This window comes from Glycomyces harbinensis (assembly GCF_900101745.1).
In the GTDB taxonomy this organism is placed as follows: domain Bacteria; phylum Actinomycetota; class Actinomycetes; order Mycobacteriales; family Micromonosporaceae; genus Glycomyces; species Glycomyces harbinensis.
This window is the reverse complement of record NZ_FNAD01000008.1, coordinates 55,318-112,988: the sequence shown is the minus strand read 5'-3', so window position 1 is coordinate 112,988 and position 57,671 is coordinate 55,318. Positions and strand designations below refer to the sequence as shown.

The following is a 57,671-nucleotide window of genomic DNA, read 5'->3' as shown; positions in this document are numbered from 1 at the left end:
CTTCGCGGTCATGCTCACCGTCTACTGGCTCTTCCTCACCGCCTGCACCGTCGTCATGGACGCCTTCCTCGTCGCCTACCTCGCCGCGCTCGCCGGCGTCCTCACCGCGCCCGGCGCCCCCGCGATCATGGCCAGCGCCCAGACCGTCGCCACCTCGCTCGTGGCCACCATGAAGAGCTTCGAGTCGGTGCTCATCTCCATCTCGACCGGCTGCGCCGCGCTCACCGGCGGGCTCACCGCCTTCACCTTCGGGTTCCAGAAGGGCGCGGGCAACCCCGTCAGCCCGGTCGACATCGCCGGAGCCGGCGTCGCGAACATGCTCGAAGGCTTCGCGGTCTACGGCCTCAACGCGCTCATGATGACCTCCGGCGGCCGCCACGCGAGCGTCGTCCCCGGGCTGCACGCCCTCCAGGGCGGCTCCGCCATCGCGCCGCTGTACAAGGGCGACGGCGAATGGGGCAGCGGCTACGACGGCGGCGGGCCGGGACTCGGCGCGGTCGACGGCCTCCTCAACCTGTGGGAGGACCACGCCCCCGACGAGTTCACCAATCCCGAAGAGGTGCAGTGGAGCTGATCGACGGCGCCAGCCCCCGCTTCCGGGCCCCGATGCCCGGCTGGCGGATCGCCCCGATCCCGGGGCGCGGGGCCACGACCGGGAACCCGATCCCGAGCGAGAGCACCGGCGTTCTCGACCTGCGCGTCGGCCACTGCCGGGGCCCGGCCGCCAGGACCATCGCCGAAGCCGCCGTGCTGATCGATGAGCGCGAACGCGCCGGCGACCCGGTCGCGGCCAAGGGCGACCTGCGCTCGAGCCTGGTGCCGGTCGTCCTCGTGGACGGCGACCCGGTCGCCGCCGGCTGGGGCCGCATCGCACTGCCGCTGCCCGCCGGGCGCCACCTCGTGGAGGTGCAGAGCCAGCACTCGCGGACCTGGCGGGCCTGCGAGATCGAGGCCGAGGCGACGACCGCGCTCGACTACATTGGGATGCTCGGCGACGTGCATCGGGCCTACGGCCTCCCCGAGGACATCGCCGATACCGCGGACACTGCGGGCAATCCCAAGGCTCCCGTTGCGCCGCAACGTACCAGCGGATCCCGTTCGGACGAGCCCGGCGCCGTCCGCGGCCTGCTCGCGGGCTACACCGGTCACACCCTCGGACCGCGCGGGCGGCTCGAGTTCTGGCAGTACCTCCCCGCGAACGCGCGGGGCCGCAGGAGCTTTCACCTCTTTCTTCTCGCGCTGGTCGTCGGCGTGGTCTCGTCCCTGCTGCTCGCCTCCTTCGGTGTCGCGGCGGCGGCCGCCCTGCTCTCGGGGGCCGCCGTCTGGATCGCGGCCCTCGCGGGATGGGCCGTTCGGGTGCTGTGGACGACGCTTCGATTCAACCGCGGCGAACCTGAAGCTGCGCTGAAGACACCTGAAGCGCTCCTTCAGGTTCCGGGCGCCGACCCGCGAGCCGGTTCCGGCCGCGTCCTCCGTCCCGCGATCCTCGACCCCGCCGGGCCGCTGCCCGAGCTCGGCCACGGGGCGGCCGCGATTCTGGTCGACGCGCGGTTCGTCAAAGCCGACCTGACCTCTGCGGAACTGGCACTGCAACTGCCGCAAGGGCAGTCGCGGATCAGCGGCCCGCAGCGCCGCGCGCTCGACGACCTCGGGGAACTCGTCCCGATCCGGCACCGGTTCGCCGTGCCCCCGCCCGAGATCACGCTCGGCCCCGCGGACCCGGGCGCGGGCGTTCCGGTCGCCGCCACCTGGACCCGCATGTGGATCGAGGTTCCCCCCGGTTCGCACCGCCTCACCGTGCGGACCCCGGCCGCCCCGATGCCCCTGAGCGGACCGGCCGAACCCGCCGAGACCCGCAGCGCCACCGTCAACCTCGCGGCCGGGCAGGTCGCCCGCGTCGACCTCGCGGTCGAGGTCACCGCCGTCCCCGACCCCGCCGAACCCCTGCTGCACCGCTGGCGCTGCCGCATCGACCGGCTCGGACCCGCCCCCGCCGCCGAGACCCGCCCGGCCCCGAGAGCCGACGTCCGCGGCGGCCTGCGCCGCGCCCTCACCGGGCGCTACTGGGAGCGTCCCGACCGCTGAAGCCCGGGAAGCGGCGGCTCGGGAGGTTCCCTTCGATGGCGCCATGTTGCTACCGTGAAGGGCATCTGTCACCCCTCTTCCGCCGCGAGGTGAGTACCCATGAGCGACAACTCGCTCGAGTCCTACCAGGGGCTCGACGCCGCCGCCCCGGCCTCTGCGGCCCCCGCTTTCGGCGACGTCCAGGGCGCGCCCCCGCCCCCTCCGCCCGCCGAGACCGACTCGGGGATCGACGCGCCGGCACCCGAGGAGTGCGCCCCGGCCCGGCCGGGCTGCTCGAACCCCGAGTGCGCCAACCCGACCGCGCACCCGGGCGAGATCGGCTGGCAGCAGCTCGTCTCCGCCGTCCCGGTCGAACGCCAGCTCTACCGGCTGCGCCCCAAGGAATCGGGCATGTCCTTCCCGACCGAGGCCGACTTCCGGGCCGCCGTCGGCGCCGTGCGCCCCGAGTACACCGACGCGCACTCGATCGAGCGCCTGCGCAACGCCTGGAGCGAGAACGTGGCCGGGCGCCTCGCCGACTGGTCCGAGCAGATCAAGTCGAACCTCACCGGCCTCTCCGAAGGCTGGTCCGGCGCCGACTTCGAGGCCTTCGAGGCCGCGTGCGGGCAGACCCGCGAACTGGTCGACGACCTCGTCGACGACATCGACGCGACCGTCTCGAGCCTCCAGTCGTCCCAGGAGGCGCTCTACTCCCTCCAAGGCGGCGACTCCGGCGAGATCCCCTACCCCGCACCGCAGTTCTGGATCGACGGCGACTGGCACAGCTGGGTCGCGGTCCACGTCAGGCCCGCCTGGTGGCACGGCGACTGCATCGAGTACACCTGCCAGGACGCCGAGCACGTGCTCGCCCTCGGCGGGGCCGAGTCCGAGCTCGCGACCGAGATCATCGACTACATCGACGAGCGCATCGTCCACTACGTCGACTTCTACTCCAGCCCCGTCAACATCGAACGCGACGGCTTGGATCCCAAGGGCCTCACCGTGGAAGAGGCCAAAGAGCTGGCCGTCGCCGACGCGATGGAGCACTACGGGACCCGCGTCGACCAGAGCTGGGGCGCCTACGACGCCCGGCACGGCGAGATCAACGAGGACATCGACCAGCGCAGCGCCGACACCGACGGCGAGGACCGGTCGGTGCGGACCGTGCGCAGCGACAAGGAGTACCCGGCCTCGGCCGACCCCGCGTACATGGACCTCGAACCGCCGCCGATGGACCAGCCCACCGGGACGAGCGCGCCCCTCGCCAGCGAGGACCCGTCCCTGGACCCGCCCGCGGGCGAGGCCCCGGTCGCCGAGGAACCCCCCGCCGAAGAGGAGGAGGACGACGAGAAGCCCGGCGGCGGCCTGGCCGGCGCCGGCCCCCTCGCGGGGGACCCCAGGTCCGCCACGGGCGGTTTCGGCCCTTCACCGGCGGCCCCCGCGGCGAACAGCGCGGCCACGGTCGGCGGCGGCGCCACCTTCGGCGCCACCACGGCCGGGGCGGCGGTGAGCGGCACCGCGGCAGCCGGGGCCTCCCGGAGCACCAGCGCGATGATGGGCGGCGGCGCCGGCGCGGCCGGGGCCGGCATGCCCACGGACGGCAACGAACGCGAACCCGACGTCGACCTGGTCGAGGACGAGAACATGTGGGGCTTCGTCAATGAGGACGACGACCCCTACGCGTAGAGAAGGAGCCCTGCATGGCCACGCGCGCTTTCGACCCGGCCGCGCTCGAGCGGTACCGCCAGTTCCTCGGCGACCTGCTCGAAGAGCTGGAGCAAGAGATCATCCCGACACTGCGCGACGGCGACCTGAAGAAGGCCCCGGCCTTCGGCAGCGCGCCCGGCGCCTCCGAGGTCGCGGCCGTCGAGTACGCCGAGTTCCACGCGACGTCCTGGCGCAACCTCCAGTACCTGCGCGGCACCCTGTACGGGCTGATGGCCGGACTCCAGACGGCGATCGACAGCGGCGGCGTGGTCGACCAGGAGGTCGCCACCGACATGCTGCGCATGTCCGACGGCGACGACCTGTACGCCTGAACGGATCGGCAGCGGGCGTGACCGGTGCGCGGACCTGTCCGTGAGCTGCGGTCACGCCCCGTATCGATGCAATCATTCAGGGGGAACACGGTTTGCACACTCCTGCTAACGTGGTCGGTGAACTTATACCCGAGACCCGCGTAATCCCCCCGAGGACGCAACGCAGCTTGCAGGTTCCGCCCTGAACCGCTCGCGTCCTCGCGCGATGGCGTCAGACCGCACGTCGGGGGAACGTACCGCAGGTACTGGACTCACAGACAGGGAATGCGATGGCGTCCACTAGCAAGCAAGTCGACCCGGAGGCGCTTCGCGCCTACCGCACGAAGGTCCAAGCGCAGCTCGACATCGTCGAGAACGAGATCATCCCGAAACTCCGCAATGGCGAAGTGCTCGGCAAGATGCCCGCTTTCGGTGCCATGGCCGGTTCGGACGCGGCGCGGGGGAGCTACGAGACCTTCCACACGACAACTTGGGAAAACCTCCAGGCGCTGCGCGAATCCCTGCACGGCATCATCGACACCCTCGAAGAGTCCGGCAATCTGCACGAAGAGACGGACCAGCAGAGCGCAGCCGACTACGAAGGCGCATTGTGACAGTGGTCAGCAGGCATCCGGGCGACCGAAAGAGAGGACTCACCGACGTGACTCGAAACCTGACTCTGATCAAGGGCTTCGCCGCGCTAGGCGCCGCCGGTCTCCTCTTGGCCGGATGCGGTGGCGACGAGCTGCCGGCCCCGGGCAACGGGGACGACAACGGCGGTTCCAGTGACGGTGGATCCGAGGTCGGCTCGTACAGCGTGATGCTGGAGTGGGATGGCTGCGAAGCGTTCGATGACATCCAGTCGATTCAGGACTTCATGGGTGTCACCGGTCTTGGAACCAGCGGACTGGTGACCAGCGATGTCCCGGGCGGTCTCGACGGTGAGGCGTTCAACTGCGGTGCGATGGCCGACCTGCCTGGTTACACGAACGATGCTGGCAGGGAGTTTCCCGGAGACACGAACATCGATGTCGGCGGCGTGCCGTGGGACTCGGACGACGAAGCGGCGGAGAATTTCCAAGGCCGTGTCGACCAGCTCAAGGAGTCGATCGAGACCGGCGGGCTGGAGTACGAGAACCCGCAGGAAGGCGAGCTCAGCGGCGACTGGGACGAGAGCTACTTCTACACGGCCGACACGAGCGTCGGATACGTTGTCGACTTCATCGCCCGAAAGGGCGATCTGATCCTTTACGTGTTCCTCGACTACACCGAGGACCCCGGCGTTCAGATCGGTGAGGATCCGACCTACCCCTTCACGAATGAGGAGCTGGTCGACTGGCTCTTCAACGAATATGCGCCCCAGACGCATGCTGACCTCCTCGCCAAGAAAGAGAGTGGGCTCTAGTCATGGCAGAAGAAGATTTCGCGCGGGAAGACTATGGAGACGCCGCGGTCGGGATGGAGAAGTCCGCGATCGAGTCTCGCATCAATGAGTTGATGAAGACGCCGACCTGCGGCCTCGGCGAGTGCACGGCGAAGGAGGTGGATCCTGCTGAGGAGGCTTGGCTCCGGCTCATGTCGGCGGTTCCCAAAGCCGGCCAGACCGCCAGCATCACGCCTGCCCGCGACATCCAGTCCTACGCCCTGCCGAACGGCGAGTCCGTCGCCTCGCTTGTGGCCTCGCTCCGACCTTCTACCCCCGACGAGTACTCGATCGACTTCATCAGTTCAGAGTGGAAGACCCTTTACCACTCGCTTTCGGTGGTGCCGGATGATCTGAAGACCGGGCTCTCCACCCTGTCCGAGGACTGGAAGGGCGAGGACTACGACGCCTTCGAGGAGCAGGTCGAGAAGGTCATCAAGAATGCCCGAACCGTTCTCGCCGACGTCTGGGGTGAGGAGAACACCGTAGGCGGCGCCGTCAAGATCCTCGACGAGAAGGCCGAGAGCATTTACAGCCAGCAGGGCGGCAACGAGTGCGTGTACCCCTCGCCGAAGTTCCACCTCGAGGACGCTGCCGCCTGCTCGCACAAGATCCACATCCGTCCGGCGTACTTCCCGGCGTGCGAGGTCTTTCCGGACGACGAGACCAAGGTCGCGATGGAGTGGGCCGGTTTCGAACCGACCATCATCGATGAAGTCCAAGATGAGCGCGAGCGCATCTACAACATGTACATCGATCACACGAACCAGTACCCGGACTACGAAGAGGACGGGATGAAGGGCGAGGAACTCGCCCGGACCCGTGCCGACGAGTACGCCAAGGACGCGACCGACAGCCTGGGCACCGACGGCCAGGACCAGCTCCAGGCGCAGGCCACCCAGGTCAACGAGGACATCACCGACCGCCACGAGAACACCGACTTGGCGGTATCGGAGATCAAGACCGATGCCAAGACGTCAGAACCGACCGCCTTCAACGAGGGCGGGAACGTCGATGATCCGGGAAGCGGCGGCCTCGACGGCGGTTCGCCTCCCGGCGGCGGTTCGCCTCCCGGACTGGGCGACATGGACAAGCCCGGCGCGCCCAAGGGGCTCACGCCGACGACCCCGACGATGCCGGACTCCGACACGAACGGTCCGGGCGACATCGGGACGCCGACGAGGCCTACGACGCCGGACCTTCCCGACTCGGGCGGGCTCGACGACGACCCGTGGTCGCCGACGTCGCCCGACCCTGACGACATCGGCGGCGGTCTCGCCGGCGGTGGCGGTCTCGGCGGTGGCGGGCTTCCCGGCGGCGGTCCTGGCGGCGGTGGCGGCCTGCCCGGCGGCGGTCCTGGCGGTGGCGGTGGCGGTCTCCCCGGTGGAGGTCTGCCCGGCGGCGGCATGGGCGGCATGATGGGTGCCGGCGGCGCCGGTCGCGGCGCAGGTGCCGGAGCCGGCGGTGGCGGCCGTGGCGCCGGTGCGGGCGGTCGCGGAGCAGGCGCAGGCGGCGGCCGAGCGGGCGGCATGGGCGGCATGATGGGCGCCGGCGGCGGTCGCGGCATGGGCGGCACCGGTGAAGACGGCCAGGAGACGAACACCTGGCTCACCGAGGACGACGACGTCTGGGGCATCGGGAACGAGAACGAAGACCCCTACGCGTAGTACTTGAAACGGCCGGGCCCGCGAAGTGCGGGCCCGGCCGTTCGCGTACCGCACAGCATCAGAGCACGCATGACCCGGCTGCGCGACTCGCGCACGCTGCTGGAGCGCGAATGGCTCCGGTCTGCGGAGCGGCTGCGCCGACGACCCAAGCCCGTCGGCAGGTGCCACTGATCGTGGTCGCCGACGGTTCGGGCGTCGACTTGTTCCGTTAGCGCTGCGGCGGCTCAGTCCTTCGGCCACAGCCGCGGCGGGACCCAGTCGTCCGGGTCGCCGTTGTTCACGTACGTCTTGCCCACGATGCCCTTGGCGCGCTTCGTGACCCGGTGCGCGATCCGCGGCGGCAATGCCGTGAACGACCGGGTCGGCTCGTCCCAGACCCGGAAGACCCGCACCGGCACGTGCACCACCGCCATGTCGTCGACCGACGGGACCTCGACGTCGAACTCGCAGTGGGCCCCGCCGTCCTCGACAGCGCCGTACTCAACGCGGAAGCGGTGCTCGCCCTCGGCGAGCGGGTAATGCCAGGCGGCCCAGTCGCCGGGCACCTCGGTGCCGTCGATCAGGCACCGGATCCCCTCGGCGTGCGACAGCGCGAGCGCCTCCCCGACGCCCGTGTACGAGACGGTGCCGTCGGCCCGGCGCGCGAGACGGTACAAGAACAGGTCGAACACGACCAGCGGCCCGCGCACCCGGCGCCCCGCGGCCCATTCACGGGCGTCCTGCGGCGAGGGGAACGCGACCGCCGGACCCGTCAGCGGCCCCGGCGCGCCCGTCGCGACCCGCTCGGACGCGAGCCGATTCGCCTTGGCGCTCTTGTGCAGTCCCCCGCTCTGGCGCAGCGCCACGACGGTCCCGGCGATGAGCGCGACGGCCGCGGCCGTCGCGATGATGCTGAGCGTGAGCCCGACCGCGCCGCCGTCGTCGACGAACTGCATGGCGATGACGATCCCGACGACGACCGCCAGGCCCGCGACCGCGGTCAGGCACCCGGCGCCGGACCGGCTCGCGGCGCCCTGCGAGAGCACCGGGACGAAATCGGACGCGTCCCGCACCCGGTACAGCTGGGTCCGGAACTCGACCTGGTGGCGGACCGCGACCCCCTGCCCGGTCGTGAAGTGGACCCGTTCGCCTGGCGCGAGCGTGAACTCCGCGCTGGCGCCGTCCTGCCCCTGCACGCCGAGCCGGTGGGGCCCGGGCGGCAGGTCGACCTGGTAGCGGCCGTCCCCGGCCGCGACCGGGACGCCGTCGAGCAGGAGGACCCCGGTGGCGTCCAAGGACTCCGCGGTGCACACCAGGACGTCGAGGAGCCCGTTGCCCGCGCTCGGCTCGGCCGTCGCGGACCGGCCCTTTCGGTAGTCGCGGATCGAGGCGTACCGCATCGGCGGCGCGCCGGGCGCCTCGTGGCGGCACCCGTTCGCGTCGCGGTAGGCGGCGTTCGGCTCCGGGTCGACGTCCCCGGGGCCGGTGAAGCCGTGCGCGGCGGCGCTCATCCAGCCGTCGAGCTCGTCGTCGACCCCTGGACGGCCGGGACCTGGCCTTTCAGCTGCTGCTCGGCCGTTACCAGTCGTGAGGGCGCGGTGCCGACGAGTTCGCTCATGAGGGTCACCTCGGGGTTCGGGACGCGGGCTGCGTGCGCCAACATATCGCGAATGCCGCCGCGGCCCCCGGTCCGGGCGTCGCCCGACGGTAACCGGTCGCTACCACCGGCGAGCACCACCCCATTAGCATCAGGGGGAACCGCGCCGGAACATCCGGTCGCGGTCTGATGAAGGGAGGGCCATGACCGGGGATCCGACTGCCGACATGCAGCGGCAGGCCGCTGAGATCCAGCGCCTCGCCGTCGAGGCGGAGGGCGAGGCCGTGAGCGAGGACGGCGCGGTCAGGGTCGTCGCCGGCGCCGCCGGCAACCTCAAGGTACTCGACCTGCGCCTCAACGCGTTCCAGCTGAGCGGCTACGAGCTCGGCGAGCTCATCGTGGAGACCATCCAGGCCGCCGACCGCAAGGTCGCCGCGGAGCTGTCCGAGGCCATGACCCGCGTCATGGGCACCGCCACGCCCGCCGACTTCCTCAGCGGGGGCGTCCGGCGCATCGACCCCGATTCGGAGGATCAGGCATGACCGACCGCAACGAGCGGCGCGACCCGCAGGAGATGCTCGCACGCCTCGAGCGGATGCAGGCCGACGCCGAGGCCATGCTCGAGAAGTACAACCGGCTGGCCGACGAGATGGGCGCCGCCCAGATCGAGGCGTTCTCCGAGGACGGCCGCATCCGCGTCAAGCTCGACTCGGACGGCAAGGTCGCCGAGATCGGCATCGACGAGACCGCGATGCGCTTCCGCCAGACCCTCGGCCCGATGATCATGTCGGTCGTCGAGGAGGCCAAGGCCGCCTACGGCGTCAAGATGACCGAGATGGCGCAGGCCTTCCTCGGGGACCAGATCGACGTCAAGCGCATCGTCCGCGACAGCCTGCCCGAGCACATGCGGGGCCGCTTCGACCAGGGCAACGGCCGCTGACCCGACGCACATCAGGGGAGGCGCGCGAGTGCGCGGCCCCGGTACAATCCCGTGAGACAACCCAGCGCGCGCCCGTCGCCCACGGCGCCGCCCTCCGATAGGAGACCCCGCCCATGGTCGACATCACCAGCATCACGCTCGCCGAACTGAGCGCCGCCGAAGGCGCCCTTCGCCAGGTCCAGCCCGACGCCGCCGCCTTGAGCGCCGAGGTCGACAAGGACGGCATGGACCTCATGGCGTGGGGCCTGACGGGCGCCGCGACCTTCGCCACCGGCTACTTCTCGATGATCGGCGAGCTGCGCTCGCTGTTCCAGATGATGGCCGACGGCATCGAGGGCCACGCCGAGCGCCTCGAGGCGTGCCGCACCGACTGGGCGAACGCCGACGACGAGATGGCGACCGCGTTCCACAAGCTCGCCCCCGAAGGACTCGGAGAGTCCTTCAACGTCGTCGGCACCACGTTCAACTACTCGAGCGCGGGCGACACGATCCGCACCGACTCGTGGAAGAGCGTCACCGGCCCGTCCTTCTACAACAACGCCGCGAACGGCGTCGACGCCGTCAAGGAGGTCGTCCGCGCGCAGGACGGCGCCTCCAGCGTCATGGGCGGCCTGGGCGACCTGAGCAACTCGGTCTTCCAGATCGGCGGCGACATCGGGACGTTCTTCGAGAACCCCCTGAGCCTGCTGCTCCAGAACGGCATGGAGTTCCTCATCAAGCTCATCAAACCGGTCGACGACCTCATCGGCATGGTCACCGGCAACCCCTCCCGCATGGGCGACGAGATCAAGCGCTGGCAGGACATCCGCGCCAAGATGCACCCCGTCGGCGAGGGCATCGCCGCGATCCCCGAAGGCGCGCTGAGGCAGTGGACCGGCAAGGACGGCGACGCCGCCCGCGAGAAGATCGCCGAGTTCGCCGAGGGCGTCTTCGAACTCGCCGACCGCACGATCATCCTGGAGAGCCTGCTGCGCCTGTGCGAGGCACTGGCGACGGCGATCCAGAAGTGGCTCATCAGCCTCGTCTCCGACTGGTGCGTCAACGAGATCATGGCCTGGCTCATCGCCCTCGCCTCCTCGGTGGCGACCTTCGGCGCCTCGGCCGCCTCGGCGATGGTGCGCTCGGTCATCAACGCGCTGGCCACCATCGGCAAGGCCATCAAGAAGGTCTACGACGTCATGAAGACGTTCGCGCAGACCAACAAGATCATGAAGCCGGTCCTGGAGGTCATGGGCAAGGTCTCCGGCCCCTGGGCCGAGGCGGGCGTGAAGACCGTGGGCACGGTCGGGCGCCTGATGGGCACCGGCGGCGGCGGTCCGACCAGCATCTCCGACGCGTTCACCCAATAAGCGCACGCCATGGGCGCACGGCCGCCGGCGAAGCCGGGTTACCTCGACGCGGACGACGTGCCCGCGCAGACGATGGACGCGTGGGTCCAGTTCCCGGCCCGGGTCGCGACCTTCGGTCCGCTCCCGGTCACCGCGGCCCCGACCGCGGACTTCGTCGCCGGCGACACCGCCGACGTCGTCCCCGAGCCGGGGCGCGGCGTGATCGACGTGCTGCTCAGCACCCGGTCCGGCGGCGGCGCGGCGGGCGTCCTGCTCGTCGACGGCGCCGTGGTCGGCTGCGGCGACGGCCGCTACCAGGTGCAGGTCGAACCGGGACGGCGCATCGTTGAGGCGCAGGGCCGCGGCGCCGCCCAGGCGTGCGTCGACATCGTCGCGGGGCAGCGGGTCTGCCTCACCACCGACCAGACCGGCGACCTCGTCTCGGCCGACCGGCACGTCTCCCCGATCGCCCGCGTCGACTCCTTGGAACGCCTGCGCCCCAAGGGTTCCGGATCGAAGACCGCACGTGCGGCGGGCTGGACGCTGCTCGCGCTGGCCTTCGCGCTGTTCGTTGCCGCGACCGTGTTCACCTATGAGACGGCCGACCGGGTCGGCTCGGGGCCGTTCGCGCGCGTCTATCCGACCGCGACCGGGCAGCTGGTGTTCTGGCTGTCGTGCCCGGCGGCCCTGGTCGTGCTCGTGTGCGGCGGCTTCGCGCTCAGCTGGGACCGGACCAGGCTCCAGAACCGCGTCCGCGGCAGCCTCGACTTCGACCTGGGACGGCAGGAGCCCTCCGGCGGCGGGACCGCCGTGCAGGTCGCCGACGGCCGGCGCCACCGCGAGATCCTCCCGGCGGGCGCCACCGGCGTGCTGGTCCGCTTCCAGCTGCGCCAGCACCGCGTCAGCGCCGAGCGACGGGCCGGCGCACCGGTCCTCCACGAAGGCGACGTCCCCGACCTGTCCGCCGCCTACGCCGCCCCGCCAGAGGCCACAGTGGACGGATTCGCGGTGCCGGTGTCGTGGGGCGGCTGGTTCTACCCGCTCCCTCCCGGCGCGCACCGCCTCGCCGTCGCCGCCGACGGCCGCTTCGACCCGGTGCGGGGCACCGCGGTCCACACCGGCGAGACCACCGCCCGGGGCGAGATCGCGTTCACGGTCGAGCCCGGTGCGGTCGCCGACCTGCGGGTCCGCGCCGACGTCTACCGGGTGTGGCGGCCCGAGGCCGGCCACGTCGAGTCTTTCACTCCCCGACTGGACCTCAAGGCGAAGAAGCCCTTCCGGGCGCGTTAGGCCACCGCCCGGTGGCCCGAAACCTGTATCTTGCTCGCATGGGAATGAAAGACCGCCTGGAGCAGATGAAGCAGCGCGCGCAGGACGCCGGGAAGCTCGTCGCCGACGTCACCGTGGAGACCGCACGCGAGAAGCGCGACGCCGCAACGGGTTTCGCCCGCAGCAAGGTCGACGCCGCCACCGGTTACGCGGTGGACAAGCGCGATGCGGCGCAGCAGTACGCCGTCGACAAGCGCGACGCGGCCCAGACGCTCGCCTCGGACGCCAAGTCCGCGTTCAAGGAAGGCGACCTCGAAGAGCTGCTCGGGCGCCTGCCGCTGCCGACCTCGCCGGTGGCCGAGGAGTGGCAGTGGAGCCTCGCCAAGCTCATCACCTCGGGCAACAAGCCCCCCACCGGGACCGGGATGCTCCTGGGCCTGCTCGACAACTTCGGGACCATCGACATCGGGCCCGAGGAGGTCGGCTTCGACGGCGCCACCGCCAAGTGGCACAAGGTGAAGGCGATCCGGACGCGGTCCCTTGACGGGATCATCCAGAAGCTCTCCACGGACTCGTTCACTGAGACCGTCGAGAACCTCCTGCCGCCGGTGCCGGGCCGCGGCTGGGTCTCCGAGAAAGCCACGTCCGCGGTCTTCACCCTGTGGGCCATGGTCGCCGACCTCGCGATCCGCGACCCCGAGGCCGGGCGCCGCCAGGTCGTGTGCGAGATCGAGTACAAGGGCTGGATCCGCACGAAGGAGGCCGAGACCGGCTTCTTCACCGGCCCCGTCATGACGCTGCTGCCCGGCCTCGACCAGGTCTTCCGGGCCGAGGCCGACCGGCGCGGCATCCTCGTCGAGGAGGGCGAGCAGACCGCGATCGAGACGGGCGAGGCGCGCGTGGCGTGGCTGCGCGAGAAGCACGCGGCCATCGTCGCCAAACGGGAGGCCGCGCAGAAGGAACTGGAGTACTGACCTACTTCGGGTGGGTCTCGCCGGGGTAGCGCAGCCCGATCTGGGCGCGCACCTCGTCCATGATCTCCATGACCTCGATGGTGCTCTGCGGCGGCACGAGCATGGACTCCAGGCGGCCCTGGCGCAGCGCCCGGTGGACCTCGAGGGCCTCGTGCACGTAGCCGTGGCCGACGTACGGGGCCTCGATCTCGCGCGGCGCCTCGTTGTAGCGCACCAGCGTGTAACCGCTGGGGCGGTAGGCGTAGTCGCGCAGTTCGATGCGGCCCTCGGTGCCCGAGATGGTCACCTCGTTGCCCGGCCCGCCCCGGTAGGAGCACGACAGCTGCGCGATCGCGTTGGGGTACTTCAGGGTGATCGCGGTCTGGGCGTCGACGCCGGTCGAGTCCATGACCGCGGTCGCCGTCACCGAATCGGGCGCGCCCAGGGCCAGGTGCGCCAGCGTGAGCGGGTAGACGCCCAGGTCGAGCAGCGCCCCGCCGGCGAGTTCGATGTTGCGCAGGCGGTGCGAGGGCGGGATGTCGCCGGCGAGCGAGAAGTTGCCGTGCACGGACACGACCTCGCCGATCATGCCCTCCTTGATGGCCCGGCGCATCTCGCGGATCGCCGGGTTGCAGCGGGTCCACATGGCCTCCATGAGGAACCGCTGGTGCTCACGGGCTACGTCGAACATGGTCCGGGCCTGGGCGGCGTTGTAGGCGAACGCCTTCTCGCACAGGACGTGCTTGCCGGCCTCAAGGAGCTGGAGGGTCGGCAGGTAGTGGTGGGAGTGCGGGGTGGCCACGTAGACGATGTCGACCTCGTCGTCGGCGGCGAGCGCCTGGACGGATTCCCAGGCGTGGGGGATGTCGTACTTCTTGGCGAACGCGGCGGCGCGCTCCGCCGATCGAGAGGCCACAGCGGTGACGCGGCAATCGTCGAGGAGGGCAAGATCTTCCACAAAGGTCGATGCGATTCCGCCGGTCGCCAGGATTCCCCATCGGATCGGTTCAACCATGGACGTAAGCACATCACAACTTCCGGCGATCGTCAACACGAGGGTGAGCGGTACTATCCGCACCTAGCGGGCGATTTCCACCGAGAACGCGTACGGATTGTGACCGTTCGCCCGTGTCCCGGTGGACGATGTGACCTTTCACCCAATGGGGAACCGCAGGCCCCATGGCACTATGGCGAAATGCAGAGAACTCCCATGAAACGGGCCGTCGCGCTCCTGCTGGCCGCCGCCGGGGGCGGCGCGCTGGCGCTCGGACTCGCCGCTCCCGCGTCCGCGCACGCCGCGCTGACGGGCACCGACCCCGAGGACGGCGCGGTCCTGCCCGAGGCGCCCGCCTCGGTCTCCGCGACGTTCTCCGAGAACCTCGACGGGCCCTCGACCGAGATCGCCGTGACCGACCCGGCCGGCGCGGTCGTGGACGTGCCGGACCCGACCTTCGACGGCGACACGTTCACGCAGGCGATGCTGTACACCGAGCCGGGGACGTACACGGTGGCGTTCCGGGTGATCTCGGAGGACGGCCACCGCGTGGACGACAAGCTGGAGTTCACCGTCGAGGCGATCCCGGAGGGCCTGTACGCGACGGGCTCGGAGCCGACCGCCGAGGCGTCGAGCGACGCGGCGACCTCAGCGGCGCCGAGCGCCGCATCGGAGTCGCCGGCGACCGGCGCCGCGGAGTCCGAGGACTCGAACACGGGCGCGACCCTGGCCGCGATCCTCCTGGGCCTCCTGGTGGTCGTGGGCGGCGGCGTGATCCTGGTGAAGACCGTGGGCCGCAAGCAGCACCACGACGAGCCGAAGGACGGCGCCGCCTCCGGCGAGTGACGTGAAAATTCGAGTCAGTGCAAAGAGCCGTCCACCAACCCCCACCCTCCCGAGAGGGGAAAGGTAGTCTGCCGCGATCCTGGCAGCGGGGTCCGACAGGAATCGGCCCCGCGCCCGCCCCGCCGCGCGCGTTCCACCCGTCCGGGTGAACGCGGCGCGGTCAGGGGCAGTTGACCCACTCGTCGGTGCCGTCGTCGAAGAACTGGTGCTTCCAGATCGGCAGGCGCGCCTTCACCGCGTCCACCAGGTCCGCGCACGCCTCGAACGCCTCCTTGCGATGCTCCGCCGCAACCGCCGCGACCAGCGCCGGGTCGCCGATCGCGAGATCGCCGACCCGGTGCGAGACCACCACGCCCCGCACCCCGGGCCGCGCCGCGATCTCCTCCGCGACCTCCCGCAACGTCTCGCCCGCCGACGGGTGCCCCTCGTACGACAGCGACAGCACCCCCCGGCCGTGGTCGTGGTTGCGGACCACCCCCGAGAACGAGACGACCGCACCCGCCTCCGCGGCACCGACCGCCCGCTCGTGCTCGGCGACGTCGAGGGGGGCGTCGAGGACGCGTGCGCGGATCATGAGCGGACTCCAGGGACGTGGGCGAGCGCGACCGCGGCACCCGCGGTCGCATGGTCGTCGGGCCCGACGACGGCGAAACCGGCGGCGCCCGCCAGGCCCCGCAGCATCGCCGACCCGTGGTGGGCCAGCCGGCGCCCGGCCGGATCGACCAGGGCCAGGTGCGTGAAATCGCCCCGGCCCGGCACGTCCTCGGCCAGGACGATCGAGCCCAGCGGCGGCAGCGGCAGCCCCCGCAGGCCCGCGAGCAGCGGCGCGACCACGGTGACGACCGCGATCACCGCCGACTGCGGGTTACCGGGCAGCCCGGCGATGAACTTGCCGTTCCCGGTGCGCGCCAGCAGCATCGGGAACCCCGGCCGCACGGCCACGGTGTTGAGCACGTACTCGGCGCCGATCTCGGCGAGCGCCGCGTGCAGGTGGTCCACGGGCCCGACCATGGTGCCGCCCGTGGTGCACACCAGATCCGCCGCACCCAGCGCCTCGCGCAGGGCCGCGACGTGCGCTTCGAGCGTGTCCTCGACCGGGCCGAGGCTCGGCCCGGTCTCGGCGCCGGCGGCCGCGAGCATGTGGGGGACCATCGGTCCCAGCGAATCGCGGACCCGGCCCTTGTCGGAGACGCCGCTGGTCAGCAGCTCGTCCCCGAAGACGACCACGCGTGCGTCGGGCCTGCCGTGCGCGGGCAGCGTCAGATGCCCAGCGGCGGCGGCGAGTCCGATCACCGGCGGCGTCACCGGCGTGCCCGCGGGCAGCAGCTCCTCGCCGTGCCCGGCCTCCTCGCCGGCCTCACGCCACTCCGGCGCGGCCGGGCCCTCGACGAGGCCGTCCTCGCCGGCCAGGCTGTGCTCCAAGCGGATGATGCCCTCGGCGCCCTGCGGGACCTGCGCGCCGGTGGCGATCTTGACGGCCCGGCCCGCCTCCAGCGCCTCGGGCACCTGCCCGGCGAGGACCGCGCCGCCGATCCGCCACGGGCCCGGGCCGGCGACGGCCCAGCCGTCGACGGCGGAAGTGGGGAACGCGGGCAGGTCGGAGACGGCCACCAGCGGTGCGGCCAGCGCCGAGCCCAGCGCCTGGTCGAACGGCAGCTCGGTCGCGGCCGGGCGGGCCGCATAGCCTGCGGCCCAAGCGGTCTCGCGGGCCTCGGCCCAGGGCGTCGGGTTCGCGGTGTCGCTCATCAGTTCCTCTCGTGGTCGCCGTCGTGCAGCTGGGAGACCGCGTGCTCGACGAACGTCGCGGTGAGCACCGCGAGGCCGTCCTTGGCCGCGCCCTTCGAGCCGGCCAGGTTCACGATCAGCGTCGTGCCGGTGTACCCGGCGATGCCCCGCGACAGCGCCGCGCGCGGGGTCTTCGCGAGCCCGGCGGCGCGGATCGCCTCGGCGATGCCCGGCACGGGCACGTCGACGACCTGCGCGGTCATCTCGGGGGTCAGGTCCTTGGAGGTCAGGCCGGTCCCGCCGGAGGTGACGACCAGGTCGGCGCCGCGTGCGACGGCGTCTTCCAGGGCGGTCTTCACTTCGGGGCCGTCGTGGACGACGACCGGACCGGTCACGTCGAAGCCGCTGGACCGGAAGCCCTCGACCAGGATCGGCCCGGAGGCGTCCTCGTAAACCCCGTCGGCGGCGCGATTGGAGGCGACGACGACTTCGACCTTCACCGCTGCCACGAGCCCGCACCCGTCGCCCCGCCCGACCGCTCGCTGCGCTCGCTTCCCCCTTCGCGCCGCCATTCCCGTGTCTTCCCGCCGAGTTTCTCCTCGACCTTGATGTCGGTGATGACGGCGGCCGGGTCGACGGCCTTGACCATGTCCACGAGCGTCAGCGCCGCCACCGAGACGGCGGTCAGGGCCTCCATCTCGACGCCGGTGCGGTCGGCGGTCTTCACGCGCGCGGCGATGTCGACGCCCTCGTCGGTCACCGTGAGGTCGACCTTCACGCCGCTGATCCCGATCGGGTGGCACAGCGGCACCAGGTCCGGCGTCCGCTTCGCGGCCATGATCCCCGCGATCCGGGCCGTGGCGAGCGCGTCGCCCTTGGCCAGGGAGTTCTCGCGCAGGGCGGCGACGACTTCCGGGGTCGTGACGAGGCGCCCGGTCGCCAGGGCCGAGCGCTGCGAGACGTCCTTGCCGGAGACGTCCACCATCCGGGCGGCTCCGGTCGAGTCGACATGCGTGAGGTCAGACATGCCCGAAAGTCTAGTCGCGGGGGGTGACGGCGCCGAATGTCCGGCGCGGCGGGCCCCGGGGTCCGGCGGCGGCCACTTCGCGGTGCGGCCTCGGATTCGCCGCCGGGGGCCTGTATTAGCGTCAGGTGCGTGATCGAATGGCTCTACCTCGTCAACCAGGGCGCCGCGGTGGCGATGAGCGCCTGGTTCTTCGTCGACACGGCCCGCTCGCGGCAGGTGGGCCGCCGCCACCTGGTCGGGGTCGCGGCGCTGGAGGTCCTGCTGCTGGCGCAGCTCGCGGTGTCGATCGCGGTCGTGCCCGGTGAGGCGGGCGACGGGAAGGCGCTGTTCTTCTCGTACCTGGTGACGACGCTGCTGGTGCCGGTCGCGGCGACGTTCTGGGGTTCGATCGACCGGAGCCGATGGGGGATCGGCACGGTGGCCGCTTCGGGTCTCATCGTCGCGGCGCTCATGCTGCGCATCCACCAGATTTGGGAGTTCCAGATCCATGTCTGACCGCACCGCGCCGGCCGCCGAGTCGGCCGAGCCCCGTTCGCTCGCGTCGGGTTTCGGGCGCCTCATCGTGCTCGTGTACGTCGTGTTCGCGGTGTCGGCGGGGGCGCGGGCGCTGTTCCAGGTGGCGACGAAGTTCGGCGAGGCGCCGGTGAGCTTCGCGCTGAGCGCGATCGCCGCGGCGATCTACCTGGTGGCGGCGATCGCGATCATCAGGGGTGCGGGACGGCTGGCGCTGGCGGCCGTGGGGGTCGAGCTGGCGGGTGTGGTCGCGGTGGGCGCGTTGAGTTTCGCGGTGCCGGACTGGTTCCCGGAGCCGTCGGTGTGGTCGCACTTCGGTTCGGGCTACGGCTACGTCCCGCTGGTGCTGCCGGTGGCGGGCCTCGTGTACCTGCTGAAGCGCCGCCGGGTCGTCTAGGCACATGCTTGGTGAATGCTGAGGGGCCCGCCGCACGGCGGGCCCCTCAGCATTCGTGGTCTCAGACGCAGGCCCAGCCTGTAGGTGTTCGGGAGCGCGGTGTCGCTCATGATCATCTCCTGCAAGCGCATGAACCGCAAAGGCGCTTCGTGCTCATATGTGGTCACCCACGAGACGGTATGAGGACTCGTTCGAACAGAGCGGCAATGACGCGCTGCGACACGACGAGTCAGCGTCGGAATGCTGACGCTGTCGTCGTTGCCCGCAGTCGGGCTCAGCTGAAGAAGCCCATGCAGGCCACCACCAGCGTTGAGCCGCACAGGACCAGGCCCAGGCGGAAGTTGCGTTCGAGCTTTGCCGACTCGTCGCCGATCTTCGGCCTCGCGGCCACGCCGATCGTCAGCCAGCCCAGGCAGAACGCCGCGAGCGGCGCGGCGACGAGGATCGCGCCCAGCAGGATCGCCGCGGTCAGGTCGTCGGCCCTGACGTTGCGCAGCACCAGCAGCTGCACCACCACGCACGCCGCCGCGAACACCCCGTAGACGAGGCCGTTGCGTTCGTCGGAGCGCCAGCGCGGCAGCCACGGCGGGCGGTGCGCGAGGAACCGCGCCTCCTCCAGTTGCGCTGCGGCCGTGCGCAGGTCCGCTTCGGCGGCGTCGATCTCGGCGACGGGGTCGCCGAGCGGCGGTGGGGCCGCCGTCCGCTGCGGGGGTGCGACGCGCGCGGCCCTCGCCAGGTCGTCCACGGCCGCCCGCTGCGCGGCGGCCTGCTCGGTGAGGCGCCCGGCCCGCTGGCCGAGCGATTCGGTCGCGGTGGCGGTGCGCGCGGCGGCCTCGTCGGCGCCGCGCCGCGCCTCGTCGAGGCGCCGCATCTGCGCGAGGTAGTCGTCGAAGGCGGTCACGGGCGCATCCTCTCCGGCGCGGCCTCGCCGCTGCGCTGCGGTCCGGGGGCCGCTTCATGGCTTTCGGGCCGGGAGAACGGGACGATGAGCCGTCCGCCCCCGGTGTCGGCGTGGCGGTCGATCAGGAGCGCGCGCCCGGCCCGCGGATGCCAGTGCTGGAACTGGGTGCCGAAGTGCCCCATGATCTCCCCGCCGGGCAGGTTGAGCACGAGCGCGCACGCGACGTCCTCGCGTCCGGCGCTGCCGCCGATGTCGTCGGTGAAGCGCCGGAAGTTCCGCCACCAGCCGAGCAGGTGCACGCCGCGCGCCGGGCCGGTCCGCAGGAGGTCGCGCAATGCCTTCTGCGCCTTGGCGTCGAACGCGGCCGCGTCGAGGCCCCAGGCGGCCAGCACGGTGCCGTCGGGGATCGCCGCGAGCCGCGCGGTGAACGTCTCGGGTGCGATCCGCTCGGCTGCCGCGCCGGTGTCGGCGGTCCCGGTGAAGTCGGCGGCCCAGATCCGTGAACCGTTGCCCGCCAGGGCTTCGACGGCCGCTTCGAGGGCTTCGCCGCCGACCGGGTCGGAGCCGAGCACGGCCAGGTGGCGGCCGGGCCGGTTGTCGAGGTCGACGCCGGCCGCGTCGAGGCGCAGGGAGACCTCGCGGCCCAGCAGCGCCCGCCCGGGCTTCCGTTCGCCCGGCAGCGTCTCGTCGAGGTGCACGGGCCGGTACCCGTAGAAGACGCGCGGCGCGCCGACGCCGGCGTGGGCGGCGCCGAGCTGTTCGCGCAGGCGGTGCATGACTTCGGGGTCGGTGTCGGGGAAGCGCGCGATCCGGTCGGCCCCGGCGGTGCCGCCCTCGGGGTTGACCACGACCTGCCCGAGCGAGATCCGCGTGGCCGCGTCGTTGTTGTGCTCCAGCACGGTGCGCGCGCCCGGCAGGGCGATGCGCATCGGGAACTGCCCGAAGATCGAGTCCTTCTTGGCCCACAGGGCCTCGATCCCGGAGATCGTCTGCGACGCGAGCACCAGGTGCACGCCGTAGGACCGGCCCTTGCGGGCCAGGTTCTCCAGCAGTGCGACGGCTTCGGAGGCGACGCGGTCGTTCCCGGCCAGGAGCACCTGGAACTCGTCGGCCACGCACACGATCCGCGGGTACGACTCGTGCGCGCGCAGCCCCGAGAAGGACGCCACCCCGTAGCGCTTCATCACCGTCGAGCGGCGCGTCATCTCCTCGTTCAAGGTGGACAGGACCGCGAGTCCGTACTCGCGGTCGGATTCGACGCCGACGGCCCGCGCGTGGGGGATGAAGCTCTGGTCGCGTTCGGTCGGGATGAACTCGGTGAACGACACGCCCTCTTTGAAGTCGAGCAGGAACAGTGCCATGTCCGTTGGGGCGTAACGGGAGGCGAGGCCGTAGAGGACGTCGAGGAGGAACACGGTCTTGCCTCCGCCGGTGCGCCCGCCGACGAGCCAGTGCGGGGTCGCGTCGTCGAACCGCAGCCGCACCTCGCCGGCCGCGTCGCGCCCGACCAGGACTTCCAAACCCTTTGCGGGGTCGCCGGATTCGGGGGCCGCCGGGATGAGGTCGCTGAACGTCAGCGTCGCGGCGGCCTTGGCGCGCTCGGCGAGCCGCAGCGCCTCACCGGACACGAAGGACGCCTCCAGCGGCTGGGGCCAGGCGACCGGGGCCGCGAGGCGCTCGCCGCGCCCGAACGGCGCCGCGGGCGGGTGCGCGAGCTCGACATGGTCGCCGACCGCGTGCATGACCGCGGCCTGCGGCAGCTGTGCCAGGCCGCATCCGAGGACCGTGACCCCGTGGGCCAGGCCCGAACGCGCCACGGCGTCGATGCGCTCCACCAGTGCCCGCGGGGCCTCCCCGAGGGAGGCGACGACCAGGAGCAGCCGGTCGCTGCGGCGTCCCGCGATGTGCTCGGACACTTGGGTTTCGGCCATGGCGACGGCGTCGGCGGCCGTGCGGGAGTCGGTGGCGACCGCCTCGATCACGCCCGCGTCGGCGAGCGGTCGCAGCGGCGCGAAGCTCGCGCCGAGCGTCGCGAGGTCGATCCCGACGACCCGCAGGCCGCCGGGTTCGCGGGTCGCGACGGCGTGGAGGATCGCGGTCCGCACCAGGGTCGCGACGCCTTCGACGCGCGCGTCCGCGCTCGTGGCCAGGTGCCCCCGCCGGCCGAACGGCACCATCAGCGGCACCGTCCGTCCTTCATGGAGGATCACGCGGCCGGCCTGGAGGAGTTCGGGGTCGGTGCGCAGCTGCGCTGCGGAGGCGGCGGCCGCTTCACCGATCTGGCGTTCGGCCGCGAGCAGCTCGGGGTCGACGGGGGTCTGGAACGCGCCGTCCCCGAGGCGGTGCGCCGCCGCGGCGAGCCTGGCGGCGGCGGCGTCGCCGCCCGCGGCCGCGTTCGCCAGCGCAGTCTGGAAACCGGGCACCGGTCCTCCCCTTCTCGACGGGTTCGCGAGCCGCGCCCGTCCGTGCTCCGCGCGGTTGCGGCGCACCCGGACGGCGGCTGTTCGACCGGTCACACCATATCGCGGTCCGGCTTCGCGCGCCCTGGCCGCACGAGGGCGCCGGTGCCGGGACGGGGCGGGTCAACGTCCGCGATCGTCCGCTTTGCGCAACCTTCCCCGCATCGCCCGCGTGCATTACCCTAGAAGCAGGCCCGAACTGCTGACCCTTGTGCCCTCACAACCGCAGAAACCCGCCCGCGCGTTGCTCGCGCGCGGACGGCAGACAGCACCGAGCGACGCCCGTGAACGCCCGACCCGGCGCCCGCGCGGCGTACCTCGGATTCGCCGAGAAGGACCCGTGCCCCATGAGTGAGTTCCTGGATATCGCCCTATCCTTTCCGCCGGTCGTCTTCACCTTCGGCCTCGTGCTCGTGGTCCTGTACTGGCTCACCGTGATCATCGGCGCACTGGACGTGGACATCGTCGACTTCGGGACCGATTCGGACGCCGAGGTCGAGGCGGGCGGCGGCTTCTGGTCGGCGTTCGGGTTCGGCGCCGTCCCCTTCACCGTCGTGCTGTCGCTGTGGATCACCTTGGGTTGGATCGTGACCGTGCTCGGCACGACCTGGGTCCGCCGCTCCGACATGTTCATCCCGCCCGCGGCCTCGGGGATAGCGGTGCTCGTCGCCGGGATCGGCGTCGGGATGCTCGGCGCGAACCTCCTCACCCGCCCCCTCGCGAAGCTGTTCGAGGAGGCCCCGGCGACCGCCCACGCCGACCTGGTCGGCAAGGTGTGCGTCGTGCGCTCGGGCACCGTGACGCTGGACACGGGCCAGGCCGAGATCACCGACGAGGAGGGCCACCTCCTGCTCATCAACGTGCGCCGCTCGCCCCACGAGCCCGAGGGCATCGAAGACTCCCTGTTCGCCCGCCACTCCAAGGTGGTGGTCTTCGACTACGACGAGATCGACCGGGTGTTCCTGGTCGTCCCGGTCGCGCTCCCCCCGGACATCGCCGTCCTCGGCAACTGAGTCCGCCCCGTCACTGAAACCCCACGGGCCCCGAGCGCGTGTTCTCCCTGATTCGTGCCCGAGCCCAGGTCGCGTACCCCGGAACCGGCACGGCCCGGTTATCGTGTCCTCACGCCCAACACCGCCCCGACCCCGACCGTTCCCCCGAAGTCCCGATAGGAACCACATCATATGGACGCCTCCAACACGACGACGCTGATCACCATCCTGGTCGCGGCGCTGATCTTCCTGGGCGTGCTGCTCATGGTCATCCGGCTGTACCGCAAGGTCGCCCCCGGCCAGGCCCTGGTCGTCACCAAGCTCCGCACCCGCCGCGTGTCCTTCACGTCGGCGCTGGTCCTGCCGATCATCCACCGCGCCGAGTACATGGACATCTCGGTGAAGACCATCGAGATCAACCGCGCGGGCAAGGACGGCCTGATCTGCCAGGACAACATCCGCGCCGACATCTCGATCACGTTCTTCGTGCGGGTCAACGCCACGGTCGACGACGTGCTCAACGTCGCCGGCGCGATCGGCACCAAGCGCGCCTCGGACCAGGACACGCTCCAGGAGCTGTTCAACGCCAAGTTCGCCGAGGCCCTCAAGACCGTCGGCAAGCAGCTCGACTTCACCGACCTGTACACCAACCGCGACGAGTTCCGCGACCGCATCCTCAACGTGATCGGCACCGACCTCAACGGCTACTCCCTCGAGGACGCCGCGATCGACTACCTCGAGCAGACCCCCATGGATCAGCTCGACCCCAAGAACATCCTCGACGCGCAGGGCATCCGCAAGATCACCCAGCTCACCGCGATCGAAGCGGTCACCACCAACGAGCACCGCCGCACCGAGGAGAAGGAGATCAAGCGCCAGGACGTCGAGGCCCGCGAGGCCGTGCTCGAACTCGAGCGCCGCCAGACCGAGGCCGAGATCCGCCAGCAGCGCGAGATCGAGACGCTGCGCGCCCGCGAGAACGCCGAGGTCCAGAAGGTCCAGGCCGAGGAGCGGCTCAAGTCCGAGACCGCCCGCATCAAGACCGAAGAGGCCACGGGCATCCAGCACGAGAACCGCCTGCGCGAGATCGCCGTCGCCGAGAAGAACCGCGAACGCGTCATCGCCGTGGAGACCGAGCGCATCGAGAAGGACCGCATCCTCGAGGTCGTCGCCCGCGAACGCGAGGAAGAGCTCGCCCGCATCGGCGCGAACAAGGAGCTCGAAGGCCAGAAGCGCGAGATCGCCGACGTCATCCGCGAGCGCATCGCCGTCGAGAAGACCGTCGCCGAGCAGGAAGAGGGCATCAAGCGCCTGCGCGCGGTCGAAGAGGCCGAGCGCGAGCGCTCGCGCGTCATCATCCTCGCCGAAGCCGAAGCGCAAGAAGGCCTGGTCAAGGACATCAAGGCCGCCGAAGCGGCCGAGGCCGCCTCCAAGCACCTCGCCCGCCAGCGCCTCACCGAGGCCGAGGCCGCCCAGCAGGCCGCCGAACTCGAGGCGCGCGCGAAGATCCGCCAGGCCGAAGGGGACCAGGCCATCGCGGCCGCCCCGGGCCTGGCCGCCGTCCAGGTCCGCGAGGCCGAGGCGGACGCGATCGAGAAGGGCGGGCTCGCCGAGGCGAAGGCCGCCGAGGCGAAGGGCCTGGCCGAGGCCGAGGCGCTGGCCGCGATCGGCAAGGCCGAGGCGGACACGACCGCCGCGAAGGGCACGTCCGACGCGAACGCCCTGCGCGAGCGGCTGCTCGCCGAGTCCGCCGGGCTCACCGAGAAGGCCGTCGCCATGGACGCCCTGTCCGAGGCCTCGCGCGGGCACGAGGAGTACCGCCTGCGCCTGGAGATGGAGAAGGAGCTGCGCGGCGCCGAGATCGAGGCCCGCCGCTCCATCGCCGAGCAGCAGGCCGGCGTCATCGCCGCCGGGCTGTCGAAGGCCGACATCTCGCTGGTCGGCGGCGACACCCAGTTCTTCGACCGGGTGGTCGGCGCGATCGGCTACGGCAAGGCCGTGGACGGCTTCGTCGCCCACTCCGAGGTCGCCCAGACCGTCGCCGCACAGTTCTCAGAAGGGCAGTGGGGCAACGGCTCGACCTCGTTCGCCGAGGACTTCAAGGGCGCCTTGGCGTCCATCGGCTCCGAGGACGTGAAGAACCTGACGGTCTCGGCCGCGCTCGTCAAGCTCATGCAGGGCGGCGGCGACCACGACGTCCTCTCCGGCCTCCTGGGCAAGGCGAAGGAGCTCGGCGTCGCCGAGAAGCCCGCCCTGGAGATCGCCAAGTAGTACGTATCGGCCGAGGGCCGCCGACCCCGCCACCCTTGGGGTCGGCGGCCCTGCCGCCGTCCAGCACCACACCGCCCGCCGCGGACCCGCCCCGCGGCCTGCTGTCCCGGATCCCGAACGCTCCCAGAGGAACCCAGTCATGGCCGAAGAGAAGACCGCCTCCGCGCCCGCCGAGGCCGAGCCCGCCGCCGCCCTCGACGCCGGCACGTACGAGGTCCTCTCGTCCCGCCTCGCCGACTACGCCGACGCCCTCGCCGGGCGCGCCGAGTCCCTCAACACCGCCCGCACCGACGCGTTCGGGTCCTCCGAGCTGACGCTCCTGGGCACCACGCGCATCCGCACCGCCAACAACTGCGTGCCCCGCGACATGGCCCGAGTCGGCGACCGGCTCCTCTTCGGCTACAACGTCCACATGGGACTCAAGTCCCACACGGATGTGGCCGACGTGTTCGCCCTCCACGACTTCTCCCGCGACGACCTCGCGTTCACCGAGGTCGCCGAACCCGGGCACCTCCTCGACGAGCCGCGCTTCACCGCCGACTTCACCGAGATGTACCGCTACTACCGCTCCACCGAGCTCCTCCAGGTCCGCGAGGTCGACACCCGGCTCCTGGCGGTCTTCCGCATCGGCGAGCAGCTCGGCGACCAGCGGGTCCTGCGCTGGCAGCGCCACCCCGACGGCAGCGCCGAGTACATCGACGCGCGCGGCGAGGCCGACGCGGTCTGGCCCGAGGCGTACGACTTCGAGTGGACCCCGACCACCCGCGACCACCACGTGACCGGCCGCCACCCGCACGTCTCGATCGAGGACGAGATCTTCGTGGAGTGCCTGGGCGGGGACCTCACCGTCAAGATCGAGGACAACACCGAGACCGGCGAGGGCGTCTACTCCGAGCCGGTGGCCGAGCCGCTCCAGTCGCTCGCCGACGCCGACATCGCGTACGCGCGCATCGGGCCGCTCATCCTGCTGCGGATCCTCCCCTACAAGGAGACCGTCACCCGCTACCTGGTCTACAACACGCGCACCGCCTCGATCGTTCGCGCCGACGGGATCGGCGCCGCGTGCCGGCGCCTGCCCGAGGACCACGGCATCATCTTCCCCGGCGGCTTCTACCTCAACGAGGGCAAGCTCAAGACGTTCGACCAGGACACGACGGGCCTGCGCTTCAAGCGGGTCGTGCGCTCGCCCAATGGCGAGGACGTCCTCTACGTCTTCTACAACGAAGTCGAGGGACGCTCACTCCTGCTGCCGTACAACGTCATCCGCAAGGAGGTCGCGGCGCCGATGAGCGTCCACGGCCACGCGGTCTTCGACGACGGCACCATGGTCGCGTTCCGCTTCACCGGCGAGGAGGCCACTCGCGTCCACCCCGTCCAGGTCTGGTCGACCCCGTTCGTGTCCGAAGCCCACGCGGCCGCCGCCGAAACGGGCGACACGCCGGTCCACCGCATCGGCAACGCCGAGGCCGTCCGCGCCGTCTCCGACGCTTTGTCGGTGGCGCGCATGGTCCGCGAGATGCAGCCCGGCCAGGCGGTCTTCGAGGCGTTGATCGCCACCGCGACCCGCTGCCTGGACGACTACCCGTGGCTCGGCGACGAGGGCCTGTTCGGCCTCGACGAGTCGCTGCGCCAGGTCAGGGACACCGCCGAGGCGGTCCTGGACGAGTACGCCACGGTCGCCGAACTGACCGCCGAGGCCCGCAAGTCCCTGGAGCAGGCGCAGACCGACACCGTCAGGCTGCTGCGCCGCGCCCGCGGCGAGGCCCCCAAGTCCGCCGAGGAATGGGTCGCGCTGCTCACCGACCTGCGCGGCGCCGGCGGGCACCTCGTGACACTGCGCGAGACCCGCTACATCGACCTGGCCGGCATCGAGCGGCTCGCCGCCGACGTCACCGAATCCCTCGCGTCCACGGGCCGCCGCGCCGTCGCGTTCCTCGAACGCGAGGACGCCTTCACCGCCTACTTCGAGCAGATCGCCGGCCTCGAGGCCAAGGCCGAAACGGTCGCCACCGTCGCCGAGTCGACGCCGATCCTGGAGGAGCTCGACGCCCGCCAGCGCGGCCTGGAGACCCTCACCGAGGTCGTCGCGAACCTGGAGATCGGCGACGCCGTGGTGCGCACCGCGATCCTCGGGCGCGTCTCCGAAGTCCTCGCCGCCGTCAACCGCGCCCGCGCGACCCTCGCCGCCCGCCGCCGCGAACTCGCCGTCGGCGAGGGCAAGGCCGAGTTCGCGGCCGAGTTCGCGCTGCTCGGCCAGTCCGTGACCGCCGCGATCAGCGCCGCCGACACGCCCGCGGCCTGCGACGAGCAGCTCGGGCGGCTCCTGCTCACCGTCGAGAACCTCGAGACGCGCTTCGCGGACTTCGAGCAGTTCATGACGCAATTGGCGGACAAGCGCACCGACGTCTACGAGGCGTTCTCCTCGCGCAAGCAGCACCTGCTCGACGAGGCCGCCCGCCGCGCCGAGCAGCTCGCGGCCTCCGCCGCCCGCATCCTCGAGGCCGTCGCCCGCCGCACCGCCGCACTGTCCTCCCTGGACGAGGTCAACACCTACTTCGCGACCGACCCCATGGTCGAACGCCTGCGCAAGGTCATCGCCGAGCTCCGCGGCCTGGACGACACCGTCCGCGCCGAAGAGATCGAAGGCCGCATCAGCGCCGCCCGCGCCGAGGCCGGGCGGGCCCTGACCGACCGGCTCGACCTGTTCGACGGCGACGCCATCAAGTTCGGCGAGCACCGCCTCCCCGTCAACACCCAGCCGCTCGACCTCACCCTCGTGCCCTCGGGCGACGCGCTCGCGTTCTCGCTCACCGGCACCGACTACCGACACGTCGTCGACGACCCCGCGTTCGCGAGCACCAAGCCGTTCTGGTCGCAGTTCCTGCCCTCGGAGAACCCCGAGGTCTACCGCGCCGAGCACCTGGCCGCCGCGCTCCTGGCCGAGCACGGCCCCGCGGTGCTCCTCGCCGCCGACCTGCCCAGGTTCGTGTCCGCCGCCGCGTCCGAACGCTACGACGAGGGCTACGAGCGCGGCGTCCACGACGCCGACGCCGCCGCGATCCTCGCCGAGGTCCTGCGCCTGCACGCCGCCGCGGGGAACCTGCGCTTCACGCCCGAGTGCCGCGCCGCCGCCCGCCTGTACTGGGTCCACGGCGTCCCCAAGGAGGACCAGGTGCGCCTCAGCGCGCAGGCCCGGTCCCTCGCCCGGGTGCGCGAGACCTTCGGCAGCCCCGACGCCATGGCCGGCCTCGTCGCCGAACTCGAGAGCGAGCTCTCGCCGTTCCTCGACGGCTCCCGGCTCTCCCTCCACTTCAGCTACAAGCTCGAGGCGCCCACGGCGCTCGCCGCCGAATACCTGGCCGAAGAGCTCGCCGGAACCGGCGCGTTCGCCGCGTCCGCCCGCGCCCGCGACCTGCTCGCGGCCTTCGACCGCCAGATCGGGCCCTCCGCGAAGGCCGCGTTCGAGCAGGACCTGCGGGCCCTCGACGGCGACCTGTACGCGCAGTGGGGCCTGGCCTGGAACTGGCTGGACGCGTTCCTGCGCGGCACGGCCGCCGAACAGGCCGGCGCCGAGCGGTTCGACGCCGCCGACCTGCCCGAAGCGCTCGCGATCGTCCTGGCCGACGCCGACTCCTACGACGTCACCGCCGAACTCGTCGGCCAGGTCACCGGCCTGCTCGGCACCCACCCGCGCATCGAGAACCGCGTCCTGCCCCTGCGCCTCGACGAGTTCCTGACCCGCACCGCGCAGTTCCGCACCAAGACCCTCCCGGCCTACCGCGCCTACCAGCGCCGCCGCGCCGAGATCATCGAGGCCCACCGCGGGACGCTCCGCATCGAGGAGTTCAAGCCCAAGACGATGGCCGGGTTCGTCCGCAACCAGCTCATCGACGACGTCTACCTGCCGCTCATCGGCTCCAACCTCGCCAAGCAGATCGGCGCCGGCTCGGGCGAGGGCCGCCGCACCGACCAGTCCGGCATGCTCATGCTCATCTCCCCGCCCGGCTACGGCAAGACCACCCTCATGGAGTACGTCGCCGACCGGCTCGGGATGCTCCTGGTGAAGGTCAACGGCCCGGCCCTGGGCCACGGCACCGTCTCGGTCGACCCGGCCGACGCGCCGAACGCGACCGCCCGCGCCGAGGTCCAGAAGATCAACTTCGCGCTCGAGGCGGGCAACAACGTCCTGCTCTACCTCGACGACATCCAGCACACCAACCCCGAACTGCTGCAGAAGTTCATCTCGCTGTGCGACGCGCAGCGCAAGATGGAGGGCGTCTGGAACGGCCGCACCCGCACCTACGACCTGCGCGGGAAGCGCTTCGCGGTCTGCATGGCCGGGAACCCGTACACCGAGGCGGGCCAGAAGTTCCGCATCCCCGACATGCTCGCCAACCGCGCCGACGTGTGGAACCTCGGCGACGTCCTCTCCGGACGCGACCAGGTCTTCGCCCAGTCCTATATCGAGAACGCGCTCACCTCGAACAAGGTGACCGCTCCCCTCGCCACGCGCGAGCGGGCCGACACGCAGCTGCTCATCCGCCTCGCGAACGGCGACCCGACCGCCGACGCCGCGGCCCTGCGCCACCCGTACTCGGCCGGGGAGCTCGACCAGGTCCTGTCGGTGCTGCGCAAACTCGTCCACCTCCAGAAGACCGTGCTGGCCAACAACCTCGCCTACATCGCCTCGGCCGCGACCGACGACGCCTCGCGCGCCGAACCGCCGTTCCTCCTCCAAGGCTCCTACCGGAACATGAACCGACTCACCGAAAGGGTCGTGCCGGTCATGAACGAGGAGGAGCTCGAAGCGGTCGTCGACGACCACTACGCGGGCGAGGCGCAGACGCTCGCGTCCGGCGCGGAGGCGAACCTGCTCAAACTCGCCGAACTGCGGGGGCGCCTGGACGAGGAGCGCGCGGCGCGCTGGGAGGCCGTGAAGGAGGGCTTCCGGCGCGAGCAGACCCTCGGCGGTGCGAACGACGATCCAATGTCGAGGGCCGTCGGGGCCATCACCTTGCTCTCCGACCGCGTCGCGGGAATCGAAACCGCGCTGCAACAAAGAAGCAGCGTCCCGCCGCGCTAAAGTCGCTCCGCTCGGCCGTCCCGACCTGATCACCCGGTACGCTTTTCAACACAAGCTTGGCGCGTAGCCCGTAGTGTGCCCCTGCAGTCGCTAACGATCGAATAAGGGAGGTCCCCGTGCCGACGAAGACGGGAGACAAGATCAGGATCATCGTCTTGGGCACCGGCCCCGACGCCGAAACTGCCCGCCTCATCGCCGAGTCCGACGCCGACGTCGCACTCGCCAAACAGTTCACCAAGACCGTGACCCACCTGGTCGTCGACGACACCGTCAAGCCCACCGAGGCCCGGCTGACGAAGGCCCAGGAGGCCGGCGTGCCGGTGCTCTCCTTCGCGGAGTTCAAGGCGCTGCTGGTGGCCGGAGCCGAGGACGAGGTCGAAGAGGTCGTCGAAGCCGAGCTCGAGGAGGCCCCGGCCGAGACGCCGGCGGCCGTCGTCGAGGTGGCGGCCGAGACCGAGGTGGTCGACGAGGCGCCCGACGCCGGACCCGAGGCGGCCGAGGAGACGGCCGCGGCGACCGAACCCGAGCCGGTCGCCGAACCTGTCGCGGCCGACGAGCCGGCTCCCGCCGAGCCCGTCTCGGAGAGCAAGCCCGCCCCGGTCGCCGAACCCGAGCCCGTCGAAGCACCGGTCGCCGAGGCGATCGACGAGCCCGAGGCGGCCGCCGCCGACCCCGACCAGGCGGTCCCGTCCCAGGCCGACGCTCCCGCGATCGAGAACGACGCCGACAAGTCCGGCTCCAAGCCGGGCCTGCTCGCCAAGATCAAGTCGATCTTCGGCCTGACCGGCGCCCGCAAGTAGCAAGGCGAAAGCCCCGAGCCCCGCGGGCTCGGGGCTTTACGCTGCCTGTAGAGGGTCCGGCTCGAACGGCGGAACCGCCGACGAGCAGTCGGCCGGTCCCTGGATCGAGGGAACGGGACGCGGGGTTCGCTTAGGGCGAACGCTTATAAATTCGTCGTAAAGACTTGAGTCGCCTAGACTCAACTTGGCGACCCGGGGTGGACCGGGCCCGCCGCCGCACCGGACCGCTCCGCTCGACCCGGCAGCGGGCACCGGACCGGGCACTGGCACCGAACTTCGAGCACCGACTTCGACCAGAGGAAAGGCACCACGTCCATGGACGTCAACCGCTTGACCACCAAGAGCCGTGAAGTCATCTCCCAGGCCGCGCGCAGCGCGGCGGCGGGCGGCAACCCCGCCGTCGAACCCTGGCACCTGCTCGACGCGCTCCTCACCGTCGACGGCTCCACCGCGACCGGCCTCCTCCAGCTCGTCGGCGTCACCCCCGGCACCGTCTCGGCCGAGGCCGAGCGCCGCATCGAGGAGCTCCCGTCCGCGTCCGGGCCCTCGGTCTCCGAGCCGTCCATGGCCCGCGAATCCCTGCGCGCCATCAACGCCGCCGACAAGATCGCCACCGACTACGGCGACGAGTACGTCTCCACCGAGCACCTTCTGACCGGCCTCGCGCAGGCCGGCGGCGACGTCGGCGCCCACTTGACCGGGCTCGGCGCCACCGACAAGAAGCTCATCAGCGCCTTCCCCACCCTGCGCGGCGGCGACCGCAAGATCTCCTCCGCCGACCCCGAGCAGGGCTACAAGGCCCTGGAGAAGTACGGCGTCGACCTCACCGAGACCGCCCGCTCGGGCAAAGTGGACCCCGTGATCGGCCGCGACACCGAGATCCGCCGCGTCATACAGGTCCTGTCGCGGCGCACCAAGAACAACCCGGTCCTCATCGGCGAGCCCGGCGTCGGCAAGACCGCGATCGTCGAGGGCCTCGCCCAGCGCATCGTCGCCGGCGACGTCCCCGAATCGCTGCGCGACCGCCGCGTCATGCTCCTCGACCTCGCCAGCATGATCGCCGGCGCGCAGTACCGCGGCCAGTTCGAGGAGCGCTTCAAGTCCGTCATGGAGGAGATCAAGTCCTCCGACGGCGAGATCATCCCGTTCATCGACGAGCTCCACACCATGGTCGGCGCCGGCAAGTCCGAGGGCTCGCTCGACGCCTCCAACATGCTCAAGCCGGCGCTCGCGCGCGGCGAGCTCCACATGATCGGCGCGACCACCCTCAACGAGTACCGCGAGCACATCGAGAAGGACGCCGCGCTGGAGCGCCGCTTCCAGCAGGTCTACGTCGGCGAACCCACCATCGAGGACACCGTCGCGATCCTGCGCGGACTCAAGGAGCGCTACGAGGTGCACCACGGCGTGCGCATCACCGACTCCGCGCTCGTGGCCGCCGCGCAGCTCTCCGCCCGGTACCTCCCCGACCGCAGGCTCCCCGACAAGGCCATCGACCTCGTCGACGAGGCCGCCAGCCGCCTGCGCATCGAGATCGACTCGCGCCCTGAGGAGATCGACACCATCGAACGCGCGGTGCGCCGCCTGGAGATCGAGGAGATGGCCCTCCAGAACGAGACCGACGCGGCCTCGGCCGAGCGCCTCACGTACCTCCAGCGCGAACTCGCCGACGAACGCGAGCGCCTCGCCGCGCTGTCGCGCCAGTGGGAGTCGGAGAAGAACCGCATCTCCAAGGTCTCCGACCTCAAGGAAGAGCTCGACGACCTCCGCACGCAGGCCGAGCGGGCCGAGCGCGAATACGACCTGGAGAAGGCGGCCCAGCTCCGGTACGGGCGCATCCCCGAACTGGAGCAGCAGCTCACCGGCGCGGAGACCGAACTCGCCGGCGCCGACGCCGACCCCGCCCACCAGCCGATGCTGAAGGAGGAGATCGACGCCGACGAGATCGCCGACGTCGTCTCGGCGTGGACCGGCATCCCCGCCGGGCGGCTCCAGGAGTCCGAGACGCACAAGCTGCTCCACGCCGAAGAGGTCCTGGGCGCCCGCGTGGTCGGCCAGCTCGAAGCGGTCACGGTCGTCTCCGACGCCCTCCGCCGGGCCAGGGCCGGCCTGTCCGACCCGAACCGCCCGACCGGGTCGTTCATCTTCGCCGGTCCCACCGGCGTGGGCAAGACGGAGCTGGCGAAGGCCCTCGCCGAATTCATGTTCGACGACGACCGGGCGATGATCCGGATCGACATGGGGGAGTACACCGAGCAGCACTCCACGGCCCGCCTCATCGGCGCCCCGCCCGGCTACGTGGGCTACGAAGAGGGAGGCCAGCTGACCGAACCGGTCCGCCGCCGCCCGTACTCGGTGGTGCTCCTCGACGAGGTGGAGAAGGCACACCCGAGGGTCTTCGACACCCTGCTCCAAGTCCTGGACGACGGCCGCCTCACCGACGGCCAGGGCCGCACGGTCGACTTCAGGAACGTCATCCTGATCATGACCTCGAACCTCGGCTCCCAGGCGCTGACCGACCCGCTCCTGGAGGACGAGGCCAAACGCGACCAGGTCATGGGCGCGATCCGGGGGCACTTCAAGCCGGAGTTCCTGAACCGCCTGGACGACATCGTCATCTTCCACGCGCTCGAACACGAGCACCTGAAGTCGATCGTGGACGTGCAGCTGCGCCACCTCGAACGGCGCATGGAGACGCGCCGCCTGCGGCTGGACGTGAACGACTCGGCGAAGTCCTGGCTCGCGGACCGGGGCTTCGACCCGGTCTACGGAGCCCGCCCGCTGCGCCGCCTGATCCAGTCCTCGATCGGCGACCCGCTCTCGAGAGAGATCCTCGAAGGCAAGATCGTCGACGGCGACACGGTCAAGGTGGGAACGAGCGACCAAGGCGACAAGCTCACGGTCACCAAGGGCTGAAACGGCACTGACCAGGGCGGCGGCAAAGCCGCCGCCCGAAGATCGGCACAATCCACAAGAACTGTCGGACCTCGGAGGCGCCCTTGAATCGGGGGCGCTTGAGACCCTCGATCCTCCTCAGGCTGCCTGAGAACAGCCGCCGCCCCGAAATGCCTCCCCGCGCCACACCGGTCCGCCGGCCAACCCGTCGGTCCACCGGACCGTTGGTCAGCCAGCCGGCCACAGAATTGTCGGACCTCCGAGGCACCCTTGAATCGGGGGCGCCTGAGCACCGCGATCCGCGTCAGCGTGCCCGCCGTCCGGTCACCCCGACCCCTTCGCCCGAATCGCCCGCCTCCATCCGCCCTACTCCACCAGCCTCCAACCCCAGGTCGTGATCTGTTCGCACATCGTGGCCGCCACTTCCGCCCGTCCTTACCATTGGGCCGGTGACTCGCACCGCGGCCGCTTCCCGGACGTCCCGCCTCCACTGGCTGGACCTCGCCGGCCTCGGCATCCTCGCCGCCGGCCTCCTGTGCTGGGCCACCGGCGCCCTCCCCACCGCCGACGCCGTCGCCGGCCTCACCCGCGTCGCCCCGCTCGTGCTCTTCCTCGGCACCGTCATGGCCATGGTCGCCCTCGTCCAGGCCTCCCAGCTCTTCGACGTCGCCGCCCTCGCCCTCGCCCGCCTCGGCCGCGGCAGCCACGCCGCCCTCTTCGCCTGCTGCTTCCTCCTCGCCACCGCCACCACGATCTTCCTCAACCTCGACACCACGATCGTCCTGCTCACCCCCGTCATGCTCGCCCTCGCCGCCGCCACCCGCGCCCCCGCTCTGGCGCTGGCGATGACCACCGTCTGGCTCGCCAACACCGCGAGCCTGCTCCTGCCCGTGTCGAACCTGACGAACCTCCTTGCGGCCGACCGCATCGGCCTCGGCTTCGCCGACTTCGCCGCACGCATGTGGGCACCGCAACTCGCGGTCCTGGCCGCGACCGCCCTGTGCCTGTGGCTCGCGTTCTGGCGCCGCCGACACCGCGAGCTCGACCGCTACCGCGTCCCCGCCGAACCGCCGCGGATCGACGACCGGCGGCTCTTCTGGACCGCCGCGGCCGTCTGCGCGGGCTTCGTCGCCGCCGTCGTCGCCGAGGTCCCCATCCAGATCGTCTCGACGGCCGGCGCGGCGGTCCTCCTCGTCCACTGCCTGCGCCGCCGCCGCGACCTCCTGTCCTGGGACCTCGTCCCGTGGCGCCTCCTCGTCCTCACCGCCGGGCTGTTCCTCCTGGTCCCCGCGCTCATGCGCCACGGCGGCGACGCGGCCGTCTCGCTGCTCACCGCCGGCGCCGATGGCGACGCGGGCGTCTTCCGCGCCGGCCTCGCGGGCGCGGGCCTGTCGAACCTCGTCAACAACCTGCCCGCCTACGCCGCCGTCGAGTCGGTCATCCCGCCCGGGAATCCGGACGCGCTCCTCGGACTCCTGATCGGCACGAACGTCGGCCCGCTCATCACCCCGTGGGCCTCGATGGCGACCCTGCTGTGGTTCGACCTCGTCTCCGGACGCCGGTCCGGCATCCCCGCCGACCAGCGCCTCCGCGTCCCGCTCGGGAAATTCATCGCCGCCGGCGCGGTCCTCGCCGCCGTCGCGACCACCGTCGGCCTGGCGACCCTCGTCTGGCTCTGACACGCGAACCTCAGATACCACTATGGAATGAATGTTCGCGGTTTCAGAGCACGAGCCGTCACCATTGGTCATAGTGCTCACATGGCCGATTCTGCAACTCCGGGCCTGACCCGCCGCACCCTCCTCACTGGTGCGGCCGCCCTCCTCGCCGCCACGGCGGCCACCGCCGCGCCGCGCCGGGCCGAAGCGGCAGACCTCCCGCAGATCCGCGCGGCCGCCGCGGGCTGGACCGGCCGCCGCGGCGAGCTCCTCGTCCTGACCGCCGACCCGGTCACCGAGGCCGACTACGCCCTGCGCCTCCTGGAGGCCACCGAACCGGACGCGCCCGCGGAACTCGGCCCGCCGCTCCCGATCCCCCTGCCCGCCGACTTCCACCCGCATTCGATGGCCGCCCTCGGCAGCGTCCTGTGGGTGACCGGCGCCGTCGAACTCGACCACGACCGCGCCAGACCCGCGCTCGTCCGCATCGAGCACGCCGAAGGCGCCTACACCCAACTCCCCGTCCCCAAGGCGATCCGGTCGGGCATCGCCACCGGCGTCACGCCGTTCGGCGCCACCGGCCTCGCCGTCGTCCTCGAAGGCTGCCCCGACCCGCACTCGGCGGTCGTCACCCGCAGCCACCTCGCGATCAGTACCGACGCGGGCCGCACCTGGACGCAGCGGCGCCTGGCCTCGGGCCTCGGCGAAGGCTTCGGCACCGTCCTGACCGGGACCGGGCAGGGCCTGTTCGCGGCCACCGGCGACCAGGACGGCACCCAGACGATCCACATCGGCTCCAAGGAGCGAATCGAAGCCGTCGCCACGATCCCGGGCACCGGCCGCCCCATGGCCGCCGTGGCCGAGGCCGACGGCGTCCGCGTCTTCAGCGACCGCGACGGCACCGTCGGCCTGGCCCGCTACGCCGGCGACGGCACGCCGCTCGGCAGTGCCGCTGACGAGAGCGCCGCCGACTGCGCCTGCAGCGGCGAGATCTTCGCCGTGCCGGGCAGTCCCGGCCTGTGGCTCGAGACCGACGGCGTCAAAGTCCACATTAGAGGAAGTCGATAGCCCGCGACAGGAGGAGCGATGGCATTTCCCAGCAGCAGCAAGGCATTCGCGCGTTCGACCTGCGGTTATCCCGACATCACGCGCGACTGGCTGTACGAGCGCGGGTGGAAGATGCGCTACCGGACCGCGTTCAACGGCGACGGCCTCGGCGTCCACCCGGCGACCACCTCCTTCACCATGCACGCCGAGACCCACACGCAGGCGGGCAAAGTCGTCCGCGACCTGCACAGCCTCGGCCAGTACTACGCCCGCGGCGGCGGCAAGTGGTCCTACCAGTGGACCGGCGTCGCGGGCGCCAAGGTCTGCAAGCCCGGCTACCACCGCTACGGCGCCGCCATCGACCTGACCAAGTTCGACTGGGGCTCAGGCCATTACGTCGACGCCGCAGTCCACGGCAAGGACAGCCGCCTCTACCTGCGCCGCCGGTACCTCGCGGTGATCGCCACCTGCCGCAAGCACTTCGGGACGGTCCTGCACTGCAACAACGACCCCGACGGCTCCCACTGGAACCACATCCACGCCGACCGGGGCCGCCAGGCCGTCGCCATGAACTGGGGCTACGGGACCGACACCACCATCATCCAATGGGCCGCAAGGGACCTGGCCGGAGTGAAGGGCCTGGCCGTCGACGGCGACTTCGGGCCCAAGACCAAGCAGGCCTTCCAGATCCTGCGCGAGCGCTTCGGCGCCGAGAGCGTCGACCCCACCGCCTCGCCCGTCGCGGGCCGGATCTGGCTCGACCTCATCGGCCGCCACGGCATGGCCGACAAGGCCGCCGGGGCCTTCCTCGCCGGCGAGAGCGCCGAGGCCGAAGCGGACTAGCCGCAGGCGGAGCACCCGCCGAGAAGGAGGACGACATGCCCGGGCCGCACCGCAAGGACCGCCGACGCTGGATCGCCGCAGCCGCGGCGGTCGTGTTCGCGGGCATGGCCGCCGCATGCGACTTCGAAGGCGTCTCGGGCCAGGGCAACGGCATCGACGCGGGCGTGTTCTACGGGCTCGGCGACGACCACCGGCTCTACCGCTGGGACCCCGACGCCGAGGGCGAATCGCTCGCCCCCGTCCTGGACCTCAGCGGCATCTGGGAGCGGCAGGGCGACGTCGGCATCGTCATGCGCGCCTCGCTGAGCGTCGATCCCCTGCAGCGCCATGCCGCCTGGATCGAAGGCGCGAGCACCGGCGCGGCCCTGAAGTTCGGCGACCTGGAGACCGGCGAGATCACCACGGCCGTCGAATACCCCGTCGACCACGTCTGCATCGACCCGGCCTGGCTCGGCGACGGCTCCGCGCTCCTGGTCCACCGGGCCGCGGTCTGGGGCGACGCGGACACGCCGGTCGGCAGCGCCGAGCTCCCCCTGCCGGTCGAGTCCTGGGGCGCGACCGAGTGGTACTCGCCCGACTCCGGGAAGCTGCCGACCACTGTGGAGATGGCGAACCGGGGGTGCCGCGTGCGCTGGTACACCGCCGAAGACGGTACGGCCCAGGCGATCTACCACAACCTCGAAGTCACGGAGCTGTACCGCATGGACGCGTCCGGGAAGGTCCTGGAGACGATCCCGACGCCGAGCCTCCAAGGCACCGAACCGCTCACGATCGGCCTGGTCGGCATCGACCCCGCCGGCCGGTACGCGTGCCTCGTGGACGACTACGGGCCCTACGGCGCCCTCAAGGGCGACTTCACGATGCGGGCCGAATCCGGGACCCGCGTCGTCGACCTCCAGAACGGCGAAGCGGTCGGCGCCGAGGACGACGGGTGCGTCTCGGTCCACGCCGACGGCTACCTCTCCCGCGACGGCGCCTCGCTCGACTTCACCGGCTACGACGGCGACCGGCGCTGGTCGACCAAGCTGCCCGAGACCATCGCCGAATCGCCGGTGCTGTTCTTCATACCGAACGAGTCCTAGATTCGGCCCGCGGCGGCTTTTCACCGTGGTCCCGATCGCCCCACCGGCATAGGATGCGACCTGTGAACCGCGTCAAGGGCATCCGCCGCTATCCGCTGAAGTCGGCCGCCGCCGAGCACCCCGCCGAAGCCGAGGTCGGCAAGCACGGACTAGGCGGCGACCGCACCTGGGTCTGCGTCGACGCCGACGGCACCATCGGCAGCGCCAAGCAGCCGCGCCTGTGGGCCCGGCTCCTCGAAGTCGCCGTCAGATACGAACCGGCCCAAGCCGACTCGGAAGGGCGCACGATCATCACCGCCCCCGGCGGGGAGCCGTGCGAAGCGGGCACCCCGGAAGCCGACGCCGCGGTCTCGGCCTGGCTCGGCCGCCCGGTCCGCGTCACCCGCACCGCCCCGCAGCAGCTCAAGCGCCACCACTGGTGGCCCGACGAGCCCGGCATGATCCCCGAATGGGCCGCCGACGCCGAACCCGGCGGCGACGCCGTCGTCGACGCCCGCCCCAGCAGCGACGGCCGCTTCTTCGACTTCGGCCCGATGCACCTGGTCACCACCGGCGCCCTCGACCGACTCAGCACCGAACACGGCGAGGAGGTCGACCCGATCCGCTTCCGCCCCAACCTGATCCTCGACCTGCCCGCCGATCCCGAACCGGGACAGAGGATCACGATCGGCACCGACGTGGTCCTCGAGGTCGCGATCGCGACCCCGCGCTGCGTCATCCCGTCCCTCGCCCACGGCGACGCACCCGCCGACAAGGCGCTCCTCAAGACCCTCGCCCGGCACCACCGCATCGAGGTGCCCTACGGACGCGCCACCTGCTTCGGCTTCTACGCCGACGTGGTCGCCACAGGAACCGTCGCCACCGGCGCCGAGGTCCGCATCCTCCCCTAGCCGCGGCCCGGATCTCCGGTCAGCGCACCGACCCGCGGCTCCGGTGCGGAGCCGGACCCGACAAGGCCCCGGACCATCGGGTCAGGGGCCGCTCGGGAGCCGTTCGATGAACTGGTCGAGGACCGCTTCGAGGTGGGCGGTGCTGCGTGTCGTGCGCAGGATCTGCACGCCCCCTTGGATACCGGCGATCAGCGCGGCCGCCTCCCGGTCGGCCTCGGCCCCGGCGGCCGCGCGCATGGCCGTGATCCCGTCGCGGAGGTGCCGCTGCCACCGGTCGAGCAGGGCTGTGACGACCTCACCGGCCCCGACCGTGCTCTCCGCCTGGGCCAGCAGCGCCCCGAGCGGGCAGTGCGCGCCCTGCTCCCGGTAGCGCGCCACCAGCACGTCCCGCCAGGCCTGCCAGGACGCGAGCGAATCGAGCGCGCTCAGGTGCGGCTCCTGGTCGGCGAGCACCCGCTCGGCCTCGTACCGCGCGACCGCGAGGAGGAGCTGCTCCTTGCCGTCGGGGAAGTAGTGGAACAGCTGGCCCTTGCTCATGCCGGCGTCGGCCAGGACGTCTTCGAGCCGCATGGCCCCTGGCGCATCCCCGCGCAGGCGCAGCGACGCGGCCTCGACCAGGCGCTGACGGGAAGCGCGGCCCTTCTCGGTCAATCGCACCGTCCCACCCTACCTTTTCTGGACTGGCGGGTCCAAAAACCTGGCTTTAGCGTTGCCTTCATGACCAAGCGACTGCAAGGAAGACACGCCCTCGTCACAGGCTCCACCAGCAACATCGGCCGCGCGATCGCGGAGGCGTTCGCCGCGGAGGGCGCGTTCGTCGTCGTCTCCGGACGCGACCAGGACCGCGGCGAGGCGACCGTCGCGGCCATCCGCGAGCAGGGCGGGCGCGCCGTCTTCGCCCCGGCCGACCTCGACGGCACACCGGAAGCGTCCCGAGCGCTCGCTGCGACCGCCGCGGCGCTCGCGGGCGGGCGCATCGACGTCCTCGTCAACAACGCCGGCATCTTCCCGCCCACCACGACCGCCACCACGGACGCGGCGACCTTCGACCGGGTGTACGCGGTCAACGTCAAGGCGCCGTACTTCCTGACCCAGGCGGTCGTGCCGGGGATGCTCGCCGCGGGAGGCGGGGCCGTGGTGAACCTCGGCTCCTGGGTCGCCAGGCTCGGCATCGCCTCCTCGGCCCTGTACGCGTCCACCAAGGGGGCCGTGGAAACCCTGACCCGGGCCTGGGCCGCCGAGTTCGGGCCGCAGGGCGTCCGCGTCAACGCCGTCTCGCCCGGGGTGATCCGTCCGCCGTCGCTCGACCCCGGTGCGCCGCAGGCGGGTGCGGCCCTGATGCAGGGCACTCCTGCCGGCGCCGCCGGTCACCCGTCGGCGATCGCCGCAGCCGCGGTCTACCTCGCGTCCGACGAGGCCGTGTTCGTCCACGGCACCGTCCTCGACGTGGACGGCGGGCGCACCGGCGTCGCGGTGACCGCCGCCTGACCGGAGGCGGGCGGACGCTCTCGCGCCCGCCTCCGACCTAGTTGTAAGCGGTCGTGTAGTAGCGGGCCTTGTAGAACTCGGCGCCCGAACGCGTCCGGTCGGCCGACTGCGAGAAAACCACGGTCGGACTGCCCCAGTCGCGCGAGCCGGCGTTGTCACCGCGCACGTAGAAGTACTCGCCGGACTTCATCTTCACGTACGCCTTGATGCGCGTGGTCGTGTGCAGCGTCGTCTTCGCCAGCGTCGACTTGTTGATCGAGTACACGCCGTACGAGTCCGAGACCTGCAGCAGGCCCGAGTTCGAGAAGTCCGCCTGGAGGTCGTGCCCGAGTCCCGACAACACGACCTTCTTGCTCGTGGCCTTGAGCCGCACGTTGCGGTACGTGCCCGACACCGAGTACGCCTGCACGATCTTGTCCCCGGAGGCCCACAGCAGCTTGTTGTTCGGGTCCCACACGACGCCGTGCGCGCCGGGGAGCGAGACGGTCTGGACCTTCGCGAGCGTCGAGGGCTTGGAGACCGCCGTGGGGCCGTAGACGGTCAGGAATCCATCCGAGGAGGCCGCGACGAACGCGCCGACGTTCGGGATGCGCTCCAACGCATGCGGGTTCCCGCCCGGGGAGGCGCTCCACAGCACGTCGTTGAGCTCCTGATCCTTCTCGTCGGTGATGTTCCAGATCCCGACCTTCCCACCCGAGGCCGCGGCCAGGCCGATCGCCCCGAACTGGGCGGTATCCCGAATCCGGCAATCGGACAGATTCGACCACCCACCCGTGCCCGGACTCCACGACTTGTACCGGTTCGCGTCACTGAACGACTTGTTCTTGTCGAACACCATGACCTTGTTGGAGACCTGCTCGGTGACCATGATCTTGAAGCTCGCGGTGTCGGCCGAGGCCACGCCGACACCCACGGCCCCGGCAGCGGCCAGGGGCGCCCCGACGGCGAGCGCCCGGAGGAAGTTGCGCCGGTTCATGTTCGGCTTCTGCAAGCGGTGCCTGCTCGAGTTCTGCTCGTTCAAAAGAGTGCTCCTCTAGGGGGTAGGGAGGGTCCGGACCCGATCCGGGCCGCGGACCGCAACCAGTGTGCGGCACGGAGACCAGCCGCAGCAAGAGCGCGCAGACCGATCGATCTGACTGCGCCGCTTCCCATTCGCACCCGCCGGCCGGCGTCTCCACGCAGTGGCGCGGGGCCACTACAGTTCGGACATGAACCCTTTGCAAAGGCTCATGTACGGGACGGCCCGCCTGCCCGAGGGACTGCGGGATTCGCTGCGCAGCGAGGGCATCGTCCTGCTCGCCGAAGCCCTGCCGGGCACGGTCACCTTCCGCCGCTTGAAGATGCCCGGCCAGCACGCGTCCTGGAAGCGCACCGGGATCGTCGCCACCGTCGCACTCAGCGCGAAGCGCTTCGTCGTGTACGCCCGCCGTTTCAAGCACATCGACGTTCCAGTGACCGAGATGAACCGCTACAGCGTCACGGCCGCCGAACGCCGCCCGAACCAGCTGGCCGTCACCTACGACCTCGGCGTGACCCACCCGGACTGGAGCGGCGAAGTCGAACTGCGCCTGCGCACCGACCAGGCCGCCCGCATCACCGACCTCCTGCGCCGATACCCCCAATCGCATACGCCCTGATCAACGCACACGAGATGAGACCGGGAGCGTTGAAACCGCGCTCGGAAGTTCCATTGCGGCTCGGGGCCGACGTTCAAGCACGCGAGCAGCTCACGACGTGATGCGTGCGCCTTCACACCGGCAAAGGCTGATGGGAACGATCGCGGTGCGCTCCGGCTCATACAATGGGTGCCCTCCCCATCCCAGGAGTCCCCATGGCCAGCGACCCACGCGACAAGCGGAAGACACGCGAGCGCGCGCGCTCGCAGGTCGCCCGTGCTCGTGACACTCTGCGGCGGTACGACAGTCTTGCCGCCGCTCCCGCGCGGTTGCGGGATGCGGTGCGCGGGTATGTCGCTGATCTTGCTCAGGAGGAGGTCTCCGGGCGGCTTGTGACGATGCGCGTCACGGAGCTCAAGAAGGTCGCCAAAGGGCTGCGGTTGGCGAAGCTCGAGCAGGCCGGGATCAGCACGGTCGCCGATGTGCTCGCGAACACCCGTGAACAGCTTCTGGAGATCCCGGGGATCGGCGCGCAGACCGTCGATGAGATCAAGGCCGCAGCCGAACGGCTCGCGGCTCAGTCTGTCGTGGATACACGGCCCCGGTTCGACCCTGCCCGGCGGGACCCCCGGCATTCCCGCATCCTCGCCCACCTGCGGGCCGAACGGGACGCCGCGGCGGCGGTGGACGACCTCCGGGAGGCCGTGCACCGCTTCAGGAGCCGCGCCGAGCCGTACTTCGCCGCGGCCGATCGGGCCGGCAGCAGGCTCGCGATGCTCTTCTCCCGTCGCAAGCGCAAAGACGAGGCGCTGGCGGGGCTCGAAGCTCTCGAGGCGGCCAACGCCGATGGCGAGACCCGTGTCCTGGAACGGGATCTCGCCGCGGCGATCGACCGGGCCCGGCCCGAGCGCTGGACCTCTGACGAGCTGTGGCGCGACTACGAGCAGCAGGCCGCGAGCGTCAACACCGCCCTCGCCAGGATCACGGGCTCCGACGAGGAGGACGCCGAGCGCGCCGAGGACTTCGTCGACGCCGATCTGCGGCAGGAGATCGAGACGCTGCCGTTCGACGGGTCGCTGCTGCGCACCGACCTCCGCTTCTACCAGCTGTTCGGCGCGAAATACGCGATCTACCAGCGGAAGGCGATCATCGGCGACGAGATGGGCCTGGGCAAGACCATCCAGGCCCTCGCCGTCGCCGCGCATCTCGCCGCCAACGGGGAGCGCCGCTGCCTCGTCATCTGCCCGGCGAGCGTCGTCCCCAACTGGCTCAATGAGATCCGCAAGCACACCCGCCTTGAGGCCTTCGGTCTGCACGGGCCCGGACGGGAGGACGAGGCCCGCAGGTGGCTGCGCAGCGGCGGCGTCGCCGTGACCACGTTCAACACCATCGACCGGCTCGAGTCCCTGCCGCGGCGGGCGAAGCTCGCGCTGGTGGTCGTCGACGAGGCCCACTACATCAAGAACCCGAACGCCAAGCGCAGCAAGGCCGTCGGCGGTGTCATCGGGCGTTCGAGGCGGGCGCTCCTCCTGTCCGGCACGCCGATGGAGAACCGCGTCCAGGAGTTCAAGGCGCTCGTCGGCCACCTCAGGCCCGACCTCGCGCAGCGGGTCGGGGAGGGCGACGCCGTCGTGGGGGCGGCCGCGTTCCGGCAGACTGTCGCTCCGGTGTACCTGCGGCGCAACCAGGAAGACGTGCTCACCGAACTGCCCGAGAAGATCGAGGTCGAGGAGTGGGTCCAGTTCAACGCCGGGGACGAGGACGAGTACCGCGAGCAGGTGCGGCGCAAGAACCTCATGGGCATGCGCCGCGCCTCCTCCGCCATGCCGGGCTCGGCGAAACTGGAGCGGCTGGCCGAACTCGTCGAGGACGCGGGCGCCGAAGGGCAGAAGGTCATCGTGTTCTCGTACTTCCTCGACGTGCTCAAGGCCGTCGGAGAGCGGCTCGGGGACTCCGCGCTCGGCCCGATCACCGGCAAGGTCGCGGCCGCGAAACGCCAGGGCATGATCGACGAGTTCGCGCGGCGCGAGGGCCCGGCGGTGATCCTGGCGCAGATCGAGGCCGGCGGCGTCGGCCTCAACATCCAGGCGGCATCGGTCGTGGTTCTCGCTGAGCCGCAATGGAAGCCCAGCATCGAACAGCAGGCGGTCGCCCGGGCCCACCGCATGGGCCAGACCCGCCGCGTCCAGGTGCACCGACTGCTCGTCAAGGACGGCGTGGACGAGCGGATCCGGGAGGTGCAGGAGCACAAGGAACTCCTGTTCGAGCACTACGCGCGCCAGAGCGACGCGAAGTCGACGGGCCTGATGGCGACCGCCACCGCCGTGGCGACGCTCGGCGACGACTCGATCCCCTTGGAACAGCGCATCATCGCCGCCGAACGGGCCCGCCTCGGCCTCGGCCGGCCCTGAGCTCCCGGAATCGCGCTTGCGGGCGTGCCCGCGTGCTGCGAACATCCGGGTCATGGAAGACCCTCGACCCCCGGCGCGGCAGATCCGCGCCAGTTATGACGACGACGCGATCACCGTCTACCAGGCGTACGATCCGCACGTCGCCGAACCGGCTCTCGCCGCCCAGACCTTCGTCTCCCCCTTCAAGCGCCAGCGCATGACCTGGATCAAGCCCTCGTTCCTGTGGATGATGTACCGCTGCGGCTGGGCCGCCAAGCCCGGCCAGACCAGAGTCCTCGCCATCACGATCAGCCGCGAGGGTTTCGCCTGGGCGCTGGCACACTCGTGCGGCAGCAAGCCGGCGGCAGGCGAAACCCACGAGCAGTGGCAAGAGCGGTTGAGCGCGTCCCCGGTCCGGATCCAATGGGATCCCGAACGCGACCTGCACCTGAACCGCCTCGATCACCGCTCGATCCAGGTCGGCCTCTCCGGCGAAGCGGTCGACCGATACGTGGCCGAATGGATCACCGGCATCGCCGACGCCACGGACCGGGCCCGAGCGATCGAGGCTCACGTGGTCAACGGAGACAACGACAAAGCGAGGGCACTCCTCCCGGTCGAACAGCCGTACCCGCTGGAAGAGGCCCTGGCGACCCACATAGGCGCCGACCGCGAAAAGTGAGGCGGACCCGCCCCGAAATCCGCCACGCCGACGGCGACACGCCAAGGCGGATTTCTTGTTTTTTGTAGGGTTCCGCAGTTTGGAACCCTTACCGCCGGGCTGGTGTCGCTAACGACGAGCAGCCGACACGGCGGCGGTCGTCAGGAGTCCACAATCCCCGCGATCTCACCCGACCGTGTTCACCGTCAGTGCGATTGACTTCACGATGCGTCACCAATAGATTCCTCCTCGACCGGTCCCCACCGATCTGTTGGAGGAACCATGCAGTGCCGCAACGACATGACGACCCGAATCTCACCGCGACAAGCCGTCTCCTATTCCACCTTCTTCCTGAACGTCCTGACAGGCCGCAAACCCGCCGCCGACGCCCGCCTGCTGGCGACCGACAACGGCTGGGCGGCCTTCACCAGAATCCGCCGCCGCGTCCCGACCCGCTTCAAGCAGGTCCGTGTGGCCCGCGCCTTCTGCCCCAACCCGGACACCGCCGAGATCGTCGCCATGGTCGAGAACGGCACCGGCCACCAGGCCATGACGCTGACCTTCAGGACCACGCCCCACGGCTGGCGCCTCGATCACTGCGACCTCATCCACGCCAACGCCCAGCCGCGACACCGCCTATAGACGCCGCAACGCCGGAGGCCGCCGAATCCGAACGACTCGGCGGCCCCGGCCTGCTCGACCGGCACCGTGATGACCGATCGATGACGGACTCATGGCCGCCGCCCCTACGGTGCAGACGTGACTCAACATGCAGCGCCCAACGAATTCGACGACATCGCCTACCAGGCCGGACTCGGCAACTGGCGGGCCGAATACCGGCCCCGGCCCGCGCCGTTCGTCCTGCCGCTCACCATCGCCGGCGCGATCTACCTGATCACCGCGGCGTGCCTCGCCGGGACCAACATGCTGCAGAACAGCTTCGGCGTCATCATGCTCGTGATCTTCACGCTGTTCATCGGCCTCGGCGTCCTCAACGTGGTCCACACGAAGCGGAAGTCCGGCGCCGACGACGTGCTCCGCCTCTACGACCACGGCCTCATCGTCAAGGGCCCCAAGACACTCGTCTCCATCTTCTGGTGGGACACCGCCCGCGTCCACCAGCGCCTCTTCCACTACCCGCAGACCGGCCTCACCACGTACAACTACCTGCTCACCGGCCCCGAAGCCCACCCGATCGCCATCGGCGACCCCAAGGGCGCGGCCGCCTCAGCGATCGCCAACCTCCAAGGCGACCTCGCGAACTTCACGCTCGGCGCGGCCTTCTCCCGCCCCGAGGAATGGGGCCCGGTGATCCAGCAGGCCGTCACCCGCGCGCAGCTCCCCGACGTCCTCGCCCGCATCGACCGGGGCGAGCGACTCGCCTTCGGCGACCTCGTGATCGACCGGAACGCACTCACGATCGACGGCGCCGCCATCGCCTGGAACCGCCTCCAAGCCGTCTCGCTGCGCGACGGCGTCGCGCTCTTCAAGTCCGCCGACCGCCTCTTCCGCACCCGCGAACCGGTCTACACGATCCCCAACTTCTTCGTCCTCCAAGAGGCGGTGCGCGCCAGGACCGGTCTCGAGTGGACCTGACGTCGGCGCACCCCCCACCGGGGAATCCCGGTATCCTGGCCTACCGGCCTCGGCGCCGAGTTCCCTTGCCCCCCTGCGCTTATGCGCCCCACTGTCGAGCCCCTCTGGAACGGTGATGGACGACCCCGAAACGACCGGGCCCCGCGGCCGCCGCCCGGTCCTCGTCGCCGCCGTCGTGGTCGGCATCCTGACGATGTGCGCCACGTTCGCCGGGTCCGTGGTCAACCTGCTCACAGGGCCCGCCGCGCTCGCCATCGCCGCGACCGGCGCGGTCCTGGCCGGCATGGCCTCGATCATCGCGACGATCGTCTCCGGTCCCGCGGGCGAGTCGTCCGAGCGGCGCGCGCCCGCGTCCTGGAACTGGCTCGACGTGGCCCGCCACCCGCTCGAGGCCGTCCGCAACATCCGCCTCCCGCTCGCGTGCGCGCTCGCGGTCGCCGCGGCGATGACGACCCCCGAGGCGATCGTCGCGGTGATCCCCCTGAAAGGGTTCGCGGCGGCGCACGCCGGAGTGCTGCTGCCGGTGGTGACGGGCGCCTGGGCGCTCCTCATCGCCATGGTCGCGCAAGGCTGGAACCTCACGTGGGACGCCTCCGAACCGCGCCAGAAGGGCGCGGGCCTCGACGCTCTGGTCACCTACACCGTCGCCGCCGGCCTCGGCTTCTGGATCGGGACGATCACCGAGCCCTACCTCGGGCTCCTGATCGCCGCCGCGGCGATGTTCGTCCTCACCGCCGTCGCCGGCCGGATCGAGGACGACTACTACGCCAAGGGCCCCTTGCCTTTCGCCCTGTCCGCCGGGGCCATCACCGCGACCGCGTTCGCGGCCTGGCACACCGGCTTCGGACCCTTCGGCACCATCTTCGCGGGCATGAGCGCGATCATGGCGGTCACGTTCCCCGCGGCGATCCGCGGCAAGCACCCCAAGTTCGAGGCCGGCATCCTCGAATTCGTCCCGCTCATGGCCTTCGGCCTGCTCGGCCTCGACGACCGCCCCTGGTGGTTCGGCGTCGCCGTCCTCGTCTTCGCCGCCGGGGTCGTCAACTCCGGCGGCGAATCACGCGACGCCCCCGACTTCAAAGAAGGCGCCCGCTTCGTCACGCGCTGGTTCGGGCCCCTCCAGACCTTCGCGGTCCTCTACGTCGTCCTGACTCCGCTGGCCGCGCTCTACGCGGCCGTGGCGATGGCCTTCCCGCAAACCGGATGGGAACTGCCCTGAACCCCATCGGTCGGCGTTCGTGACGGCGCTGGCCGGCATCTCGGGACAGCAAAAACGCCGGTGGGAGATCTACCCACCAGCGTCTGCGAATGTTCGAATGCTGAGTTATTGGTGCGCCGCGAGGGATTCGAACCCCCAACCTTCTGATCCGTAGTCAGATGCTCTATCCGTTGAGCTAGCGGCGCTTGCCGGGCATAACCTTACCTGGGCCCGAATCGGAACTGCAACCGGGTACTCGGATGTGCCCTGCATCATCGCCCGGGTGGGATTCGAACCCACACTGGGGTTCGAGGCTTTTTCAGCAGTTGTCGAGGACCGCTCGTGCCAGGGCCCTCCATGCCTCCGGGAGGCGTTCGGCCCGCTCCTGGGCCGGGGCTCCCGCCGCCGCCCAGACCGCCGCTTCGGCCTCCGGGATCTCGTCGCCCAGCAGGTACCGCTCGACGAACGCCGCCCGGTTCTCGCGGCCCGGGAAGAAGTGCCCGCTCGCCGCGAACAGCGCCACGTACGCGCGGTGCAGGCCGCCCGTCAGGGCCTCCGCCAGCTCCCACGGGTCCTCCGCGTCGCCCAGCCGCTTTGCGAGCGACTCGGACTCGTTCGCCACCGCCTCGCGGGACGCGTCGGCCAAAGCCTGCGGGAACTCGGTGACCTCGGCCCGGGCCTTCGAGCCAAGCTCCGAGTCGTCGGCCAGGAGCGTGCCCTCGGCGAAACGCCCGATGACGTGCAGCGCCTCGTCGCCCGGCTCGCGCCAGCCCTCGCCCCGGTCGAGTTCGTCGAGCAGTTCCTGGAACCGCGCGACCGTGAGGTGCACGGCCTCGTCGCTCGCGTCAGCGGGGACCTCGTCGGTCTCCCAGACGCACACCAGCTCGGCCTCCTCCCCGAATCCGGACAGGGCCGGGCCGTGCGCGTAGGCGAACGCGAGGCGTTCGTCGTCGTTGATGTCGGCGAGAACGTCCGTGGAGAGCCTGAGTACCGCGTTCGGAAGGGACATGCCGTAATTGTGGCCGTTCTTCGCAACCGCGTCCACCCGGTCATTCACAGTCGCACCTGGTGATCCCCGCCATGCGGGCCGCGGACGCGGATCGATGGAGTGCTCGTGTCGTATGCGGCCGCTAGCATGAGCGCATGGCAACACCCACCGGCCGTACCGGCATGGACCTCGCGCCGGGGGCGATCGCCTCGTGGCGCGCCCACTCGCAGCGACTCTGGGGCGAGCGATTCGCCACACCGATGGACGCGTTCGCGCACCTGGGCGCGGTCCAGTCCCAGGAGTACCAGCCCTCCAAACTCACCCCCGCGATGCGCGCCGTCCCCGACGACGAGGGCCTGGCCTTCGCCGGTCCCAAAGCGGTCGACGCGCTCATCGAGCAGGGCGCGGTCGTGCGCACCCACGTGCTGCGCCCCACCTGGCACACCGTGCCCGTGGGCGATCTGCGGATGATGCTGACGGCCAGCGCCGACCGGGTCAAGCAGCTGATGGGCACCAACGACCGCGCGTTCGGCTTCGACGCCGCGCTCTTCGCGCGGGCGACGGCCGCACTCGCCGAGGCCACCGCGGGCGGGCGCCACCTGACCCGCGAGGAGGCCTCGGCGGCGCTGGCGGAGGCGGGCATCCCGGATCCGACCGGGCAGCGGTTGGGGCATCTGCTCGCGCACGCCGAGTTGAGCATGGTGGTCTGCTCGGGGACGCCCAAGGGCGCCAAGCAGACGTACGCGAACTTCGACGAGCGGGTCCCGGCGGGCCCGATCGCGCAGGACGAGGCGATCCGGGAGCTCGCGCGGCGGTTCTTCGCGTCGCGGGGGCCGGCGACCGTCAAGGACTTCACGCGCTGGGCGACGTTGAAGGTGGCGGACGCGAAGGCGGCGGTGGCCGACCTGGGCCTTGAGGAGGTCCAGGTCGAGGGGTTCACGCTCTACTTCGCCCACGAGCCGCCGGCGCCGCGCGAGGGCGGGCCGGTGGTCGACTTCGTGCAGGGCTTCGACGAGATGATGTGCTCCTACACCGACTCGAAGGACCTGGTGCTGCACCATTCGATGCCGCGGTCGGTGTTCCCGGACCGGCCGCGGTTCAACTCGGCGATCCTGCTCGACGGCCAGGTCATCGGCAACTGGAAGGCGACGCCGAAGCGGGACGTGTTGCTGGTGGAGACCTGGCGGGTCCGCGGGTTCACCGCCGCGGAGATCGCGGCCCTGCGCCGCGGCGCCGACCGGCTGCGGGCCTGGTACGGCAAGCCCGAGATGGAACTGGGCCTCGATCACGCCTGACGGAGACGCCGCCCGGATGCCGAAGGTGTTTCACCTGGTGGCGGCGTCACAGGGGCGGCCTATCGTGGTTGAACGGGGGAGCTCAGTGAGGGACAAATCCGGAATGACGGATATGTTCCGAACGCGGCGCCCCCGTTCAACAATCCGTACCCCAAGGGTGCGACACCGTCCTGCGGCGCCGCACCCCTGAGGATCACTCGTCTTAGAGGCGGCTGAGGGACTCGGCGAACGGGGCGAGGCCCATCGAGCCGAGGTTCAGCGCGTCGGAGTGGAACTGCTTGAGGTTGAAGTCCGCGCCCTTGCGCGCCTTGTAGTCCTCGCGGGCCTGCATCCACAGGCGCTCGCCGACCTTGTACGACGGGGCCTGCCCGGCCCAGCCGAGGTACCGGTTGACCTCGAACTTGAGCATGTCGTCCTCGACCGTGTGCGTGTGGGCGTGCATGAACTCGAACATCTTCTCGCCGTCCCACGACTCGCCCGGACGCCACCCGAACGGGTTGTCCTCGGGGATGTCGAACTCGCAGTGCAGGCCGATGTCGACGATCACGCGCGCGGCGCGGAACGCCTGCGCGTCGAGCATCCCGAGGCGACCGCCCGGGTCGTCCTCGTAGTAGCCCAGCTCGTCCATGAGCCGCTCGGAGTACAGCGCCCAGCCCTCGCCGTGGCCCGAGCACCACATCATCTGGCGCTGGAACCGGTTGAGCAGCTCCACGCGCGCCATCGTCTGCCCCACCTGGAGGTGGTGGCCCGGCACGCCCTCGTGGTACACCGTGGACTTCTCGCGCCACTTGCCGAACAGCTGCTGGCCCTCCGGCACCGACCACCACATCGCGCCCGGACGGGAGAAGTCCTCGCTCGGCCCGGTGTAGTAGATCGCCCCGTCCTCGGTCGGCGCGATCTTGCAGTCGATCGCGCGGATCTGCTCGGGGATGTCGAAGTGCTTGTCGGCCAGGTCGGCGATCGTGGAGTCGGCGAGGTCCTGCATCCAGTCGCGGAAGGCGTTCTTGTCGGTGAAGTTCTCGTCCGGGTCCTGGTCGAGGAACGCGACGACCTCTTCGATGGACGCGCCGGGCTTGATCCGCTCGCCGGTCGCGCGCATATCCGCTTCGATGCGGGCCAGCTCCTGCCAGCCCCACGCGTAGGTCTCCTCGAGGTCGATCTCCGCGCCGATGAAGTAGCGGGACGCGCGCGAGTAGCGGTCGCGGCCGACCGCGTCCTTCTCGGGCGCCTGCGGGGCCAGCTCCTCGCGCAGGAAGAGCGCGAACTTCGTGATGGCGTACCGGGCCAGGCTCGCGCCGTTGCTCAGGGCGATGCGCAGCGGCCCGGACTTGATCGGCTCGCCGTCGATCGTCACCGAGTTCGCCAGGCCGATCCAGAAGTCGGTGTCGTTGCCCTTGGCGCCGTTCCAGTTGTCGCAGTGCTGGGCGATCTCCAGCACCTGCCGCTTGGCGGCGACGCGGCCCGCGGCGGCCTCGGCGCGCAGCGTCTCGGTGTACTGCTCGACCGCGTCGGGGACGGCGGCGAGGCGCGCGGCGATGTTCTCGGCGGCCTCCTGGCCGTCCTTGGGCATGAGGTCGAAGATCTGGCGCACGCTGTGGACGTCCGAGGCCAGGACGTTCAGGCCCAGGTAGGTGTCGCCCGCCTCGTGGCGCTCCAGACTCAGCTTCAGGCGCTCCAGAATCGCCTCCTTGGCGACGCGCTCGCGCTCGTCGACGGGCTCGGCCGCCTCCAGCGCGGCGATGGTGCGCCGTTCCAGGTCGGCGAACGCGGCCTGACCGGCGGGTGAGAGGTCATCGAGTTCGCGATCGTGTCCCGGGACGCCCATCGCGGTCGCGTTCATCGGGCTGAGGGCGATCGCGTCCTCGACGTACTGGTCGGCAATCTGATCGATTTTTCTCATGAGGTGGACTTTACGCGAGGAAGCCGTCCCACCGCGACCTCACTTTCCACCGTTTCGAGCCTGCCTCCGGCCCTTCCGAACGCCAGTAGCGCACCCCGTTCGAGCTGCACTTCCACCGTTTCACCGGGCTCGGGCGGCCATGATGAGCGGCGCTCGCGGGCGCGGTCGAACCATTCACTGATTGGCTTTGCCCGATCGGTGGAGGCGGCCACGTGCCCGCGCGCGAGTTCGAGTTCGCCGCCGAGGTCGGCGAGCGCCGACAGGAGCTCGTCGCGGTTGCCTTCGGCCATGCCGGCGACCAGCGCGGTCGGGCTCGCGGCGACGCGCGTGCCGTCCCGGAACGACCCGGCCGCGAGCGAGCGCGACAGCGGGTCGTCGGCGACGCGGACGAGCGCGGCCGCGACGAGGTGCTCGACGTGGGAGATGCGGGCGGCGGACCGGTCGTGGTCGGCCGCGGTCGCGGGCACGACGTGCGCGCCGATCGACGTCCACAGCCGCGCGAGGGCCGCCCAGTCGCCCAGGTCGGTGTCCGCTTCGAGGCACAGCACCCACGGCCGGCCGCGGAACAGGCCCGCCTCGGCCGAGGCGAACCCGGCGGTCTCCTTGCCGGCCATGGGATGTCCGCCCACGAAACGGGGATGGGCCGCGAACGCGCGGGCGGCGGCGGCCTTCACCGACGCGACGTCGGTGACCAGCCCGGTGTACCCGCCGAGGTCCCGTGCGACGGCGTCCAGGTGCCGGAACGGGGCGGCCGCGACGGCGAGGTCGCTCTCGCGGAGTGCGGCCGGGTCGGCGGTGACGGGGAAGTGCGCGGCGGCGGACTCGCGGGTCGCGGGGTCGGGGTCGTGGCCGATCACGTCGTGCCCGGCCTCGGCGAGGGCGAGCGCGACCGAGCCGCCGATGAGGCCGAGGCCGGCGACCGCGACGCGCATCAGAGGTAGAGCCCGGTGCCGTCGTTGTCGACGCGCTTGGCGGCGACGGCGTGGATGTCGCGCTCGCGCAGGAGGATGAAGACGCGGCCCTGCATGTCGACCTCGGCCTTGTCCTCGGGGTCGAACAGGACGCGGTCCCCGGCCTCGACCGAGCGCACGAGCGGGCCGACGCCGACGGCCTCGGCCCAGTGGAGGCGGCGGCCCAGGGTCGCGGTGGCCGGGATGACGATGCCGGCGACGGAGCGGCGCTCGGAGTCGGCGTCCTCGCGGACGAGGAGGCGGTCGTGCAGCAGACGGACCGGCAGGCCCGTCGTGGAGTCCAGCGGTGTATCGGTCACAACGACCCAGCCTACCGCTCAGCGGGGGTCCGGCCCCCGGGGTCGGGTGTGTCCGAACGCGGCGCCCCCGAGTCAACGATGCGGGTCGGGTCCGACAGTTCACGGCGCCGTCCGACCCCCGAGATCGGGAGTGGCGCCTGCCGGGCCCCTCGCACAAGGGTGACGCGGGGGTCCGACAGTTCGCAGGCCACAGTGGCCGGAACCCGTTCGGAGCGCCGGGCGCGGGGCGATTCGTCCCCTCCCCGAGGTCGGGGGTGTCGCTTCCGGGGCCCCTCGCACAAGGGTGCGCCCGGGGTGCGACATTTCGGGCTCGGTAGTGCCTGCGGGCCCGGTCTCGGTCGCGCTGGCTGGATGGGGCGAGTCGCACCCAACCGGTACCGTACGTGTTGACGTTGCACCCACCTCCTTTCGGAGGAACCGTCCTTGGAGAGACCGTGAGCCGATTCCGCCGCACGACCGCCCGCGCAAGACAGCTCTGGATCGGCATGCGGCTCAACCCCGTCGCAGAGCGGGCCCGTGCCGGGCGCGCCGAGCCGGACCCCGGCGACCCCGACCTCTCCGGCGACGACGGCGACTTCCCGCCGCCCGAGCCCCACACGGCCGTCGACGGAGCCAACCCCGACCCCCGCTACGTCCCCACCGGCCTCGCCGTCGGCGCGGCCTGGTCCTGGCGCCTGCTCGTCATCGGCGCGCTCGTGGCCGTCGTCCTGTACCTGCTCAGCCAGGTCACCACCGTCATCATCCCGGTCGCCATCTCCTTCCTCCTCGCCGCGATGCTCCAGCCCGCCGCCGCCTGGCTCATGCGCCACGGCTGGAACAAGTCCCTCGCCGCGCTTCTCATGCTCGTCGCCGGCCTCGCCGCCGTCGGCGCGATCCTCACCTTCGTCGTCCAGCAGTTCATCGCGGGCATCCCCAAGTTCTACGACTCGATCCTCACCGGCCTGCGGGACGCGCAGGCCTGGCTCGAATCCGGCCCGTGGGGCCTCGACGGCGCGCAGGTCGCCGAGTTCCTCGGCGGCATCCAGGACAACATCACCGACTGGTACGACGAGAATCAGCAGGCGATCGTCCAGACCAGCCTCGACGTCGCCGGATCCACCGCGTCGGGCCTCGGCAACTTCGCCACCGGCCTGTTCCTGGTCCTGTTCACCACCTTCTTCTTCATCCGCGACGGCCACAGGATCTGGGCGTTCCTCACCGGAATGCTCCCCCGCAACGCCGCCGAGCCCCTGCGCTACGCCGGCACCGGCGGCTGGTCGACGCTCGTGCAGTACATGCGCACCCTCGTGGTCGTCGCCGCCGTCGACGCGATCTTCATCGGCCTGGGCCTGTGGCTCCTCAACGTCCCGTTCTGGCTGCCGCTGACCACGCTGATCTTCCTGGGCGCGTTCATCCCCATCGTCGGCGCCACGATCTCGGGGATCGTGGCCGTCATCATCGCGCTCGTCGCGAACGGCCCGGTCACCGCGCTCATCGTGCTCGGCATCGTCCTGGCCGTCCAGCAGCTGGAGTCGAACCTGCTCCAGCCGTACCTCATGAGCCGAGCGGTCAAACTCCATCCACTCGCGATCGTCCTCGCCGTCACCGCGGGCGGCTTCGTCTGGGGCATCATCGGCGCGCTCGTCGCCGTCCCGCTCCTGGCCATCGTCAACGGCACCATCCGCGCCCTCAACCGCTACCGCGAAGCCCGCCGCGAAGCCCAGGCCCGCGGCCTCGAAGAAGAAGCGGCCACGGCCGAAGCCGCGGCCGCGAGCGCCGACATCACCAGCGACGGCAAGCCCGCGGCAGGTCGCGCATGAGCGCCGAAGAGCAAGCGCTGAAGATCCTCGACGCCGCCGTCGCGGCCACGCCCCACGGCCAGGCCCGCGAAGGCCAGCGCGAGATGTGCGCGGCCGTCGCCACCGCCGTCGAGTCCGGTGAGCACCTGCTCGTGCAGGCGGGCACCGGCACCGGCAAGTCCCTCGCCTACCTGTGCGCGGCGCTCGCCGCGGGCAAGCCCGTGGTCGTCTCGACCGCGACCCTCGCCCTCCAGCACCAGCTCGTCGCGGTCGACCTGCCGCGCCTGGTGGAGGCCGTCGCGCCCGTCCTGGGCCGCAAGCCCTCGTTCGCGCTGCTCAAGGGCCGCCACAACTACATCTGCAAGCGCAAGGTCTCCGGCGAGGAGGAAGAGGACGACGGCGCCATCGAGGGCACCGAGCAGCTCAAGTGGGCCGGGCAGCAGGCGAGTTTCTCCAAGCAGGTGCAGCGCCTGTTCGACTGGGCGAACGACACCGACACCGGCGACCGGGACGACCTCGAACCGGGGGTGAGCGACCGCGCCTGGAAGCAGGCGTCGACGACCTCCTCGGAGTGCGTCGGCGTGAAGGACTGCGCGCAGGGCCAGGAGTGCTTCGCGGAGTGGGCGCGCGGGCGCGCGCACGAGGCCGACATCGTCGTCACCAACCACGCGCTCTTGTCGATCGACATGATGAACGAGCGCAGCGTCCTGCCCGAGCACGCCGTCCTCATCGTCGACGAGGCGCACGAACTGGTCGACCGCGTCACCTCGGCGGCGCGCGCCGAACTCCATCCGGCCCGGCTGCGCTGGCTCGCCCAGCGCGGCAGGCGCCTGATCGACGCCGATGTGGCCGACGAGCTGCGCGAGGCGGCCGACGCGCTGGAAGGCGCGCTGACGGCCGCGGGGGAGCGGCGGTTCTCCGGCGAGCTGCCCGCGCCGCTGGTCGAGGCGCTGAACCTCATCAACGGGGCGTGCGTCAAGGCCACGGTGCATCTGGGTTCGCTCGACGCGGAGACGAAGAAGCAGTTGAGCGCCCAGCAGCTCAAGGCCGGGCTGGTCGAGACGATCGAGACGGCCGGGCGCTGCATCGGTCCGGCCGGGGACGACGTGATCTGGGCGGAGCCGAACGGCCCGCAGCTGGTGGCCGCTCCCTTGTCGGTCGGCGGCCTGCTCTCGGCGATGCTCTACGAGGACCGGACGGTGATCGCGGCGTCGGCGACGCTGACGCTCGGGGGCCGGTTCGACATCGTGGCGCGCAATCTCGGGCTGCCCAAGGACGAGCAGGGGTGGACGTCGCTCGACGTCGGCTCGCCGTTCGACTACCGCAAGCAGGGCATCCTCTATGTCGCGGCGGCGCTGCCGCGCCCGACGGCCTCGGGCCTGTCGGAGGAGACCGGCAAGGAGCTGCTGCGCCTGGTGGAGGCGAGCCGGGGCGCGACGCTGGGGCTGTTCTCCTCGAAGAAGGCCGCCGAGTCCGCCGCGGAACTCCTTCGCGCCCAGACCGACTACAGCATTCTCCTGCAGGGCGAGGAGACCCTCGGGAGTCTCGTCAAGCGGTTCAAGGAGGAGGAGTCGACGTGCCTGCTGGGGGTCATGAGCCTGTGGCAGGGCGTGGACGTGCCGGGCATGACCTGCCGCCTGGTCGTCATGGACCGCATCCCGTTCCCGCGTCCGACCGAGCCGCTCACGGCGGCCCGCTCGGAGGCCGCGGACGCGGCCGGGCGTTCGGGCTTCACCGAGGTCTCGGTGCCGGCCGCGGCGATCCGGCTGGCGCAGGGCGCGGGAAGGCTCATCCGCCGCACCTCGGACCGGGGCGTGGTCGCGATCCTCG

The 57,671-nt window shown here is 71.2% G+C and carries 50 protein-coding genes and 1 tRNA gene (2 of these 51 only partly in view); 35 read left to right on the top strand and 16 right to left on the bottom strand.

All coding sequences use genetic code 11. The annotated features are described in order from the left end of the window. The 7 genes from BLQ63_RS14835 to BLQ63_RS28465 form a co-directional block, all read left to right on the top strand. Positions 1-574, top strand: the 3' portion of a protein-coding gene (locus tag BLQ63_RS14835) for a hypothetical protein (protein WP_143014909.1). It extends 374 nt beyond the left edge of the window; the window shows 574 of its 948 coding nt (coding positions 375-948); its start codon lies beyond the left edge, outside the window; it ends in the stop codon at positions 572-574. Beyond that, positions 565-2,085, top strand: a complete 1,521-nt coding sequence (locus BLQ63_RS14830) for a hypothetical protein (RefSeq protein ID WP_091036366.1) — start codon at positions 565-567, stop codon at positions 2,083-2,085. Before BLQ63_RS14835 ends, BLQ63_RS14830 begins: the two co-directional genes overlap by 10 nt. Positions 2,086-2,184: 99 nt before the next feature. Then, positions 2,185-3,750: a hypothetical protein gene (locus tag BLQ63_RS14825; RefSeq protein WP_091036362.1), complete on the top strand. Its 1,566-nt coding sequence runs from the start codon at positions 2,185-2,187 to the stop codon at positions 3,748-3,750. Positions 3,751-3,764: 14 nt separating this feature from the next. Beyond that, positions 3,765-4,103, top strand: coding sequence for a hypothetical protein (locus BLQ63_RS14820; protein WP_091036356.1), 339 nt, complete (start codon positions 3,765-3,767; stop codon positions 4,101-4,103). A 269-nt stretch (positions 4,104-4,372) separates the two neighbouring features. Next, complete coding sequence (locus BLQ63_RS14815) at positions 4,373-4,696, top strand: hypothetical protein (RefSeq protein ID WP_091036352.1); 324 nt, start codon at positions 4,373-4,375, stop codon at positions 4,694-4,696. Next, on the top strand, positions 4,693-5,487 hold the full coding sequence (locus BLQ63_RS14810; protein WP_143014908.1) for a hypothetical protein: 795 nt from the start codon (positions 4,693-4,695) through the stop codon (positions 5,485-5,487). Before BLQ63_RS14815 ends, BLQ63_RS14810 begins: the two co-directional genes overlap by 4 nt. Before the next feature lie 92 nt (positions 5,488-5,579). Then, positions 5,580-7,172, top strand: a complete 1,593-nt coding sequence (locus tag BLQ63_RS28465) for a hypothetical protein (RefSeq protein ID WP_177154944.1) — start codon at positions 5,580-5,582, stop codon at positions 7,170-7,172. Positions 7,173-7,396: 224 nt separating this feature from the next. Here the strand turns inward: BLQ63_RS28465 and BLQ63_RS14800 are convergent, their stop codons facing one another. Beyond that, the gene (locus BLQ63_RS14800; protein ID WP_091036345.1) at positions 7,397-8,662 is read right to left on the bottom strand and encodes a hypothetical protein; all 1,266 of its coding nucleotides are present in this window, start codon (positions 8,660-8,662) and stop codon (positions 7,397-7,399) included. Next, complete coding sequence (locus BLQ63_RS28460) at positions 8,659-8,814, bottom strand: hypothetical protein (protein WP_177154943.1); 156 nt, start codon at positions 8,812-8,814, stop codon at positions 8,659-8,661. Before BLQ63_RS28460 ends, BLQ63_RS14800 begins: the two co-directional genes overlap by 4 nt. 137 nt (positions 8,815-8,951) lie before the next feature. On the opposite strand from BLQ63_RS28460, the gene BLQ63_RS14790 reads away from it, so the two are divergent. From BLQ63_RS14790 to BLQ63_RS14770, 5 genes are all read left to right on the top strand, one after another. Further along, positions 8,952-9,290, top strand: a complete 339-nt coding sequence (locus tag BLQ63_RS14790; RefSeq protein WP_091036338.1) for a YbaB/EbfC family nucleoid-associated protein — start codon at positions 8,952-8,954, stop codon at positions 9,288-9,290. Beyond that, positions 9,287-9,688, top strand: a complete 402-nt coding sequence (locus BLQ63_RS14785; RefSeq protein ID WP_091036333.1) for a YbaB/EbfC family nucleoid-associated protein — start codon at positions 9,287-9,289, stop codon at positions 9,686-9,688. The genes BLQ63_RS14790 and BLQ63_RS14785 overlap by 4 nt, the downstream gene beginning before the upstream one ends. Before the next feature lie 113 nt (positions 9,689-9,801). Next, entirely contained in the window at positions 9,802-11,037 is a 1,236-nt protein-coding gene (locus tag BLQ63_RS14780; protein ID WP_091036329.1) for a hypothetical protein, read from the top strand. 9 nt (positions 11,038-11,046) lie between these two features. Continuing rightward, entirely contained in the window at positions 11,047-12,306 is a 1,260-nt protein-coding gene (locus BLQ63_RS14775; RefSeq protein WP_091036326.1) for a hypothetical protein, read from the top strand. Positions 12,307-12,344: 38 nt separating this feature from the next. After that, entirely contained in the window at positions 12,345-13,259 is a 915-nt protein-coding gene (locus BLQ63_RS14770; protein ID WP_143014907.1) for a hypothetical protein, read from the top strand. A 1-nt stretch (position 13,260) separates the two neighbouring features. On the opposite strand, the gene BLQ63_RS14765 is transcribed toward BLQ63_RS14770, so the two are convergent. Then, positions 13,261-14,253: a Gfo/Idh/MocA family protein gene (locus BLQ63_RS14765; RefSeq protein WP_091036321.1), complete on the bottom strand. Its 993-nt coding sequence runs from the start codon at positions 14,251-14,253 to the stop codon at positions 13,261-13,263. A gap of 180 nt (positions 14,254-14,433) precedes the next feature. Here BLQ63_RS14765 and BLQ63_RS14760 point away from each other — a divergent pair, with 180 nt between their 5' ends. Further along, a complete protein-coding gene (locus BLQ63_RS14760; RefSeq protein ID WP_091036319.1) occupies positions 14,434-15,078 on the top strand; it encodes a copper resistance CopC family protein in 645 nt (214 codons plus the stop codon). A gap of 160 nt (positions 15,079-15,238) precedes the next feature. Here the strand turns inward: BLQ63_RS14760 and BLQ63_RS14755 are convergent, their stop codons facing one another. Genes BLQ63_RS14755 through moaC form a run of 4 tightly spaced genes read right to left on the bottom strand, consistent with a single transcriptional unit; the run spans position 15,239 to position 17,830 of the window. Beyond that, a complete protein-coding gene (locus BLQ63_RS14755; RefSeq protein WP_091036316.1) occupies positions 15,239-15,652 on the bottom strand; it encodes a molybdenum cofactor biosynthesis protein MoaE in 414 nt (137 codons plus the stop codon). Next, positions 15,649-16,824 carry a molybdopterin molybdotransferase MoeA gene (locus tag BLQ63_RS14750; RefSeq protein WP_091036313.1) on the bottom strand — a complete coding sequence of 392 codons (1,176 nt, stop codon included), beginning with the start codon at positions 16,822-16,824 and terminating at the stop codon, positions 15,649-15,651. The genes BLQ63_RS14755 and BLQ63_RS14750 overlap by 4 nt, the downstream gene beginning before the upstream one ends. Further along, positions 16,824-17,312: a MogA/MoaB family molybdenum cofactor biosynthesis protein gene (locus BLQ63_RS14745; RefSeq protein WP_245680971.1), complete on the bottom strand. Its 489-nt coding sequence runs from the start codon at positions 17,310-17,312 to the stop codon at positions 16,824-16,826. Before BLQ63_RS14745 ends, BLQ63_RS14750 begins: the two co-directional genes overlap by 1 nt. Continuing rightward, positions 17,300-17,830, bottom strand: coding sequence for a cyclic pyranopterin monophosphate synthase MoaC (moaC, locus tag BLQ63_RS14740; protein WP_091036307.1), 531 nt, complete (start codon positions 17,828-17,830; stop codon positions 17,300-17,302). Before moaC ends, BLQ63_RS14745 begins: the two co-directional genes overlap by 13 nt. A gap of 129 nt (positions 17,831-17,959) precedes the next feature. On the opposite strand from moaC, the gene BLQ63_RS14735 reads away from it, so the two are divergent. Then, positions 17,960-18,325 (top strand): hypothetical protein, encoded by a 366-nt coding sequence (locus BLQ63_RS14735; RefSeq protein WP_091036304.1) that lies wholly within the window; start codon positions 17,960-17,962, stop codon positions 18,323-18,325. Further along, positions 18,318-18,740 carry a hypothetical protein gene (locus BLQ63_RS14730; RefSeq protein WP_091036301.1) on the top strand — a complete coding sequence of 141 codons (423 nt, stop codon included), beginning with the start codon at positions 18,318-18,320 and terminating at the stop codon, positions 18,738-18,740. The genes BLQ63_RS14735 and BLQ63_RS14730 overlap by 8 nt, the downstream gene beginning before the upstream one ends. Positions 18,741-19,014: 274 nt before the next feature. Here the strand turns inward: BLQ63_RS14730 and BLQ63_RS14725 are convergent, their stop codons facing one another. Together BLQ63_RS14725 and BLQ63_RS14720 are read right to left on the bottom strand one after the other, a co-directional pair. Then, positions 19,015-19,641 (bottom strand): hypothetical protein, encoded by a 627-nt coding sequence (locus tag BLQ63_RS14725; protein WP_091036298.1) that lies wholly within the window; start codon positions 19,639-19,641, stop codon positions 19,015-19,017. Continuing rightward, positions 19,638-22,064, bottom strand: coding sequence for an FtsK/SpoIIIE domain-containing protein (locus tag BLQ63_RS14720; RefSeq protein ID WP_091036294.1), 2,427 nt, complete (start codon positions 22,062-22,064; stop codon positions 19,638-19,640). Before BLQ63_RS14720 ends, BLQ63_RS14725 begins: the two co-directional genes overlap by 4 nt. A gap of 383 nt (positions 22,065-22,447) precedes the next feature. Between BLQ63_RS14720 and BLQ63_RS14715 the strand changes: the two genes are divergently transcribed. From BLQ63_RS14715 to BLQ63_RS14670, 10 genes are all read left to right on the top strand, one after another. After that, a complete protein-coding gene (locus BLQ63_RS14715) occupies positions 22,448-23,113 on the top strand; it encodes a DUF1449 family protein (RefSeq protein WP_143014906.1) in 666 nt (221 codons plus the stop codon). Between the two features lie 171 nt (positions 23,114-23,284). Further along, positions 23,285-25,363: an SPFH domain-containing protein gene (locus BLQ63_RS14710; RefSeq protein ID WP_091036286.1), complete on the top strand. Its 2,079-nt coding sequence runs from the start codon at positions 23,285-23,287 to the stop codon at positions 25,361-25,363. Positions 25,364-25,502: 139 nt separating this feature from the next. Continuing rightward, positions 25,503-30,446, top strand: coding sequence for a DNA repair ATPase (locus tag BLQ63_RS14705; RefSeq protein ID WP_091036282.1), 4,944 nt, complete (start codon positions 25,503-25,505; stop codon positions 30,444-30,446). A gap of 116 nt (positions 30,447-30,562) precedes the next feature. Next, entirely contained in the window at positions 30,563-31,246 is a 684-nt protein-coding gene (locus tag BLQ63_RS14700; RefSeq protein WP_091036278.1) for a hypothetical protein, read from the top strand. 315 nt (positions 31,247-31,561) lie between these two features. Next, entirely contained in the window at positions 31,562-34,162 is a 2,601-nt protein-coding gene (clpB, locus tag BLQ63_RS14695; protein ID WP_091036273.1) for an ATP-dependent chaperone ClpB, read from the top strand. A 428-nt stretch (positions 34,163-34,590) separates the two neighbouring features. Continuing rightward, entirely contained in the window at positions 34,591-35,820 is a 1,230-nt protein-coding gene (locus BLQ63_RS14690) for an ArsB/NhaD family transporter (protein ID WP_218125280.1), read from the top strand. Between the two features lie 81 nt (positions 35,821-35,901). Continuing rightward, complete coding sequence (locus tag BLQ63_RS14685) at positions 35,902-36,867, top strand: hypothetical protein (protein ID WP_091036268.1); 966 nt, start codon at positions 35,902-35,904, stop codon at positions 36,865-36,867. An 18-nt stretch (positions 36,868-36,885) separates the two neighbouring features. Next, complete coding sequence (locus tag BLQ63_RS14680; protein WP_091036262.1) at positions 36,886-37,689, top strand: hypothetical protein; 804 nt, start codon at positions 36,886-36,888, stop codon at positions 37,687-37,689. Between the two features lie 35 nt (positions 37,690-37,724). After that, complete coding sequence (locus BLQ63_RS14675; RefSeq protein WP_091036259.1) at positions 37,725-38,771, top strand: hypothetical protein; 1,047 nt, start codon at positions 37,725-37,727, stop codon at positions 38,769-38,771. A 62-nt stretch (positions 38,772-38,833) separates the two neighbouring features. After that, positions 38,834-39,661, top strand: a complete 828-nt coding sequence (locus tag BLQ63_RS14670) for an MOSC domain-containing protein (RefSeq protein ID WP_218125279.1) — start codon at positions 38,834-38,836, stop codon at positions 39,659-39,661. A gap of 81 nt (positions 39,662-39,742) precedes the next feature. Here BLQ63_RS14670 and BLQ63_RS14665 read toward each other — a convergent pair whose 3' ends face one another. Continuing rightward, positions 39,743-40,318, bottom strand: coding sequence for a TetR/AcrR family transcriptional regulator (locus BLQ63_RS14665; protein WP_091036252.1), 576 nt, complete (start codon positions 40,316-40,318; stop codon positions 39,743-39,745). A gap of 60 nt (positions 40,319-40,378) precedes the next feature. Here BLQ63_RS14665 and BLQ63_RS14660 point away from each other — a divergent pair, with 60 nt between their 5' ends. Continuing rightward, on the top strand, positions 40,379-41,149 hold the full coding sequence (locus tag BLQ63_RS14660) for an SDR family NAD(P)-dependent oxidoreductase (protein ID WP_091036249.1): 771 nt from the start codon (positions 40,379-40,381) through the stop codon (positions 41,147-41,149). A gap of 37 nt (positions 41,150-41,186) precedes the next feature. On the opposite strand, the gene BLQ63_RS14655 is transcribed toward BLQ63_RS14660, so the two are convergent. Further along, entirely contained in the window at positions 41,187-42,170 is a 984-nt protein-coding gene (locus BLQ63_RS14655; protein WP_091036246.1) for a DUF6528 family protein, read from the bottom strand. Positions 42,171-42,357: 187 nt separating this feature from the next. Between BLQ63_RS14655 and BLQ63_RS14650 the strand changes: the two genes are divergently transcribed. The 6 genes from BLQ63_RS14650 to BLQ63_RS14625 all read left to right on the top strand — a co-directional run bounded on the left by BLQ63_RS14650 (position 42,358) and on the right by BLQ63_RS14625 (position 48,631). Then, positions 42,358-42,786, top strand: a complete 429-nt coding sequence (locus BLQ63_RS14650) for a hypothetical protein (protein WP_143014905.1) — start codon at positions 42,358-42,360, stop codon at positions 42,784-42,786. A gap of 377 nt (positions 42,787-43,163) precedes the next feature. Then, positions 43,164-45,176, top strand: a complete 2,013-nt coding sequence (locus BLQ63_RS14645) for a DEAD/DEAH box helicase (RefSeq protein ID WP_218125278.1) — start codon at positions 43,164-43,166, stop codon at positions 45,174-45,176. Positions 45,177-45,228: 52 nt separating this feature from the next. Continuing rightward, positions 45,229-45,837, top strand: a complete 609-nt coding sequence (locus tag BLQ63_RS14640; protein WP_091036236.1) for a DUF4291 domain-containing protein — start codon at positions 45,229-45,231, stop codon at positions 45,835-45,837. A 279-nt stretch (positions 45,838-46,116) separates the two neighbouring features. Next, positions 46,117-46,458 carry an Rv3235 family protein gene (locus BLQ63_RS14635; RefSeq protein WP_143014904.1) on the top strand — a complete coding sequence of 114 codons (342 nt, stop codon included), beginning with the start codon at positions 46,117-46,119 and terminating at the stop codon, positions 46,456-46,458. Between the two features lie 117 nt (positions 46,459-46,575). Then, positions 46,576-47,412: a DUF6585 family protein gene (locus BLQ63_RS14630; protein ID WP_091036222.1), complete on the top strand. Its 837-nt coding sequence runs from the start codon at positions 46,576-46,578 to the stop codon at positions 47,410-47,412. A gap of 115 nt (positions 47,413-47,527) precedes the next feature. Continuing rightward, positions 47,528-48,631: a hypothetical protein gene (locus BLQ63_RS14625; protein WP_091036218.1), complete on the top strand. Its 1,104-nt coding sequence runs from the start codon at positions 47,528-47,530 to the stop codon at positions 48,629-48,631. A gap of 109 nt (positions 48,632-48,740) precedes the next feature. Here BLQ63_RS14625 and BLQ63_RS14620 read toward each other — a convergent pair. Beyond that, positions 48,741-48,816, bottom strand: a tRNA-Arg gene (locus tag BLQ63_RS14620). A gap of 113 nt (positions 48,817-48,929) precedes the next feature. Further along, positions 48,930-49,619 (bottom strand): hypothetical protein, encoded by a 690-nt coding sequence (locus BLQ63_RS14615; RefSeq protein WP_143014903.1) that lies wholly within the window; start codon positions 49,617-49,619, stop codon positions 48,930-48,932. 134 nt (positions 49,620-49,753) lie between these two features. Here BLQ63_RS14615 and BLQ63_RS14610 point away from each other — a divergent pair, with 134 nt between their 5' ends. Next, on the top strand, positions 49,754-50,893 hold the full coding sequence (locus tag BLQ63_RS14610; RefSeq protein WP_091036211.1) for a winged helix DNA-binding domain-containing protein: 1,140 nt from the start codon (positions 49,754-49,756) through the stop codon (positions 50,891-50,893). A 202-nt stretch (positions 50,894-51,095) separates the two neighbouring features. Here BLQ63_RS14610 and BLQ63_RS14605 read toward each other — a convergent pair whose 3' ends face one another. The 3 genes from BLQ63_RS14605 to BLQ63_RS14595 are packed head-to-tail and all read right to left on the bottom strand — an operon-like array spanning position 51,096 to position 54,063. Next, complete coding sequence (locus BLQ63_RS14605; RefSeq protein ID WP_091036208.1) at positions 51,096-52,793, bottom strand: DUF885 domain-containing protein; 1,698 nt, start codon at positions 52,791-52,793, stop codon at positions 51,096-51,098. After that, positions 52,790-53,725, bottom strand: a complete 936-nt coding sequence (locus tag BLQ63_RS14600) for a prephenate dehydrogenase (protein WP_091036205.1) — start codon at positions 53,723-53,725, stop codon at positions 52,790-52,792. The genes BLQ63_RS14605 and BLQ63_RS14600 overlap by 4 nt, the downstream gene beginning before the upstream one ends. Beyond that, on the bottom strand, positions 53,725-54,063 hold the full coding sequence (locus BLQ63_RS14595) for a GroES family chaperonin (RefSeq protein ID WP_091036201.1): 339 nt from the start codon (positions 54,061-54,063) through the stop codon (positions 53,725-53,727). Before BLQ63_RS14595 ends, BLQ63_RS14600 begins: the two co-directional genes overlap by 1 nt. A gap of 434 nt (positions 54,064-54,497) precedes the next feature. Here BLQ63_RS14595 and BLQ63_RS14590 point away from each other — a divergent pair, with 434 nt between their 5' ends. Together BLQ63_RS14590 and BLQ63_RS14585 are read left to right on the top strand one after the other, a co-directional pair. After that, complete coding sequence (locus BLQ63_RS14590) at positions 54,498-55,862, top strand: AI-2E family transporter (protein WP_091036199.1); 1,365 nt, start codon at positions 54,498-54,500, stop codon at positions 55,860-55,862. Then, positions 55,859-57,671, top strand: the 5' portion of a protein-coding gene (locus BLQ63_RS14585; RefSeq protein ID WP_091036196.1) for an ATP-dependent DNA helicase. 152 nt of this gene lie beyond the right edge of the window; 1,813 of the gene's 1,965 nt are visible here — the first part of the coding sequence; it begins with the start codon at positions 55,859-55,861; the stop codon falls past the right edge of the window. The genes BLQ63_RS14590 and BLQ63_RS14585 overlap by 4 nt, the downstream gene beginning before the upstream one ends.

Excerpts from the sequence above, each read along its gene's own strand:
- BLQ63_RS14685 (WP_091036268.1), top strand. The coding sequence starts at position 35,902 with ATGGCCGATTCTGCAACTCCGGGCCTGACCCGCCGCACCCTCCTCACT.
- BLQ63_RS14675 (WP_091036259.1), top strand. The coding sequence starts at position 37,725 with ATGCCCGGGCCGCACCGCAAGGACCGCCGACGCTGGATCGCCGCAGCC.
- BLQ63_RS14635 (WP_143014904.1), top strand. The coding sequence starts at position 46,117 with ATGACGACCCGAATCTCACCGCGACAAGCCGTCTCCTATTCCACCTTC.
- BLQ63_RS14710 (WP_091036286.1), top strand. The coding sequence starts at position 23,285 with ATGGACGCCTCCAACACGACGACGCTGATCACCATCCTGGTCGCGGCG.
- BLQ63_RS14660 (WP_091036249.1), top strand. The coding sequence starts at position 40,379 with ATGACCAAGCGACTGCAAGGAAGACACGCCCTCGTCACAGGCTCCACC.
- BLQ63_RS14770 (WP_143014907.1), top strand. The coding sequence starts at position 12,345 with ATGGGAATGAAAGACCGCCTGGAGCAGATGAAGCAGCGCGCGCAGGAC.
- BLQ63_RS28460 (WP_177154943.1), bottom strand. The coding sequence starts at position 8,814 with ATGTTGGCGCACGCAGCCCGCGTCCCGAACCCCGAGGTGACCCTCATG.
- BLQ63_RS14680 (WP_091036262.1), top strand. The coding sequence starts at position 36,886 with ATGGCATTTCCCAGCAGCAGCAAGGCATTCGCGCGTTCGACCTGCGGT.
- BLQ63_RS14705 (WP_091036282.1), top strand. The coding sequence starts at position 25,503 with ATGGCCGAAGAGAAGACCGCCTCCGCGCCCGCCGAGGCCGAGCCCGCC.
- BLQ63_RS28465 (WP_177154944.1), top strand. The coding sequence starts at position 5,580 with ATGAAGACGCCGACCTGCGGCCTCGGCGAGTGCACGGCGAAGGAGGTG.
- BLQ63_RS14625 (WP_091036218.1), top strand. The coding sequence starts at position 47,528 with ATGGACGACCCCGAAACGACCGGGCCCCGCGGCCGCCGCCCGGTCCTC.
- BLQ63_RS14605 (WP_091036208.1), bottom strand. The coding sequence starts at position 52,793 with ATGAGAAAAATCGATCAGATTGCCGACCAGTACGTCGAGGACGCGATC.
- BLQ63_RS14615 (WP_143014903.1), bottom strand. The coding sequence starts at position 49,619 with ATGTCCCTTCCGAACGCGGTACTCAGGCTCTCCACGGACGTTCTCGCC.
- BLQ63_RS14800 (WP_091036345.1), bottom strand. The coding sequence starts at position 8,662 with ATGAGCGCCGCCGCGCACGGCTTCACCGGCCCCGGGGACGTCGACCCG.
- BLQ63_RS14775 (WP_091036326.1), top strand. The coding sequence starts at position 11,047 with ATGGGCGCACGGCCGCCGGCGAAGCCGGGTTACCTCGACGCGGACGAC.
- BLQ63_RS14730 (WP_091036301.1), top strand. The coding sequence starts at position 18,318 with ATGTCTGACCGCACCGCGCCGGCCGCCGAGTCGGCCGAGCCCCGTTCG.
- BLQ63_RS14640 (WP_091036236.1), top strand. The coding sequence starts at position 45,229 with ATGGAAGACCCTCGACCCCCGGCGCGGCAGATCCGCGCCAGTTATGAC.
- BLQ63_RS14785 (WP_091036333.1), top strand. The coding sequence starts at position 9,287 with ATGACCGACCGCAACGAGCGGCGCGACCCGCAGGAGATGCTCGCACGC.
- BLQ63_RS14820 (WP_091036356.1), top strand. The coding sequence starts at position 3,765 with ATGGCCACGCGCGCTTTCGACCCGGCCGCGCTCGAGCGGTACCGCCAG.
- BLQ63_RS14815 (WP_091036352.1), top strand. The coding sequence starts at position 4,373 with ATGGCGTCCACTAGCAAGCAAGTCGACCCGGAGGCGCTTCGCGCCTAC.
- BLQ63_RS14790 (WP_091036338.1), top strand. The coding sequence starts at position 8,952 with ATGACCGGGGATCCGACTGCCGACATGCAGCGGCAGGCCGCTGAGATC.
- BLQ63_RS14760 (WP_091036319.1), top strand. The coding sequence starts at position 14,434 with ATGCAGAGAACTCCCATGAAACGGGCCGTCGCGCTCCTGCTGGCCGCC.
- BLQ63_RS14755 (WP_091036316.1), bottom strand. The coding sequence starts at position 15,652 with ATGATCCGCGCACGCGTCCTCGACGCCCCCCTCGACGTCGCCGAGCAC.
- moaC (WP_091036307.1), bottom strand. The coding sequence starts at position 17,830 with ATGTCTGACCTCACGCATGTCGACTCGACCGGAGCCGCCCGGATGGTG.
- BLQ63_RS14650 (WP_143014905.1), top strand. The coding sequence starts at position 42,358 with ATGAACCCTTTGCAAAGGCTCATGTACGGGACGGCCCGCCTGCCCGAG.
- BLQ63_RS14765 (WP_091036321.1), bottom strand. The coding sequence starts at position 14,253 with ATGGTTGAACCGATCCGATGGGGAATCCTGGCGACCGGCGGAATCGCA.
- BLQ63_RS14715 (WP_143014906.1), top strand. The coding sequence starts at position 22,448 with ATGAGTGAGTTCCTGGATATCGCCCTATCCTTTCCGCCGGTCGTCTTC.
- BLQ63_RS14825 (WP_091036362.1), top strand. The coding sequence starts at position 2,185 with ATGAGCGACAACTCGCTCGAGTCCTACCAGGGGCTCGACGCCGCCGCC.
- BLQ63_RS14600 (WP_091036205.1), bottom strand. The coding sequence starts at position 53,725 with ATGCGCGTCGCGGTCGCCGGCCTCGGCCTCATCGGCGGCTCGGTCGCG.
- BLQ63_RS14780 (WP_091036329.1), top strand. The coding sequence starts at position 9,802 with ATGGTCGACATCACCAGCATCACGCTCGCCGAACTGAGCGCCGCCGAA.
- BLQ63_RS14645 (WP_218125278.1), top strand. The coding sequence starts at position 43,164 with ATGCGCGTCACGGAGCTCAAGAAGGTCGCCAAAGGGCTGCGGTTGGCG.
- clpB (WP_091036273.1), top strand. The coding sequence starts at position 31,562 with ATGGACGTCAACCGCTTGACCACCAAGAGCCGTGAAGTCATCTCCCAG.
- BLQ63_RS14750 (WP_091036313.1), bottom strand. The coding sequence starts at position 16,824 with ATGAGCGACACCGCGAACCCGACGCCCTGGGCCGAGGCCCGCGAGACC.
- BLQ63_RS14610 (WP_091036211.1), top strand. The coding sequence starts at position 49,754 with ATGGCAACACCCACCGGCCGTACCGGCATGGACCTCGCGCCGGGGGCG.